53 protein-coding genes are annotated in these 53,358 nt (G+C 70.5%); 18 read left to right on the top strand and 35 right to left on the bottom strand.

Annotated elements, in window-relative coordinates; genetic code table 11:
• The first annotated feature begins 132 nt into the window (after nucleotides 1-132).
• From ACFVS6_RS36925 to ACFVS6_RS36940, 4 genes are all read left to right on the top strand, one after another.
• On the top strand, nucleotides 133-576 hold the full coding sequence (locus ACFVS6_RS36925) for a nuclear transport factor 2 family protein (RefSeq protein ID WP_389710921.1): 444 nt from the start codon (nucleotides 133-135) through the stop codon (nucleotides 574-576).
• 118 nt (nucleotides 577-694) lie between these two features.
• Nucleotides 695-1,606: an NADP-dependent oxidoreductase gene (locus ACFVS6_RS36930; RefSeq protein WP_389710922.1), complete on the top strand. Its 912-nt coding sequence runs from the start codon at nucleotides 695-697 to the stop codon at nucleotides 1,604-1,606.
• A 92-nt stretch (nucleotides 1,607-1,698) separates the two neighbouring features.
• Entirely contained in the window at nucleotides 1,699-2,286 is a 588-nt protein-coding gene (locus tag ACFVS6_RS36935) for an NADPH-dependent FMN reductase (protein ID WP_389710923.1), read from the top strand.
• A 5-nt stretch (nucleotides 2,287-2,291) separates the two neighbouring features.
• Entirely contained in the window at nucleotides 2,292-3,947 is a 1,656-nt protein-coding gene (locus ACFVS6_RS36940) for an MDR family MFS transporter (RefSeq protein ID WP_389710924.1), read from the top strand.
• 96 nt (nucleotides 3,948-4,043) lie between these two features.
• Here ACFVS6_RS36940 and ACFVS6_RS36945 read toward each other — a convergent pair whose 3' ends face one another.
• Nucleotides 4,044-4,784 carry a hypothetical protein gene (locus tag ACFVS6_RS36945; protein WP_389710925.1) on the bottom strand — a complete coding sequence of 247 codons (741 nt, stop codon included), beginning with the start codon at nucleotides 4,782-4,784 and terminating at the stop codon, nucleotides 4,044-4,046.
• 111 nt (nucleotides 4,785-4,895) lie between these two features.
• The gene (gene rfbA, locus ACFVS6_RS36950) at nucleotides 4,896-5,846 is read right to left on the bottom strand and encodes a glucose-1-phosphate thymidylyltransferase RfbA (protein ID WP_389710926.1); all 951 of its coding nucleotides are present in this window, start codon (nucleotides 5,844-5,846) and stop codon (nucleotides 4,896-4,898) included.
• A gap of 223 nt (nucleotides 5,847-6,069) precedes the next feature.
• On the opposite strand from rfbA, the gene ACFVS6_RS36955 reads away from it, so the two are divergent.
• The 4 genes from ACFVS6_RS36955 to ACFVS6_RS36970 are packed head-to-tail and all read left to right on the top strand — an operon-like array spanning nucleotide 6,070 to nucleotide 9,747.
• Nucleotides 6,070-7,194 carry a hydrolase gene (locus tag ACFVS6_RS36955; protein ID WP_389710927.1) on the top strand — a complete coding sequence of 375 codons (1,125 nt, stop codon included), beginning with the start codon at nucleotides 6,070-6,072 and terminating at the stop codon, nucleotides 7,192-7,194.
• 55 nt (nucleotides 7,195-7,249) lie between these two features.
• Nucleotides 7,250-7,720, top strand: coding sequence for a nuclear transport factor 2 family protein (locus tag ACFVS6_RS36960; RefSeq protein WP_389710928.1), 471 nt, complete (start codon nucleotides 7,250-7,252; stop codon nucleotides 7,718-7,720).
• 18 nt (nucleotides 7,721-7,738) lie between these two features.
• Nucleotides 7,739-8,806 carry an LLM class flavin-dependent oxidoreductase gene (locus tag ACFVS6_RS36965; RefSeq protein WP_389710929.1) on the top strand — a complete coding sequence of 356 codons (1,068 nt, stop codon included), beginning with the start codon at nucleotides 7,739-7,741 and terminating at the stop codon, nucleotides 8,804-8,806.
• The gene (locus ACFVS6_RS36970) at nucleotides 8,803-9,747 is read left to right on the top strand and encodes a 3-hydroxyacyl-CoA dehydrogenase NAD-binding domain-containing protein (RefSeq protein ID WP_389710930.1); all 945 of its coding nucleotides are present in this window, start codon (nucleotides 8,803-8,805) and stop codon (nucleotides 9,745-9,747) included. Before ACFVS6_RS36965 ends, ACFVS6_RS36970 begins: the two co-directional genes overlap by 4 nt.
• Before the next feature lie 82 nt (nucleotides 9,748-9,829).
• Here ACFVS6_RS36970 and ACFVS6_RS36975 read toward each other — a convergent pair whose 3' ends face one another.
• From ACFVS6_RS36975 to ACFVS6_RS37050, 16 genes are all read right to left on the bottom strand, one after another.
• Nucleotides 9,830-10,642 (bottom strand): BTAD domain-containing putative transcriptional regulator, encoded by an 813-nt coding sequence (locus ACFVS6_RS36975; RefSeq protein WP_389710931.1) that lies wholly within the window; start codon nucleotides 10,640-10,642, stop codon nucleotides 9,830-9,832.
• Between the two features lie 430 nt (nucleotides 10,643-11,072).
• Entirely contained in the window at nucleotides 11,073-12,023 is a 951-nt protein-coding gene (fabD, locus tag ACFVS6_RS36980; RefSeq protein WP_389710932.1) for an ACP S-malonyltransferase, read from the bottom strand.
• Between the two features lie 22 nt (nucleotides 12,024-12,045).
• Nucleotides 12,046-12,873, bottom strand: a complete 828-nt coding sequence (locus tag ACFVS6_RS36985) for a 4'-phosphopantetheinyl transferase family protein (RefSeq protein WP_389710933.1) — start codon at nucleotides 12,871-12,873, stop codon at nucleotides 12,046-12,048.
• Nucleotides 12,870-13,247, bottom strand: a complete 378-nt coding sequence (locus tag ACFVS6_RS36990) for an acyl carrier protein (protein ID WP_389710934.1) — start codon at nucleotides 13,245-13,247, stop codon at nucleotides 12,870-12,872. Before ACFVS6_RS36990 ends, ACFVS6_RS36985 begins: the two co-directional genes overlap by 4 nt.
• Entirely contained in the window at nucleotides 13,244-14,788 is a 1,545-nt protein-coding gene (locus ACFVS6_RS36995; RefSeq protein ID WP_389710935.1) for an MFS transporter, read from the bottom strand. Before ACFVS6_RS36995 ends, ACFVS6_RS36990 begins: the two co-directional genes overlap by 4 nt.
• A gap of 147 nt (nucleotides 14,789-14,935) precedes the next feature.
• Nucleotides 14,936-17,284, bottom strand: a complete 2,349-nt coding sequence (locus ACFVS6_RS37000) for an SDR family oxidoreductase (RefSeq protein ID WP_389710936.1) — start codon at nucleotides 17,282-17,284, stop codon at nucleotides 14,936-14,938.
• Between the two features lie 2 nt (nucleotides 17,285-17,286).
• Complete coding sequence (locus ACFVS6_RS37005) at nucleotides 17,287-18,231, bottom strand: aromatase/cyclase (RefSeq protein ID WP_389710937.1); 945 nt, start codon at nucleotides 18,229-18,231, stop codon at nucleotides 17,287-17,289.
• A gap of 91 nt (nucleotides 18,232-18,322) precedes the next feature.
• On the bottom strand, nucleotides 18,323-19,108 hold the full coding sequence (gene fabG, locus ACFVS6_RS37010) for a 3-oxoacyl-ACP reductase FabG (protein WP_389710938.1): 786 nt from the start codon (nucleotides 19,106-19,108) through the stop codon (nucleotides 18,323-18,325).
• A gap of 93 nt (nucleotides 19,109-19,201) precedes the next feature.
• Nucleotides 19,202-19,471 carry an acyl carrier protein gene (locus ACFVS6_RS37015; RefSeq protein WP_389710939.1) on the bottom strand — a complete coding sequence of 90 codons (270 nt, stop codon included), beginning with the start codon at nucleotides 19,469-19,471 and terminating at the stop codon, nucleotides 19,202-19,204.
• Between the two features lie 91 nt (nucleotides 19,472-19,562).
• On the bottom strand, nucleotides 19,563-20,780 hold the full coding sequence (locus ACFVS6_RS37020; protein ID WP_389710940.1) for a ketosynthase chain-length factor: 1,218 nt from the start codon (nucleotides 20,778-20,780) through the stop codon (nucleotides 19,563-19,565).
• On the bottom strand, nucleotides 20,777-22,045 hold the full coding sequence (locus ACFVS6_RS37025; RefSeq protein WP_389710941.1) for a beta-ketoacyl-[acyl-carrier-protein] synthase family protein: 1,269 nt from the start codon (nucleotides 22,043-22,045) through the stop codon (nucleotides 20,777-20,779). The genes ACFVS6_RS37020 and ACFVS6_RS37025 overlap by 4 nt, the downstream gene beginning before the upstream one ends.
• A gap of 37 nt (nucleotides 22,046-22,082) precedes the next feature.
• Nucleotides 22,083-22,415, bottom strand: coding sequence for a TcmI family type II polyketide cyclase (locus ACFVS6_RS37030; RefSeq protein WP_389710942.1), 333 nt, complete (start codon nucleotides 22,413-22,415; stop codon nucleotides 22,083-22,085).
• 33 nt (nucleotides 22,416-22,448) lie between these two features.
• Complete coding sequence (locus ACFVS6_RS37035; RefSeq protein ID WP_389710967.1) at nucleotides 22,449-23,078, bottom strand: TetR/AcrR family transcriptional regulator C-terminal domain-containing protein; 630 nt, start codon at nucleotides 23,076-23,078, stop codon at nucleotides 22,449-22,451.
• A 98-nt stretch (nucleotides 23,079-23,176) separates the two neighbouring features.
• Nucleotides 23,177-24,646, bottom strand: coding sequence for an FAD-dependent monooxygenase (locus ACFVS6_RS37040; RefSeq protein WP_389710943.1), 1,470 nt, complete (start codon nucleotides 24,644-24,646; stop codon nucleotides 23,177-23,179).
• Nucleotides 24,647-24,949: 303 nt separating this feature from the next.
• Nucleotides 24,950-25,810, bottom strand: coding sequence for a hypothetical protein (locus ACFVS6_RS37045; RefSeq protein ID WP_389710944.1), 861 nt, complete (start codon nucleotides 25,808-25,810; stop codon nucleotides 24,950-24,952).
• 116 nt (nucleotides 25,811-25,926) lie between these two features.
• Nucleotides 25,927-26,697 carry a response regulator transcription factor gene (locus ACFVS6_RS37050; protein WP_389710945.1) on the bottom strand — a complete coding sequence of 257 codons (771 nt, stop codon included), beginning with the start codon at nucleotides 26,695-26,697 and terminating at the stop codon, nucleotides 25,927-25,929.
• Nucleotides 26,698-26,926: 229 nt separating this feature from the next.
• Between ACFVS6_RS37050 and ACFVS6_RS37055 the strand changes: the two genes are divergently transcribed.
• Complete coding sequence (locus ACFVS6_RS37055; RefSeq protein WP_389710946.1) at nucleotides 26,927-27,559, top strand: ScbR family autoregulator-binding transcription factor; 633 nt, start codon at nucleotides 26,927-26,929, stop codon at nucleotides 27,557-27,559.
• A 79-nt stretch (nucleotides 27,560-27,638) separates the two neighbouring features.
• On the opposite strand, the gene ACFVS6_RS37060 is transcribed toward ACFVS6_RS37055, so the two are convergent.
• From ACFVS6_RS37060 to ACFVS6_RS37085, 6 genes are all read right to left on the bottom strand, one after another.
• On the bottom strand, nucleotides 27,639-28,604 hold the full coding sequence (locus ACFVS6_RS37060) for an SRPBCC family protein (protein WP_389710947.1): 966 nt from the start codon (nucleotides 28,602-28,604) through the stop codon (nucleotides 27,639-27,641).
• 130 nt (nucleotides 28,605-28,734) lie between these two features.
• The gene (locus ACFVS6_RS37065; RefSeq protein ID WP_388904464.1) at nucleotides 28,735-28,998 is read right to left on the bottom strand and encodes an actinorhodin polyketide synthase; all 264 of its coding nucleotides are present in this window, start codon (nucleotides 28,996-28,998) and stop codon (nucleotides 28,735-28,737) included.
• A 168-nt stretch (nucleotides 28,999-29,166) separates the two neighbouring features.
• Entirely contained in the window at nucleotides 29,167-29,988 is an 822-nt protein-coding gene (locus tag ACFVS6_RS37070; protein WP_389710948.1) for a BTAD domain-containing putative transcriptional regulator, read from the bottom strand.
• A 338-nt stretch (nucleotides 29,989-30,326) separates the two neighbouring features.
• A complete protein-coding gene (locus tag ACFVS6_RS37075; RefSeq protein WP_388904521.1) occupies nucleotides 30,327-31,148 on the bottom strand; it encodes a BTAD domain-containing putative transcriptional regulator in 822 nt (273 codons plus the stop codon).
• Between the two features lie 280 nt (nucleotides 31,149-31,428).
• A complete protein-coding gene (locus ACFVS6_RS37080; protein WP_389710949.1) occupies nucleotides 31,429-32,094 on the bottom strand; it encodes a ScbR family autoregulator-binding transcription factor in 666 nt (221 codons plus the stop codon).
• Between the two features lie 105 nt (nucleotides 32,095-32,199).
• Nucleotides 32,200-32,871: a ScbR family autoregulator-binding transcription factor gene (locus ACFVS6_RS37085; RefSeq protein ID WP_389710950.1), complete on the bottom strand. Its 672-nt coding sequence runs from the start codon at nucleotides 32,869-32,871 to the stop codon at nucleotides 32,200-32,202.
• Nucleotides 32,872-33,395: 524 nt separating this feature from the next.
• On the opposite strand from ACFVS6_RS37085, the gene ACFVS6_RS37090 reads away from it, so the two are divergent.
• Nucleotides 33,396-34,388 (top strand): ScbA/BarX family gamma-butyrolactone biosynthesis protein, encoded by a 993-nt coding sequence (locus tag ACFVS6_RS37090; protein WP_389710951.1) that lies wholly within the window; start codon nucleotides 33,396-33,398, stop codon nucleotides 34,386-34,388.
• A gap of 22 nt (nucleotides 34,389-34,410) precedes the next feature.
• On the opposite strand, the gene ACFVS6_RS37095 is transcribed toward ACFVS6_RS37090, so the two are convergent.
• Entirely contained in the window at nucleotides 34,411-35,328 is a 918-nt protein-coding gene (locus tag ACFVS6_RS37095) for an NAD-dependent epimerase/dehydratase family protein (RefSeq protein ID WP_389710952.1), read from the bottom strand.
• A gap of 95 nt (nucleotides 35,329-35,423) precedes the next feature.
• Here ACFVS6_RS37095 and ACFVS6_RS37100 point away from each other — a divergent pair, with 95 nt between their 5' ends.
• Complete coding sequence (locus tag ACFVS6_RS37100; protein WP_389710953.1) at nucleotides 35,424-35,909, top strand: GNAT family N-acetyltransferase; 486 nt, start codon at nucleotides 35,424-35,426, stop codon at nucleotides 35,907-35,909.
• 3 nt (nucleotides 35,910-35,912) lie between these two features.
• On the opposite strand, the gene ACFVS6_RS37105 is transcribed toward ACFVS6_RS37100, so the two are convergent.
• Complete coding sequence (locus tag ACFVS6_RS37105; RefSeq protein WP_389710954.1) at nucleotides 35,913-36,899, bottom strand: AraC family transcriptional regulator; 987 nt, start codon at nucleotides 36,897-36,899, stop codon at nucleotides 35,913-35,915.
• Nucleotides 36,900-36,937: 38 nt separating this feature from the next.
• Complete coding sequence (locus tag ACFVS6_RS37110) at nucleotides 36,938-37,783, bottom strand: NAD(P)H-binding protein (RefSeq protein WP_389710955.1); 846 nt, start codon at nucleotides 37,781-37,783, stop codon at nucleotides 36,938-36,940.
• A 127-nt stretch (nucleotides 37,784-37,910) separates the two neighbouring features.
• On the opposite strand from ACFVS6_RS37110, the gene ACFVS6_RS37115 reads away from it, so the two are divergent.
• Complete coding sequence (locus ACFVS6_RS37115; RefSeq protein WP_389710956.1) at nucleotides 37,911-38,453, top strand: flavoprotein; 543 nt, start codon at nucleotides 37,911-37,913, stop codon at nucleotides 38,451-38,453.
• Between the two features lie 34 nt (nucleotides 38,454-38,487).
• Here the strand turns inward: ACFVS6_RS37115 and ACFVS6_RS37120 are convergent, their stop codons facing one another.
• The 6 genes from ACFVS6_RS37120 to ACFVS6_RS37145 all read right to left on the bottom strand — a co-directional run bounded on the left by ACFVS6_RS37120 (nucleotide 38,488) and on the right by ACFVS6_RS37145 (nucleotide 43,702).
• Entirely contained in the window at nucleotides 38,488-38,991 is a 504-nt protein-coding gene (locus ACFVS6_RS37120; RefSeq protein ID WP_389710957.1) for a DinB family protein, read from the bottom strand.
• 43 nt (nucleotides 38,992-39,034) lie between these two features.
• A complete protein-coding gene (locus ACFVS6_RS37125) occupies nucleotides 39,035-40,231 on the bottom strand; it encodes an epoxide hydrolase family protein (RefSeq protein WP_389710958.1) in 1,197 nt (398 codons plus the stop codon).
• A gap of 67 nt (nucleotides 40,232-40,298) precedes the next feature.
• The gene (locus tag ACFVS6_RS37130) at nucleotides 40,299-41,120 is read right to left on the bottom strand and encodes a BTAD domain-containing putative transcriptional regulator (RefSeq protein ID WP_389710959.1); all 822 of its coding nucleotides are present in this window, start codon (nucleotides 41,118-41,120) and stop codon (nucleotides 40,299-40,301) included.
• Nucleotides 41,121-41,219: 99 nt separating this feature from the next.
• Nucleotides 41,220-41,939, bottom strand: a complete 720-nt coding sequence (locus ACFVS6_RS37135) for a ScbR family autoregulator-binding transcription factor (RefSeq protein WP_389710960.1) — start codon at nucleotides 41,937-41,939, stop codon at nucleotides 41,220-41,222.
• A 71-nt stretch (nucleotides 41,940-42,010) separates the two neighbouring features.
• Entirely contained in the window at nucleotides 42,011-42,853 is an 843-nt protein-coding gene (locus ACFVS6_RS37140) for a BTAD domain-containing putative transcriptional regulator (RefSeq protein WP_389710961.1), read from the bottom strand.
• Between the two features lie 258 nt (nucleotides 42,854-43,111).
• A complete protein-coding gene (locus ACFVS6_RS37145) occupies nucleotides 43,112-43,702 on the bottom strand; it encodes a ScbR family autoregulator-binding transcription factor (protein ID WP_389710962.1) in 591 nt (196 codons plus the stop codon).
• 201 nt (nucleotides 43,703-43,903) lie between these two features.
• Between ACFVS6_RS37145 and ACFVS6_RS37150 the strand changes: the two genes are divergently transcribed.
• The 6 genes from ACFVS6_RS37150 (at nucleotide 43,904) to tpg (ending at nucleotide 51,046) form a co-directional block, all read left to right on the top strand.
• Entirely contained in the window at nucleotides 43,904-44,680 is a 777-nt protein-coding gene (locus ACFVS6_RS37150) for an SDR family NAD(P)-dependent oxidoreductase (protein WP_389710963.1), read from the top strand.
• 378 nt (nucleotides 44,681-45,058) lie between these two features.
• Nucleotides 45,059-45,787 carry a ScbR family autoregulator-binding transcription factor gene (locus ACFVS6_RS37155; protein ID WP_389710964.1) on the top strand — a complete coding sequence of 243 codons (729 nt, stop codon included), beginning with the start codon at nucleotides 45,059-45,061 and terminating at the stop codon, nucleotides 45,785-45,787.
• A 157-nt stretch (nucleotides 45,788-45,944) separates the two neighbouring features.
• Complete coding sequence (locus ACFVS6_RS37160) at nucleotides 45,945-47,216, top strand: ParA family protein (protein ID WP_389710965.1); 1,272 nt, start codon at nucleotides 45,945-45,947, stop codon at nucleotides 47,214-47,216.
• Nucleotides 47,213-48,145: a ParB/RepB/Spo0J family partition protein gene (locus ACFVS6_RS37165; protein WP_389710966.1), complete on the top strand. Its 933-nt coding sequence runs from the start codon at nucleotides 47,213-47,215 to the stop codon at nucleotides 48,143-48,145. Before ACFVS6_RS37160 ends, ACFVS6_RS37165 begins: the two co-directional genes overlap by 4 nt.
• Before the next feature lie 120 nt (nucleotides 48,146-48,265).
• Entirely contained in the window at nucleotides 48,266-50,485 is a 2,220-nt protein-coding gene (gene tap, locus ACFVS6_RS37170) for a telomere-associated protein Tap (protein ID WP_389710968.1), read from the top strand.
• 3 nt (nucleotides 50,486-50,488) lie between these two features.
• Entirely contained in the window at nucleotides 50,489-51,046 is a 558-nt protein-coding gene (gene tpg / locus ACFVS6_RS37175) for a telomere-protecting terminal protein Tpg (RefSeq protein WP_388904717.1), read from the top strand.
• Nucleotides 51,047-51,155: 109 nt separating this feature from the next.
• Here tpg and ACFVS6_RS37180 read toward each other — a convergent pair whose 3' ends face one another.
• Entirely contained in the window at nucleotides 51,156-51,629 is a 474-nt protein-coding gene (locus tag ACFVS6_RS37180; protein ID WP_281208294.1) for a MarR family transcriptional regulator, read from the bottom strand.
• The gene (locus ACFVS6_RS37185; protein WP_362884685.1) at nucleotides 51,626-52,342 is read right to left on the bottom strand and encodes a hypothetical protein; all 717 of its coding nucleotides are present in this window, start codon (nucleotides 52,340-52,342) and stop codon (nucleotides 51,626-51,628) included. The genes ACFVS6_RS37180 and ACFVS6_RS37185 overlap by 4 nt, the downstream gene beginning before the upstream one ends.
• Nucleotides 52,343-53,358 lie beyond the last annotated feature (1,016 nt).

Genomic DNA, 53,358 nt, shown 5'->3' on the forward strand with positions numbered 1-53,358 from the left:
GGCTCCGCCTCCGACCGGCGTCGAGTGCGTTTCGAGCAGGACACCACTCGCCTGCGGCAACGTGGAATGCCTGACGCCGCTTAGCCGCCACCCGGTTCGTCCGGCGCGGCTCCCTCCCACAGAAAGGCCCGGATGAGCAGCGAACCCACCAACCCGTCGGCCGCCGGCGACGTGTACGCCTCCGCCGAGCTGTACGCGCGGATCCAGCAGTTCTACGCCGACCAAATGGGTCTCATGGACCACGGCCACGCCGAGGAGTGGGCCGCGACGTTCACGGAGGACGCGGTCTTCCAGGGCGCGGTGTCCGGGCGCGCCGCGCTCGCCGACTCCGCTCGGGCCCATACGCGGAAGCTCGCCGAGGAGAAGGCGGACTTCCGTCACTGGATCGGCATGCTGGACGTCCGACCCGAGCCGGACGGCAGTCTGCGCACCCGCGCGTACGCGCTCACCGCGCGCACCGTGCGGGGCGAGGCACTTCAACTGACGGCGAGCGTCGTGTGCCGCGACCACCTCGTGCTGCGGGACGGCCGGTGGCTGGTGAGTCACCGGAGCCTGCGGCGCGACGGTACGGCTTGATCATTTCTTTCTCCTATCACTTGACCTCAATTCGACTTGAGGTTCTACGTTCTTCCGCAGGGCCCCTCACCGGAGCCACACGGAGCAGCAAATCGAGTTCCCAGAAGGGGCGTTGACTATGAAGGCAGCAGGCTTCCACGCGTTCGGCGGACCAGAGGTTCTAGAGCTCCTTGAGGTGCCCGCACCTCAGGCGGGCCCCGGCGAGGTCCGGGTCCGGGTCAAGGCGGCAGGCGCTCAGCCGACCGACTGCGCCGTGCGTTCCGGATGGAACCCGCCGGGCTTCACCATCACCTTCCCGCACATCACCGGGGGCGACTTCGCCGGTGTCATCGACGAGATCGGCGAGGGTGTCACCACCTTCCAGGTCGGCGACGAGGTCCTCGGGTACCGCACCCAGCTCACCTACGCCCAGTACGTGACCGTCCCCGCGGACCAGATCGTCGCCAAGCCGGCCGGTCTCCCGTGGGAGGTCGCCGGAAGCCTGTCCGCGTCCGGCCAGACGGCACACACGGCCATCGAGCTGTTGAAGGTCGGGGAGGGCGAGACCGTCCTCATCAACGGTGCCGCGGGCGGCGTCGGCACCATCGCCGTGCAGCTCGCCGTGCTGCGTGGCGCGAAGGTCATCGCCACGGCTCGCGAGGACAACCACGCGTACCTCCGTGAGTTGGGCGCGATCCCCGTGACCTACGGCGACGGGCTCGCGGACCGTATCCGCGCCGCCGCTCCGCAAGGCATCGACGCCGCCCTGGACACGGCGAGCGCAGACGGCCTGCGGGTGGCCGCGGAGCTGGTGGAGGACAAGGAGCGCGTGGGCACGATCTTCGCATTCGACGTCTACCAGGAGCTCGGGGTCCGTTGGATCGGCAGCCAGCGCTCGGCCCAGCGGCTGGGTGAACTGGCCGGTCTGGTCGACCGCGGCGAGGTCCGCGTCCACGTGCGCAAGACCTTCCCCCTGGCAGAGGCCGCCGAGGCCCACCGCGAGCTGGAGACCGGTCACGGCCGGGGCAAGATCGTCCTGCTCGCCGACTAACCGTCCCCGGGGGCCGTGGAGCAACCGTTCGCCTTCCTCCACGGCCCCCGGATCGCCATCACCCCTTGTATTCATGTGAAAGAGGTACCGTCATGACCGACAACCCCCTCAAGGTCGGCGTCCTGGTCGGAAGTGTCCGCACGGGTCGATTCGCCGACAAGATCTCCCAGTGGTTCGTCTCCGAGGCCGGTCGGCGCGATGACATGGAGATCCATGTCATCGACCTGTCGGAGCCCGCTCTCGTCGAGGAGCTGAAGCTCAACCTGGAGCCGCTGGGTACCCCCGGAGAGGCGCCGAACCTGGCCGCGCGGATCGACGGGCTCGACGCATACGTCGTCATCACTCCCGAGTACAACCACGGCTACCCGGCCTCGCTGAAGCTGGCCATCGACTACGTGTACAGCGAATGGCGCGCCAAGCCGGTCGGCTTCGTCTCGTACGGCGGCATGGCGGGCGGTCACCGCGCCGTCGAGCAACTGCGACAGGTGTTCGCCGAACTGCACGCGGTGACCCTGCGCGACACCGTGAGCTTCCACAACGCGTGGGAGAAGTTCGACGACGAGGGTCGGCCGCTTGACCTGGACGGCAGCTCGAAGGCCGCGTCCGTCCTCCTCGACCAGCTCGCCTGGTGGGGTGTCACCCTCCGCGAGGGCCGCGCCGCACGACCCTACGGCGGCTGATCCCCATGGGTGAGGTGCGCTCCGCGGCAGAGACCCCGGGTACCCCCGAGCACCGGGCCGTCATGGTGGTCATCGCCGGCCTCATCCTGGGTCTGATGCTCTCTGCCCTCGACTTCGTGATCGTCTCGGCATCCATGCGGACGATCGCCGATGAGCTGCACGGACAGACCCTGCAGGCATGGGCGACGACCGCGTATTTCGTGACAGCGACGATCGCGACCCCGCTGTTCGGGAAGCTCTCCGACATCTACGGCCGCAAGCGGCTCTACATGGCGGCGATCACGATCTTCCTGATCGGATCGCTGCTGTGCGGGCTGGCCACCACGATGTACCAACTCGCCGCGTTCCGCGCGGTGCAGGGCATCGGCGGCGGAGGTCTGGCAGCGCTTGCCTTTGCCATCATGGGCGACATCCTGACGCCCGAACTGCGGGCCCGTTACCAGGTCTACTTCTCCTCGGTGTCGGCGGTGGCCGGCGTCGCCGGTCCGCCGGTCGGAGGCCTGTTCGCCAGTGCCGACACCATCCTGTGGATCGACGGATGGCGCTGGGCGTTCCTGATCAACATTCCCATCGGTCTCGTCGCGCTGATCGTCGTCGGACTCCTGTTCAAAATGCCTTCCAAGCGACGGGCGCAGCGTGTCGACTTCGGTGGTGCGGCCTGGCTGGTGGTCGGCCTCGGACCGCTTCTGGTCGTGGCCGAACAGGGTCGTGACTGGGGCTGGGCCTCGCCGCTCTCACTTTCGATGATCCTCCTCGGCCTAGCGGGCATCGCGGCGTTCCTGTTCACGGAGCGCAGGATGGGAGATGCCGCGGTCATCCCTCTACGGCTCTTCCGCGACCGGGTGTTCTCCGTGATCAACGGTGTGAACGTCATCGTCGGCATCGGGGTGTTCGGTTCGCTCATCTTCCTGCCCCTGTACCTTCAACTGGTCAAGGGACAGTCCCCCGGTGAGGCGGGGCTGATGCTGATCCTCCAGACGGCCGGTGTGCTGACGACCAGTCGGGGCTTCAGCAAAGCGATCAACCGGTCGGGCCGCTACCGGGACTTCCTGCTGGCCGGCATGGGCCTGGTGTCCCTGACGTTGTTCGCGCTGGCCACCCTCGACGCGGCTTCGTCCCTGTGGCTGGTGGGGGCGCTGATCTTCCTCTTGGGCGCCGGTGTGGGCATCTGCTTCCCCGTCACGCTGATCGCTCTGCAGAACAACTCGCGCAAGGAGGACATGGGCGTGGCAAGCGCCGCGTACTCCTTCTTCCGCGGGATCGGCGGCGCCGCCGGCACGGCCCTGTTCCTGTCGATGATGTTCGCCCTTGCCGCCGGCCGCATCGCCGAAGCGGTCGACAGGGCGTCGGGCAGCCCCGCGTTCAGCGCCGCCGCGGCCGACCCGGCAGTCAGCGCGGACCCGGCCAACCAAAAGGTGCTGGACACCGTGAACGGTGCGGGCACCGTCGACCTGAACGACACCTCGTTCCTGCTGCACGCGGACCGCCGGATCGCGGAGCCGGTGGTCGACGGCATAGCCGAGGCGATGAGCACGGTCTTCCTGGCCGGCGGGTGCGTCATGCTCATCGGCTTCCTGCTCTCGTTCCTGCTGCCTCGTACGAAGAGGACGGAACCGGAATCCGCATCGGCGCCCGTCGGCGCCGATGCCAAGGCTCCTTGACCGGGGCGGGCACCTGCGGTGCGGCCGGGGCGCCGCGGACGTACACCGTCCGCAGCGCCCCGTTCGTCGTCCCCGCCCCCGAAGGCGGCGGTGGGATCAGTCCACCAGCCGGGGATCCGGCGCGGGACGCGGAGTGACGCGGCGCATTTCGAGGAACGCGTCCTCCGCGGCCAGAGCCCGGAAGCCGTCCCACAGCCGGCCGGCCCGCTCACCCGCGGGAACGGCGCGAAGGACGGGACCGAAGACGCCCACCGCACCGTTGACCGAGATCACGGGCACCCCGATGATGTCGAGCTCGCGGCCCTCGCGCGGGATGGATTCGTGCGCGGTGCGCAGCGCCCCGTCCCAGTCGGTCGAGTCGAGTGCGCTGATGAGCGTGCCCGGCAGACCCGTCTCGTCCAGTGCTCCGGCAACGGCCTCCCCGGCTTGTTCGAGGAGAGAGACCTGAAGATCTCGCTTGGCCTGCTGCGACATGCCGCGGGTGCGCTGGAACAGTTCGTCGTATATACCGCCCTCGCCGTGGAAGCGCCGGGCGATCGCCTCGTACAGCGGGGCGACGGCCTCTTCTCCGTGCCCGTCCCGAGCCGCGGCGAGCACCCGGACGGGTCCCGGAGCCGCCTTGAGGAATCCGGGATGCTCCTGCTCCAGGCCGGGCGAGCCTTCCAGGTACCCGAGACCGGTCAACCGCAGGGACAGCACCATCGGACGGACCGACTCGGCCTGGCGCAGCCACTGGTAGGTGATCCAGGTCCAGGCACACAGCGGATCGGCCCACAGGTCCACCCGGTCCCGGGTCTCCCCGTCGCCGCCGTCCGGCGTCGGCACGCTGTTCGTCATCGTCAACTCCTGTAATGGGAAGACACAAAGGACGAACAACGCCACCACGTCGGACAGGAGGCTCGCTGGAGGGCCGCTCGACCGCGGCCGGACGGTCGCCGCACCGGCGGCTCAGACGGCTGTGGGCAGGGCCCCCCATCCGTCGAACTGAGTACCGGCGAGGGAACCGGCGCGTTCCTCGGGACCGGCGTCACGCAGAGCGTCGGCGATCTCCATGACGTAACGCCCGTACCCGGACTTCCCGAGGAGCGCCCCGAGCCGGTGGCACTGCGCCGCGTCGATGAAGCCCATGCGCAGGGCGACTTCCTCCACGCACGCGATGCGCAGGCCCTGGCGGTGCTCAAGCGTCTGGATGTACTGGCCCGCGTCGAGGAGCGAGTCGTGGGTGCCGGTGTCGAGCCAGGTGAACCCGCGCCCGAGGTCCACGAGCTTCGCCTTGCCGCGCGCCAGGTAGTCCAGGTTGACATCGGTGATCTCCAGCTCGCCGCGGGGCGAGGGCCGCAGGCCGCGGGCGATGGACACCACGTCGTTGTCGTAGAAGTACAGGCCGGTGATGGCCCGGTTGGAGCGGGGCTTCAGCGGCTTCTCCTCCAGCGAGATCAGCCGGCCGTTCTCGTCCGCCTCGCCCACGCCGTACCGCTCCGGGTCCCGCACGGGGTAGCCGAAGAGCAGGGCGCCGTCGGTGTGCGGCATGTGTTCCTGGAGCAACAGGGAGAAGCCGGGACCGTGGAAGATGTTGTCGCCGAGAACCAGCGCCACGGAGTCGTCGCCGATGTGATCGGCGCCGATGGTGAAGGCTTCCGCGAGCCCGCGCGGCTGCTCCTGCTCGGCATAGGAGAGATTGATCCCCAGCGTGCTGCCGTCGCCGAGGACCGTGCGGAACTGCGGCAGGTCCCGTGGCGACGAGATGATCAGGATGTCCCGGATCCCGGCCAGCATCAGCACCGACAGCGGATAGTAGATCATCGGCTTGTCGTAGACCGGCAGCAGCTGCTTGGACACCCCCAGGGTGATGGGGTACAGCCGGGTGCCGCTGCCTCCGGCCAGAATGATTCCCTTCACGGATCGTCACCTCGTGTAGTCGTCGGCCCATGGCCGTCACAAGCCCATGGCCGTTCCAGCCTGGGGGTGCCCGATCGAGCGTGAATCGAGCTGCGTACGGGCCGGTCCTCCCATGTCGGGCGTCGAGCGGTGTTCCAGCGGGTCTGGACGACACGACTCCAGGGTTGTCGCGTTGCCACCCGCATTGCGGCACCGCCACGAACGAGCGAGGAAAGTGGTTCTGATGCCAAGCTTGCCGACGTCAGGCTCGGATCTGCGTGACAGAGCGGAGGAGTTGGCCTCCGTCGCGGCCCGGTACGCCGACCGCGCCGACACGGACCGGACGCTGTCGCCCGCCGTGGCCGAGGGGATCGTCGACGCCGGTTTCGCCCGGCTCTTCGTCCCGACCCGATGGGGCGGTGACGCCGGACCCGCTTCGTCCCTGTTGGACGCCGTTTCCACCCTTGCCGGGGGCTGCACTTCGGCCGCCTGGTGCGCATCCGTGATCGCCGGCGCGGGCCGAATGGGCGCCTTCCTCCCCGAGGCCGGGCAGGAGGAGCTGTGGGCCAAGGGCGCGGACACGGCCGTGGTCGGCGCGCTGATGCCGCGCGGCAGTGCCACCGAGGTCGCCGGTGGCTGGCGGGTGACCGGTGAATGGGCGTTCACCAGCGCGGTCGGGCTCTCCGACTGGGCGCTGGTCTGCGCGCTGGTGCCGTACGGCGAACATCAGGTGCCGTGGTTCTTCGCCCTGCCGCGCCAGGACTACCAAGTGGCCGACACCTGGACTTCGATCGGCATGCGCGGCACGGGCAGCAACACCTTGCTCGCCGACAACGTCTTCGTGCCCGCGCACCGCGGCTTCGCCCGGCAGGACATGGTCGAGGGGCGCAGCGTCGGTTCCGACGCCCGCTGCCACACGGCCCCGCTGCGGCTCCTGAGCGGGCTGCTCTTCGGTGCCCCCGCGCTCGGCGCGGCCCGGGCCGCCCTGCGTGTACGGGCCTCGGATTCCCTCACGGGGCCGTCCGAGGAACGTCTCGGTACCGGCCTCGCCCGCGCGGCCATCGCCGTTGACGCGGCCGGGCTTCTACTGGAACGCGCCGCGCAGGTGGCGAGCGCTCCTGCGGCGACCCCGCTCGAACTGGTGCGCACGCCGGCGGACTGCGCGTTCGCGGTGCAGCAGTTGGTCGGCGTCGTCGAGGAGCTGCTGCGGAGCTCGGGCAGTGCGGCCCAGTTGGCCGGACACCCCTTGCAGCGGATCTGGCGCGACATCCACAGCCTCGCGAGCCATGTGGCACTCCGCTTCGACCCGGCCGGCGGCGCGTACGGAGCCCGGCTCCTGGACCCCGCCGGCGGACTCAGCGCCCCGTGACCCCCGTCGACGTACCGAAGCCGGCCTGCCGGCTCACTCAGGAAAGGCAGCTCGCATGAGCGACTCCACCCCCAGCACCCCACGCACGGTGGCGGACCCCTTCGTCCCGGCGGAGCTCTACGCACAGGTGCAGCAGTTCTACGCCCGCCAGATGGGTCTCATCGACGACGGCCGGCCCGACGAGTGGGCCGAGACGTTCACCGAGGACGCCGTCTTCCAGGAAGCGAGCCGGCTGAACGAGCCGCTGCGCGGCCGAGTGGCCATCCGTGACTCCTCGCGGGCGCGCCAGCGGCGGCTGGAGGAGGACAAGCTCGACTTCCGCCACTGGCTCGGCATGCTCGACGTGCGCCCCCAGAGCGACGGTTCGCTGCGCACCCGCAGCTACGCGCTGGCCATGCGCATCCCTCGCGGTGGCGCGCTGGACATCTTCGCCAGCGTGGTCTGCAACGACCACCTGGTCCAGGTCGACGGCACCTGGAAGGTAGCCGACCGCGACCTTCACCACGACGGCTCCGGCCGCGACTGACGAGGCTGAGGAGCTTTCGTGAAATTCGGGATCGTTTTCTTCCCCACGGTCGGTCCTTCCGACAAGTCCGCCCAGCAGTACTTCGACGAGGCGCTCCGGCTCGTCGACCTCGCCGAGGAACTGGGCTTCGACCACGTCAAGATGGTCGAGCACTACTTCTTCCCGTACGGGGGCTACAGCCCCGATCCGGTCACCTTCCTCGCCGCTGCCGCGGGCCGGACCAAGCGCGTACGACTGGGCACCAGCGCCACCATCCCCGCCTTCCAGCACCCCGTGAAGCTGGCCGGAAAGCTGGCCATGCTCGACAACATCTCCAACGGCAGGGTCGATGCCGCCTTCGGCCGGGCCTTCCTGCCGGACGAGTTCAAGGCCTTCGGCATCTCCATCGACGAGTCGAAGGACCGTTTCGTCGAGGGCGTCAACGCCATCAAGCGGCTGTGGACTGAGGAAGACGTCGTCTTCGAGGGCAAGTTCCACCAGTTCGGCCCGGTCACGCTGCTTCCGCGGCCCCTTCAGGAGCCGCACCCGCCGGTCTTCGTCACCACGGCGCGCAGTGCCGAGTCCTGTGCCGAGGCGGGCCGGGCCGGGCACAACCTCCAGTCGGTGCCGAACGTGATGTCGACCGAGGAGCTCCAGAACCGGCTGGCGATCTACCGCTCCGAGTGGGCGGCCGCAGGGCACACCCCGGGAACCGAGAAGATCCACTTCAGCTACCCGTGCGTCGTCGCCGAGGACGGCGAAGAGGCCCGTGCCAAGGGCCGGCTCGATGACGACCGCAACTCGGCGGCGATCCGGGACGCCGTCGCGGCGTGGGGTACCACCCGCTCCGACGCCTACCCGGGCTACGAGAAGCTCTTCGACGCCACCAAGACGTCACACTTCGAGAAGAAGATGGAGCAGCAGAAGCTGCTCATCGGGGCTCCCGAGCAGGTCCGGGGCCAGTTGGAGCAGATCTCCGAGTGGTTCGGTGACGACATCACCATCAGCCTCGGCGTGCACTCGGGTCACCTGTCCTTCGAGGACGCGGCCACCACGATGCGGTTGATGGCCGAGCAGGTCATCCCGAAGCTGGGGGCGGGCGCGTGAGCGACTCCACGCAGCGCACCGTCACGGTGATCGGCGCGGGCACCATCGGACTGGGCTGGATCGCCCTGTTCCTGGGCCACGGCCTGAACGTGCGGGTCAACAGCCGGCGCGCGGACGCGCCGCGGATCGTCGCGGAGGGCCTGGAGCTGTTCGCGCCGTACCTGCCCGAGGGCAGCGCGGACCCGTCGACCTTCGCGGAACGGCTGACCTTCGAGCCCGACCTGGAGCGGGCCGTCGCGGACGCCGATGTCATCGTCGAGAACGCACCGGAGAACCTGGAGCTGAAGCAGGAGCTGTACGAGCGGATCGGCAAGGCGGCTCCGGCCGACGCGCTGCTGCTGTCGTCCACCTCCACCCTGAACCCCGATGACATGGGCGCCAGGATGGCCGACTCCAGCAGGCTGGTCGTGGGCCACCCCTTCAACCCGCCGCACGTGGTTCCGCTCGTGGAGGTCGTGGCCGGCGAGCGCACGTCGCCGGAGGCGGTTCGGGAGGCCGTCGAGTTCTTCGAGTCGGTCAGCCGCACCCCGGTGGTGCTGCACAAGCCGATCCTGGCCTTCGCGGCGAACCGGCTCCAGTCCGCGCTGCTGCGCGAGTCGGTGCACCTGGTGCGCGAGGGCGTCGTCACCCTGGAGGAGCTCGACCGCGTGGTCACGCACTCCATCGGCCTGCGCTGGGCGACCGTCGGTCCGTTCCTCGCCTTCCACCTGGGCGGCGGCCAGGGCGGCCTGCGCAAGTGGCTGGGCACGCTCGGCTCCAACCTGGAGCGCGGGTGGGAAGGGCTCGGTCGTCCGCCGATGGACGACGAGACCATCCGGTCGCTGATCGAGCAGGCCGAGGCGGCGTACGGCGCGAAGACGTACGAGGAGCACGTGCGCGAACGCGACGCGAAGCAGACGGCGATCCTGCGCTCGCTCGCCGCGGTGTCCGACCCGGCCTGAGCCATCGGCGCCGAAACGAGAATCGAGTCCGGGTGGGGCCTGAGGGCCCCACCCGGACTCGATTCTTTCGTGGTGCTGGCCCTCAGACCGCCGACCGCACCGCCAGCTGCTCACGGCCGGACGGGACGGGGGAAGGCCGGCGTACCGGACTCAGGAGCCCGATCTGCAGTTGCTTGAGCTCCAGCGAGGGTTCCAGGCCGAGTTCGTCGGCCAGCAGGCGCCGCACGTTCTGGTAGGCCTGAAGCGCTTCCGCCCGCCGTCCCGCCGCCCCGAGCGCCGCGATGAGCTGGCCGTGGAACCACTCGTTGAGCGGGTAGTCGTTGATGAGGCGGCGCAGCTCGGGGATGGATTCGCGGTGCCTGCCGAGTTGGTCCTCGGCCGCGATGCGGATCTCGAAGGCCCGGATGCGCAGCTCTTCGAGGTGCACGATGTGCCCGGTGAGGACGTCTCCGGCGGGAAAGTTCGACAGGGCCGGGCCCCGCCACAGGTCGAGCGCACGGCCGATCGTGTGGAGCGCCGCGGACGCGTCTCCGTCGCCCAGCTCGTCGCGGGCCCGGGCGACGAGCTGCTCGAACACGCAGATGTCTATCTCGGAGGCGTCGACCTGGATGGCGTAGCCGGGAGGGCTGGTGACGATCAGGGTGCGCCCGGCCGGCACCAGGTTCTCGCTCGCGAACATCCGGCGCGCGTGGTACACGTACGTCTGCAGCGTCGTGACCGCGCTGCGCGGAGGCTTCTCGCCCCACAGCTCCTGGATGAGTGCGTCGGCCGTGACGATCTCGTTGGGGCGGGTGAGCAGCAGGGCGAGCGTCTGACAAACCTTCGGGGTTCCGGGCCGGAATGTATTGCCGTCATCTGTGACGATCTCGAATGGGCCCATGAGATTGAAACGCATGAAAATAACTCCTCGTCAGCAAGACAGCTGCATTTCCGAACGGTCGTCGCCGGGTGGTGGAATGCGAGAGGCGTCCGCCTGGATTACTAAGAGTCTGTTGTATGGGTAATATGCACGTCAACCAGCCACATGTCATGCTGCCGTCAATTTGTGTCAGGACGTCGCGGCAACTCTGCGAGTTCGTCATTCAGGTGTCAGGAATGAAAAAAGACGGCCGCCTCGTCGGATAAATCCGACGAGGCGGCCGTCATCGTGCGACTTCCGCTGCGGAGCCACTGCGGCGTGGACCGTTTACTGTGTCCTCCGACCATTTCCTGGCCGGGGAACGACGCATTGTCCCGAGTGGGTGAGAGCCGCGGGCCCGAGGGCGTCGGCGGCACCGTTCCGCGGCGCCGGCCGCTCCCGCACCAGGTGGATCTGCGGTCGACGGTCAGACGGTCGTGTCGGTGAGCGAACCCACCGCACGGGCCAACCCCGCCGACGTGTTCGTGGCGTGTACGTGTGCGCCCGGCAGGATGCGACGGATCAGGCCTCCGAGCACCCGACCCGGCCCCACCTCCACGAACCGCTCCGCGCCCGAGGCCGCGAGCGACTCGACGGTCCCTGTCCACCGGACCGGGCTGGTGAGCTGGGCGCGCAGAGCGACGACCGCCTCGCCGGCGCTCGTCACCCAGTCCCCGGTCACGCCTGAGACCAGCGGAATCCTCGGAGCACGGAACTCGGTGGCGATCAACGTCTCGGTGAACTCCGCCTCGACCTCTCTCAGCAGGCTGGAATGGAACGGACCCCCGGTCCGCAGCGGTTCCACACGTGCCCCGGCCGCCCGAGCCGCCGCGACAACGTGGGCGACCGCCTCTGCCTCTCCCGACACGACCGTCTGCCTCGGCTCGTTCTCACCGGCCACCTCCACGACATGACCGGTCGCCGCCCGGCCCTCGGCACACATCCTGGTCAGATCCGTCCGGCGCAGGCCGATCACCGCGACGGTGGCGCTGCCGACCCGGTCCCCGACGGTGGCCACCAGCTCACCCCGCAGGCGGACCAGCCACAGCGCCTCCGTCCACTCCAGAACGCCCGCAGCCACCAGCGCCGCGTACTCCCCGAGGCTGTGACCGGCCACCGCGTCGGGCTCCAGTCCCTCACCGCGCAGAACCTCCAGTACGGCCAGGCTGGTCAGGAACACCGCCGGCTGCGCCACCGCCGGATCCTCCAGGTCCCGGGCAGAGCCCTCCAAACACAGCCGCGCCAGGGGGATCCCCAGAAGGTCATCCGCGGCCCGGAAATAGCTTCCGGCCAAATCCGGGCGCAGGGCGAGCAGATCCCTGCCCATCCCGGCGCACTCGGAGCCCTGCCCCGGGAAGACGAAGGCGGTACGGATCATCCGGTCACGTCCTTATTCGCGGTCAGCTGGTGGTGGCGGCGCGGGCCGCCCATGAGTCGGACGCCCCGTGCACGGAGCCCTCGGACGCCAGCCAGGCGTCGGGCACCCACCGGACGTCGACCGTCTTGAGGTCGGCGCCCGCCACGGCGACGGAGGCCGCGTGCAGGGAGTCGACGGGGATGCCGGCCATGGTCCAGCCGTCGGGATGACGGCCGTGGTCGGCACCGAGGTAGTCCAGGGACGGCGAACGGCTCAGACCCGTCCCGAGGCCCTTGAGGAAGGCCTCCTTGCGCGTCCAGATCTGTCCGAAGAGCTGACGGCGCTCCTCCCCGGCCGGTGTCTCGGCGATCTCCCGCTGCTCGTCCGTCTGGAGCGCCCTGGAGCAGATGTCGACGGTTTCCGCTCCGGGGAGCTTCTCCACGTCGACGCCGAGGGGCACCGTGCCGACACCCACGAGGGCGACCGTCCCGCTGTGCGAGAGCGAATAGTGCAACGGCGGCGGCGGGGGCGACAGGGCCGGCCGACCGTGGGGTTCGCCGCAGCCCGGGCAGGGCTCCCGCATGAACCGGACATCCTGCGGCCGGCCCTCGGTGTAGCGGCCCAGCAGTCGGCGCACCGCCACGTGGGCGGCCGCGTAGAGCAGTCCGTCCGCCTTGCGGATGAAGGCGTCGGCCTTCCTGCGTTCGTCGTCGTCGAGCTCGCCGATCGCCAATGCTTCGGCTTCGGCGCCGGTGGGGCGCCGGACCAGCCACAGGTCGACCCGGTCGCCGGACAGGGTGAAGTCGGGGTCCGGCAGGTCCAGGTGGTTGACCTCGGGGCGCGCGAGCGGGAGGAGGGTGGCGGCCGTCATGCCGGCACCGGCGCACCGTGCAGGTGGGCCTCCGGCCCGAACTGCCCGGCGAGGCAGTCGATGAGTTCCTGCGCGCTGTTGGCGAGCAGGAGCCGCTGAAGGTTCACGTCGACGCCCAGCGTGCACTCCATCCGGTACTGGAGTTCTATGCCGGAGATCGAGCCGATCCCCAGGCAGCCCATGGGGCGGCCGGTCGTGTCGACGAGGTGCGGCTCGATCCCGAGGATCCTGCCGAGTTCCTCACGCACGTACCGCTCCAGGATGCTGGTGCGCTCGCCCAGCCCGACGACGGCCAGTACGGCGACGTCCGGCGGGGTCATCCGGACCACGCCGGTGTCCGTTTCATAGGTGTTCGACATCTGAAGTGTTGTCATGATGCTTCCCTGTCCGGGGCGGACGGGTGTCCCCGTCCGCCCGTGGCGAAGCGCGGGGCCGCGGAGTCCGCCCCGTGCGAGTCGTGAATTCGGTGGTCGTGTGCGTCGCCCCCGGTGGCTCGGCGTCGCCCGGCGGGAGGCCCCAGGCCACCGAGGGCGACGCACGCGCCGGCCAGGCCCACGGCCGTGACCAGCCAGAGCGCCGCGGCGCGGCCGGAGCCGTGGAGAGCGGCCGCCGCGGCCGGCGTCAGGACCGCACCCAGTTGGACGCAGGCCTGATAGAACCCTCCGGCCGCCGCCTGCCGCTGCGGCGGGATCCCGCCGGTTGCCCGGAGGTGCAGGGCGGTGAAGGCGAGGACGAAGGCCAGGCCGACGCAGCCCATGGCGGGCAGCAGGTCGAAGTACCCCGCACCGTCCGCCCCGTCACGCGGGTAGAGCACGTAGCCCAACGGGGCCGCGGCGGCGCCGGCGGCAACCGCCCGCGCCGGTCCCAGCAGGGCCGCGATCCGGGCCGAGCAGAGCGCCGTCAGCGCGAGCGGGGCCCCGGCCGGCAGGAAGACGAGGGCCGTCTCCCAGGGGCTCCGGCCGGTGCGGTCGAGGTCCAGGGCCGCCACGAGGAGGAAGGCCACGTACGAGCCGTTCAGCGCGGCGGCCCCGGCCGCGGAGCGCACCAGCGGCCCGTACCGCAGGAGCTCGCGCGGAACCACGGGATGGGCGGCGCGCCGCTCGGCCCGCACGAGCAGGGCCCCGAGGAGCAGGACGCCGGCCAGCGGGACGGCCACCCGGGCCGTTTTCCTGCCGGGGCCGAAGGCCGCCGCGGTGGCGTCCGCCGCGAGCAGCAGCGCGACGGTCAGCGCGAGCGCGGCCACCGCCGCGTACCGTCCCCGCCCCGAAGTCGCCCTCGGGGCGGGCTCGTCGCGGGGGATCAGCCGCAGCGCGGCGATCAGCAGCAGCAGCGCCACGGGGGCGGGGAACGCGAGGGCCCAGCGCCAACCGACCCCGGTCAGCAGTCCCGAGAGCAACAGGCCGGCGCAGAAGCCGGTCGCGCCGAGGAAGGAGTAGAGGGACACCGCCCGGCGCCGGGCGGCGCCCTCGGGGACGGTGGTCATGATGATGGCGAGCCCGGTGGGAGCGGTCAGAGCGACGCAACAGCCCTTCACCACGCGGGTCGCGACGAGCAGGGCCCCGCTGTCCGTCAGTGCTCCGACCAGCGACGCGGCGGCGAACACGAGCAGGGCGGCGAGGTAGACCCTGCGCCGGCCGAGGCGCTCGACCAGTCGCCGGCCGTGGAGCAGGAACCCGCCGAACCCGGCGGCGAATCCACTGACGAGCCAGTGGAGCGGGGTGACCGACAGGGCGAGGTCGCGGCCGACGGACGGCAGCGCCACCAGCGTTGCCGACACCTCCAGGGCGTCGACCAGCATGTTCGCGGCGAGCACGAACACCAGGGCCCAGCGGACCCCGGTTCTCGCGGCGCCGGTTCTCGCGGCGCCGGTTCTCGCGGCGCCGGCCGAAGAAGTCATCGGGGGCGGCACGCTCACTTTCACCAGGGTTCCGCGGATACGGGAAGAAGGGGGGATCAGGAGGGATGGTGAGGCCGGTCGGGGAGGGTTCCCCGGCCGGCCTCACCGTCGCCGGCACGGCGTGGGTGTGCGCCGGCGGGTTGGGGTGTCACGCGGTGGCGGCGGTCAGCCGAGCAAGGTGCCACCGGTGGCGTCGACGAAGGAGCCGGTGATCCAGCGGGCCTCGTCGGTCGCGAGGAAGACGACCACGTCGGCGACGTCCTCCGGTTCGCCGACGCGGTTGAAGGCGGACAGCGCCGCCATCTGCTCGACGGCCCCGGGGATGTCGAAGACGGGGTTGCCGTTGCGGGTGATGCCGGGCGCCACCGAGTTGATGGTGATGCGCCGCGGCCCGAGGACCTTCGCGAAGTGCAGCGCGAGCTGCTCCAGAGCGCCCTTGCTCATCGCGTACGCGATCTCGTCCGGGTTCGCGAACCGGGTCAGGCCCGAGGAGATGTTGATGATCCGGCCCCCGTCGGGCATGTTGCGCAGGGCCCGCTGGATGAGGAAGAACGGAGCCCGCGCGTTGACCGCGTAGATCCGGTCGAACTGCTCGGGGGTGACGTCGGCGGCGCCGACACCACCCATCACGCCCGCGTTGTTGACGAGGATGTGCAGGTCCGTGCTGCCCGTCCGGTCCAGCAGCCCCTGTTCCAGGGCGGTGAACAGGTCCGTCACGTCGCCGTCGACGCCGAGTTCGCCGCGGATCGCGAACGCGCGACCGCCGTCGCGCTCCACCTCGGCGACGACCTCCCGGGCGGCGGCCTCGTCACTGTTGCAGTGGACGGCGACCAGGGCGCCCTCCTGGGCGAGGCGGCGGGCGGTCGCCCGTCCCATGCCGCGACTGGAGCCGGTGACGAGCGCGGTCCGGCCCGTGAGTCTGTCCATGCCGCTCCTCCGGTTCTCCGCGGCCGGTGCCGTCGACGGCACCACCCGCAGGGCCCGCGCCGCCGCCGGCCGTACGGCGTCCCGGGGCCGCGCGGACCCGAACCACCGCTCCAGGGCCCCGGTGACACCGCCGTCCCCGGCGGGGTCATCGCGGTCGGCGCCGTCCGCCCAGACGACGTGGCCGTCCGGCCGGACCAGCAGGGCGCCGGTGTCGGCCGCGCCGTCCTCGACGACGACCGTCGCGGTACGGACCCGGTCCGACCAGGGTGCGGCGGCCGTACGCAGCTCCTCCCGGCGGGCGTCGTCACCCGGCGCGAGGAGCAGTAGTCCCCGTCCCGAGCGCAGCAGTTCGAAGGTGGTGGTCCCGCCCTTGTCGCCCGTCTCGTCGCCGACGGCGTCCCGCAGTGGTGCCCGCAGACCGAGGAGCGGTCCGGAGCCCGTCCCGACCTCGTAGCGGACGTCCAGGCCGGAAACCGCGCCGGCCAGGTGGGTGCGTACGTCCTCGTGATCGGTCAGTTCCGCGAGGACGTCGCGGAGCGCGTCGACCTCGTGGCCCGCGAGCAGGAGCAGCGCCTGGGTCCGGACGTTGCTCTGCACCGCCTGACCGACCGGGTGCCGTTCCCGGTGGTAGCTGTCGAGCAGCGCCTCCCCGCCGCGGCCCGCCAGGGTCGCGGCCAACTTCCAGCCCAGGTTGAAGGCGTCCTGGAGACCGAGGTTGAGGGACTGGCCGCCGATCGGCAGCTGCTGGTGCGCCGCGTCCCCGGCGAGGAGGAGCCGGCCCTTGCGGTAGTCGGCGGCCTGCCGGGAGGCGTCGTCGAAGGAGTTCACCCACAGGGGGGTGCCGCCGCCGATGTCCTCGCCCGTGATGCGCTTCCAGGCGTCGGCGATCTCGTCGAAGGTGGGTGGGGCGCCGGCGGGTACGGACCCGAACTCGTGGACCATGACCCGGGTCACCCCGTCGGGTCGGCGGGCCGCGATGGCGAGTCCGCCCTCCAGCCGCTCGAAGCGGCGGCCGGGGATGTCGATGCCCTTGACGTCGGCGCGCAGCAGTGCGCGGCCGGCGTCGGTCCCGGGAAAGTCGAAGCCGCCGAGCCGGCGCACGGCGCTGTTCTCGCCGTCGCAGCCGACCAGGTACGCGGCCCGGAAGGACTGGGTCGTCCCGTCCGGGCCGCGCACTTCGGCGACGGCCGTGTCCCCGGTCCCGGTCAGGGCGGTGACTTCGTGGCCGCGTCGGACGTCCGCGCCCAGGTCGACCGCCCACTGTTCGAGGGCCTCCTCCAGCCGGGTCTGCGGGAGCTTCCACTGGCCCGGGTAGGGGCCGGGGAGCCGGAGGTCGAGGCCAATGCCCCCGAAGTGCCCGACGGTCTCCTGCGGGATGTCGCCCAGTCGCTCCAGGAGTCCCCGGCTGTCGAGGATCTCCATGGTGCGGGCGTGCAGGGTGGACGCCCGCGACTCGGTGGTCGGCGCGGTGAGCTTTTCGAGGACCACCACGTCCGCGCCCGACAGGCGCAGTTCCCCGGCGAGCAGCAACCCGACAGGGCCCGCGCCGACCACGATCACCTGGGTTTCGGTGTAGTCCCCAGCCATGGTCAGCCCTTGTTCTCGGCGTGGTTCTTGGCGTGGCCGAGGGTGGCTCGGCTGTTGGTGCTGAGGGCCGTGTGGACGTACTGCTTGGCGTCCTCGACGGTGGCCTGCGGGCCGAGGACCTTGGTGATGTTCTCGGTGTTGATGGTGACGGTGTGCTGCGAGGAGGCGGCCACCCCCTCGTCGTCCTCGACGAACGTCCAGTAACCGGTGTGCAGGGTCATCAACCCGGGCAGCGTGGTCTGCTTGTAGGCGATCCGCTCGTGCGGGAACGTGACCCGGTAGGACTTGGTGGTGTGGACCGAACCGTCCTTGGCACGGGTGTCCATCTCCAGCTCCTGCAACCCCGGGGTGTCCTCGGTCAACCGGACGGTCGCCACGTGCGGCAGCCGCTCGTGCCACTTGTCGGCCTCGTTGATGAAGTCGTACACGTCCTTGGCGGAACCGTTGATCCGGACGGTGTCCTCGAAGGAGAACGTCAGGTCCTCGGCGGCGTGGGCCGTCTCGACGTTGGTCTTCAACGCGGTCAGCTCGGAACGCGAGTTGCGGTCCACGGCCTCGTCGATCCAGGCCAGGCTCGCCGGGTCGTCGTCGATGGCCCGGTAGTCGTGCAGCAACCGGACCCGGGACTCGTCGGCGGAGAGCGCCTCGATGATCCAGGTGCCGCCCATCGCCGCGACGGGCGGTGCCGGGATCTCCTGGCGGAAGGTGATCCGCAGGCCTTCGGGATCCAGGGTGCGGCGGGAGGTCCAGTTCTTGGCCTCGCCGTTGGCGGTGGCCCAGATCCGGATGCGTTCCTCGTTGTCGCCCTCGGGAATGTGGTCGACGTAGATGGTCGGCGGGAAGATCCGGGGCCAGTTGCGGACCTCGGCGATCAACCGGTAGACGGCGTCGGCCGGAGCGGAGATCGTGATCTCGTGCTCCACCTCGCGCAGGCTCGGCTGCGACATGCTCATGACTCCTTGGAAGGGGGGACGGTTCGGTTCGCCGTGCGGCGCGTACGGACGTGATGCGGCGGGATCGGAACGTGCTCCGGCCGGATCAGAAGTTGCCGAGGCCGCCGCAGACGTTGAGGGCCTGCGAGGTGATCGACGCCGCGGTGTCCGAGGCCAGGTAGCCGACGAGACCGGCGACCTCCTCGGGGGTGGAGTACCGGCCGAGCGGGATCTTGGCCTGGAACTTTTCGAGGATCGCGTCCTCGGTGGCGTTGTAGGCGGCCGCGTAACCCTGACGGACACGCTGCGCCATCGGCGTCTCGACGTAGCCCGGGCACACCGCGTTGACCGTGATGCCGGTGGGCGCCAGCTCGTTGCCCAACGCCTTGGTGAAACCGACCACGCCGTGCTTGGACGCCGAGTACGGGGCGCCCAGCACCACGCCCTGCTTACCGGCCGTGGAAGCGATGTTGATGATCCGCCCACGGCTCTTGCCGCGCAGACCACCCGTCGTGAGCGCCTCCTGCGTGACACGGAAGACGCTGTTGAGGTTCGTGTCGATGACGTCGTGCCACAGCTCCTCGGGAATGTCGGCCGTGACACCACCACCGGAGCGGCCGGCGTTGTTCACCACGACATCGACGGTCCCGAACCGGTCGACGGCGGCCTGTATCCACCCACGAACCTCATCCGTGGAACGAACGTCAACGACACCGCCATCCACGTCCAGGCCCTCGTCCTGCAACTGCTTGACCGTCTCCGCAACCGCATCGGCACTCCGCGCACCGATGAACACCCGGTGCCCCTGACCGGCGAGGAGGCGGGCGACCGCCAGCCCGATCCCGCTGGTGGCACCGGTGATGACGGCGACCCTCTTGTCCTGATCCGACATGTGTCTCTTCTCCAAAAACATGGGGGTAACGGGGGTATGGAGTGGCGGCCGCCGTGTCGGGGCGGCCGCCACGGTGCTTCAGGCGCTGTCGGCCTAGGCGTCGACGAGTGCCTTGAGGCTCTCGTTGATGGCCGCGACCAGTGACCGCGGTGTGTCGTTGTCGGTGAAGACGTCGTCGTCGAGCGTGATTCCGAACTCGCGCTCGATGCGGCCGCCGGTCTCCAGCAGCGCCAGCGACTCGTAGCCGAGCGAATCGAAGTCACGGTCGAGGACGTCGCCGTCCAGGTCGACTTCCTCATCGGCTCCGGCGCCCTCCAGGAGGATGCGCTTGAGATCGTCGAAGGTGAATTCCTGCTTGGACAAGGTGATCCCTTCATCGGTTTACCGCACCCGGGGATTTCGGCTGCGGGGCTTGGAGGCGGCGATCGCCGCCCGGGTGTGACCCCCGAGGCCCTCAGTCGACGGCGCGCAGGACGACCGCGGAATTGAAGCCGCCGCGGCCGCGGGCGAGGACGAGCACGGTCCGCACCGAGGCGGTCCGGGGACGCACGGTCACCAGATCGAGGTCGTACGCGGGTGACAGCTCCACGTTCGTGGTCGGCGGGATGAGGCCCTCGCGAATGGCCAGCAACGCCGAGACGACGTCCACCGGCGCGGCGCCCGCGCCCAACCGCCCGGTCATCGTCTTGGGGGCGGTGACCGGGACCCCGCGCGGACCGAAGACCGCGGTGATGGCGTCGGCCTCCTCGCGGTCCAGCCGCTTGGTGCCCGCCGCGTCGGCGAACACCACGTCGACCTCGGCCGGATGACAGTCCGCGTCCGTGAGCGCGACGTCGATGGCACGGCGCAAGCCGGGCTCGCGGCCGCTGCCGGGCCGGGGATCGAGCGTCGCACCGTAGCCCGCGAGCTCGCCATGGACGGTGCGCGCGCCGCGGGAGCGAGCGCTCTGCTCGTCCTCCAGGACGAGGAGGGCCCCGCCCTCTCCCGGTACCTGGCCGGCCGCCTCCTCGTCAAAGGGGAGGTAGGCGCGCTCGGGCCGGTCGGAGTGCGTCAGCAGGCCCTCGGCGAGCCGCGCGGCCCACCCCCAGGAACAGATGGAAGCGTCGAAACCGCCGGTGGCCATCAGCTTCGCCCCCTTACGGATCTGACGCCGGGCCTGGGCGAGGGCGTCGAGGCCGCCCGCCTGATCGCTGACGAGGACGCCGGCGGGGCCGCGCAGTTCGTTGCGGATGGAGATCTGTCCGCTGTTGACCGCGTGGAACCATGCGAAGGACTGGTAGGCGCTGACGTGTCGGGCGCCCCGGCTCCACAGGTTGCGCAGCTCGTTCTGCCCGAACTCGGTGCCTCCGGAGGAGGAGGCGGTGACCACGCCCATGTCGTACGGGGCGACGTCGCCCGGTCTCAGGCCCGCGTCGGCGAACGCCCAGTCGGCGGCGACGAGTGCGATCTGCGTGACCCGGTCGGTCTGCGGCACGAGCCGCCCCGGCAAGTGCTCCTTGGCGTCGAAGCCGTGGATCTCGCCGGCCAACCGTGACGGGTAGGAGGTCGCGTCGAAGCGGGTGACGGGCCCGATCGCGTTCTTGCCGACGCGGGTCGCCGCCCAGTAGTCCTCCGCCCCCAGGCCGTTGGGGGCGGCCACACCGATGCCGGTGACCAGGGTCCTGGCGCTCATGTGGTCCTCCTGTCGGGCCTGGCCAACACCAGCGCGCTCTGGAACCCTCCGAAGCCGCTGCTGACCGTGAGGACGGCGTCGGTCCGGTGCTCGCGCGCGGTGAGCGGGACGTAGTCGAGGTCGCACTCCGGGTCGAGGGTCCGCAGGTTCGCCGTGGGCGGCACCACGTGGTTCTCCATCGCCAGCACGGAGGCGGCGATCTCGATGGAACCGACCGACCCCAGCGAGTGCCCGATCATCGACTTGACGGAACTCACCGGGGTCGCGTAGGCGTGTCGGCCCAGGGCCAGCCGGTACGCGGCCGTCTCGTGCCGGTCGTTCTGCTTGGTACCCGAGCCGTGCGCGTTGACGTAGTCGACGTCCTCCGGGTTCAGCCGCGCCTCGTCCAGAGCCGCCGTGATGGCCTCCGCCATCTCGCGGCCGTCGGGGCGCAGCCCCGTCATGTGGAAGGCGCTGGACCGCGAGGAGTAGCCGGCGATCTCCGCGTAGATGTGCGCCCCGCGTCGGCGGGCGCTCTCCAGTTCCTCCAGTACGAAGACGGCAGCGCCCTCCCCCAGGACGAAGCCCTTGCGGGAGGCGTCGAAGGGCCGGGACGCGGTCTCCGGTTCGTCGTTGAGCGAGGTCGTCGCCTTGATCGCATCGAAGCACGCGAGGGTGATCGGTGAGATCGGGGCATCCGTCGCACCAGTGATCATGATGTCGACGCTGCCCTCGCGGATCAGATCCGCCGCGTGGGCGACGGAATCGATGCCGGAGGTGCAGCCGGTGGAAACGACCGTGGACGGCCCCTCCGCACCGATGGCCCAGGCCACTTCGGTCGCGAAGGAACTGGGCACGAAGTGGCTGTACAGGGCGGCCGGCACGGAGGTGTGGTCGACCGCGTCGAGCCGGCCGTCATCGCTGGCCGCGCGGTACGCCCTGTCGAGGCTGCCCACTGCCCCGACGCCGGTGCCGATGCCGACCCCGGTGCGGTGCGGGTCGAATCCGGCGAAGTCGAGGCCGCTGTCGGTGAGCGCCTCCCGCGCCGACACCACCGCGAACTGGGCCGCGCGGTCCATGCGGCGCTCTTCCTCGGCGGTCAGTCCGTGCAGTGCGGGCTCGAAGTCGACCTCGGCCGCAACCCGCGAGCGGAACGCGGAGGGGTCGAAGAGCGTGATCCCGCGGGTCGCGGTACGCCCCGAGCTCAGCAGGTTCCAGAAGTTCCCGGTCCCGATGCCTCCCGGTGCCAGCACCCCGAGCCCTGTGATCACTACCCGGCGAGCCACCGGCACGGCCCTCCCCTCCTGTCGGCGTGGTCGCACCTCATTCCGATGCCGTCCAGTCGTAGAAGCGGGTGGCCATGGCGTCGGCAGGGGTGCGCCAGGTCGTCGGGTCGTAGGGCTGGATGAATGGGAGCAGATCGTGGCTGATCTTCATGAAGCGCGGGTCGGTGCGGGACTCCTGGATGCGCTGGCCACCGTCGTCCTCGGCGAAGTCCTGGAGGTGGAAGTAGAGGCCGTTGTACTTGAACAGGCGGCGCCGCAGGGTCCCCATGCGCTCCGGCATGTCGGTCTTGTCGAACTCTGTGAAGAGCTGCGCCACTTGTTCGCTCGACATGCTGTCCATCCGGGCCACGATCAGGTTGCTGTGCTGCATCAGGTGTCTCTCTTTCCGGGATTGGGCGTGGGGTCAGGGCCGGTACAGGCGGATGAAGTCCGCCACACCGTCTGCGATGAGGGCGTCGGACTCGGCTTTCGCCAAGGGCAGCGCGCCGAGGAAGGAACGCTGGACGACGCCGGAGGGGACCAGCAGGATGAAACGTTCCGCCGCCTGATCGGCGTCCGCGATGTCGAGCAGGCCGCGTGCGGCGACCCGCCGCAGGCGCAGAGCCAGCTCCCGACGGGCCTGTCGGGGGCCGGTGGCCTGCCACTTCTCGACGGCCTCGATCGGCAATCGGGTGACCTCGGCACTGACGTGTCGGACGATGGCGAAGTGCTCGCGGAACGCCTCCAGCGGAGCCAGCCACGCCCTGCCGAGTGCGGCGAGCCCCTGTTCCAGGTCGGTGATCTCCTCCAGGTGGCTCTCGGCGACGGCCGCGAGGGCAGCGGCGACGGAGGCGGAACTGTCCAGGAGCACACTCAGCAGCAGCTCTTCCTGGTCCGGAAAGTGCTGCTCCACGGTGTCCGGTGAAGTTCCCGCCTCGGCCGCCGTCGCCTCTCGGGTGCAGCGCGACCATCCTTCGCGGGCCAGCACCGTCCGCGCGGCGCGGACAATGCTCCGACGCTCCTCGGCCGTTCTTGACGGGGGGCGCTCGATCATTGCCCGTGGCGTTGTCATGCGGGGGTTTCCTCCTCGTGACGTGCTCGCCCGGCGACGGTCGCGGGGGCGACCTGCCGGTGGTCGGATCGGCCGGCGACTCAGACAGGCCCGAACCAACGTTCGAGCGCCATCGGCAGGTCGTGGTGGCTGCCCGGCGCGGCCCAGGCGACATAGCCGTCCGGCCGCACCAGCAGGGCGGCTGTGTCGCCGAGGTCCTCGGGTGCGGAACCCGCGGATGGTTGGGCGGTGACGATGTCGACCCGGTCGGCCCAGGGCGCGGCGCGTCGGCGGACCTGCGGGTTGTCGTTCAGGTCGAGCAGCACGCCGCGGGCGGAGTGCAGCAGTTCGGTGCTGGAGGTCCGACCGTCCGCGCCGGTGGTCAGCTCCAGGCGCGGCATGCGCCGGCCGAGGAGCGGGTGGTTGCCGCTGCCCACCTCATAGGCGATCTCCAGGCCGCTCACCATGGCCGCGAGGTGGCGGGCCACGTCCTCGTACGCCATCAGCTCGCGCAGCGAGTCCCGCAGTGGTTGCACCTCCGCGCCGCTCAGGAACAGCAGCCCCTGGGCCCGGGTGTTCATCAGCAGCCGCTTGCCGACCGCGTGCCGCTCGCGGTGGTAGGTGTCGAGCAGGGTCGGCGGGGCCGTGCCCCGCACCACCGCGGCGAGCTTCCAGCCGAGGTTGACCGAGTCCTGGATGCCGGTGTTCATGCCCTGGCCCCCGGCGGGCAGGTGGATGTGGGCGGAGTCGCCGGCCAGGATCACCCGGCCGCGCCGGTACTCGGTGACCTGCCGGGTCGCGTCGCCGAAGGCGCTCACCCACACCGGCTCGGCGGCCGATATGTCGTCCCCGGTCAGCCGCTGCCAGGCGGCGGCGACCTCGTCGAAGGAGGGCGGGCTCTCGCGCCGGCGCGGCGGTGTGCCCCGCTCGCAGACCACGATGCGGGTGGTGCCGCCGGGGAGCGGACCCACCATCACCATGCCGCCCGGCAGGGTCTCGCCGATCATGCGGGGCTTCAGTTCGATGCCCTTGATGTCGGCGAGGTACATCTCCATGGTGGCCGCCGTGCCGGGGAAGTCGAAGCCCGCCGCCTTGCGGACGGTGCTGCGGCCGCCGTCGCAGCCCACCAGGTAGGCCGCGCGCAGGGTGTGCCGGCCGGCGGGACCGTCCACGACGACATCGACGCCGTCCCCGTCGTCGTGGACGGAGACGACCGCGTGGCCCCGACGGATGTCGGCGCCCAGACCGGTGGCCCAGTCCTCCAGGTGGGTCTCGGTGACGGACTGCGGCACGCTCTTCGCCGCTTGGCAGGCGCCGTCGAGCACCCCGAAGTCGAGGGGCAGGCCGCCGAAGTGCCCGAGCGTGCTCGTCTCGACGTCACCGAACCGCGCGAGGATGCCGCGCTGGTCGAAGGTCTCCAGCGTGCGCGCGGTGAAACCGAGGCCGCGTGATTCGCCCGTACGCCGTTCCAGGCGTTCCAGGACGACGACGGCGACTCCCGCCAGCCGCAGTTCACCGGCGAGCATCATGCCCGCCGGGCCCGCGCCGACGACGATCACAGGGGCGTCCATCAGGTCTCCTCGAATTCGCCTCCGGGGACAGTGCACCGGATCTTGACTACAAGGTTCTTCGGAGACGAGAGGGCATTCAATGGCGGCGGATTCAGGACTCGGTCAGGTTCCACAAGAGCTGGTCCGCTGAGTCGGATCAGGGCCAAGCGAAGGTCAAGCGCAGGTCAGACCGTTCGATCCGGGCCCTACCGAACGCTGTGCGTGCTCGCGCGCGCCCGTACCGACCGTGCGCGCTCCCGCACGTCTCCGTACGCGCGCCGTATGCGATAGGCAACATGACGAAGGTCGGCCGCGCGCGGACGGTCAACCGCGCGCGGCCCGGCGACTGAAGCAGGCACGGACATCGGTCTCGCTGTAGTAGGTGCGCCCCGCGCGGTTGCGCCTGCGCCATCGCTCCTCGCTCGCGAGTCGGTAGACGGTGCCCGTCGGGGCGTGCCACAGCCGCGCGATGTCCGCGGCGGTCAGCCAGCGTTCGGTGGGGACGGCCGCCGCGGCGGCGTCGTCGGTGCTCCCCGCCGGGCGCACCGGCTCCATGGAATCGCTCAGCTCGCTCCAGCGTTCGCTGGTCCAGCGGTGGCCCCGGTCGGCGTCGCACACGATCGCCGGACCGGTGGGCCGGACCCGGTCGCGCACGGCCAGGGCGAGGGCGCCCGAGCAGTCGGGCTCGGGGCATGCGCCGAGCCTGATGGTCCGTGTCGGGTCAGGGAAGGCGGCGCGGCGTCCCGCCCGCACCAGCCGGGCTATCTCCTCGGTGACCTCTGCCACTGCCGGATGGGCCGCGAGCCAGTCGGCGTTGCGCAGCAGGAACGCGGTGAGCGCCGCGGCGTTGCGCGGCGGAGAGGCACAGCCCCGCTGCTGTGCGACCAGGCCGCTCCAGGAGCCGAGTACGGACACCATCCGGGCGCGCACGTCGGCCGCCGCCGCGTTGAAGGGCAGGCCGGGGTGTTCACCGCCCGTGGTCCGTTCGCGCAAGCTGCCCGGAGCTCCGCCGCCGAGCACCCGCCCGCACTCCTCGTAGAGGTGCGCCAGTTCGGCCAGGCCCGCGCCGAAGTGGTCCCGGCAGGACTGGCACAACCTGCTGCCCTGGACCGTACGCCGCCGGCCGCGTCCGTCGGAGCGGTCGCCGCGGCAGCCCTCCCCGTGGCACAGCGCCGTCACGGTCATGTCCGTCCCCCTTGGCTCGCCTCGGCCCTGCTCGTCATCCGCCCGCGCACCGCAGGGCGGTTCTGGTTCCGCGTCTCCTGCCGGACCGGGATCCGGATCCGGCTCCGGAGCCCGCCTCAGCCCTGGCCGAAGCGGAAACCGACTCCGCGGATCGTGATGATCCAGCCGGCCCCGATCTTGTTGCGCAACGTGCTGACGTGCGTGTCGACGGTGCGGCGGGACCAGGAGTCACCCCAGACCTGCTGCATCAGCATCTTGCGGGGGATGACGGTGTCGGGATGGGAGGCGAGGAGGTAGAGCATGTCGAATTCCTTGCGGGTGGTCTCGACGGGCTCCCCGTTCAAGGTCACCTCCCGCGTGCCCGCGTCGATCCGCAACGGCCCGCAGGTGATGGTGGCCGCGACCGGACGGGACGGCCGTGACCGACGCATGACCGCTTCCATCCGGGCCATCAGCTCACGGAACCCGTAGGGCTTGGCCAAGTAGTCGTCGGCGCCGGCCTGCAGGCCCAGGACCCGGTCGAGTTCGCTGCCCCGGCCGGTGACAGCGATCACGGGGATCTCATGCGCCGCACGGATACCCCGGCAGACCTCCAGACCGTCCAGATCGGGCAGTTCGAGGTCGAGGAGCACCAGGTCGGCGTCGGCGTAACTGCGCAGCGCCTCGCTACCGGTGGCCACGATGTCGACCTCGTGGCCGTGGCGGCGCAGGCCGCGGGCCAAGGTCTCGGCCTCGACGGCGTTGCTCTCGACGATGAGGATCCGCCACAGCACCGACTGGACCGAACTGTTCTGTGGTGCTCTCAGACCCTCCGCAAGTGAGAACCCGCCGTTCACTCCCGCAGCGGCCGTGTGAGGTTCCAGCACAGCGTAGGAACGCTGGTTCATCTGCCCCCCTCCCTCAAGCTCAGTTGAGCCAACGTCAAGAAGATACAAACCGCTTCGTCGGTTTGTCAAAGGCTGTAAGCGCCCACCATTTGCATGACATTTACTCCAAAACGGACCAATGGCTGTCCGAAATCGCTACTACCTCGGCTGAACCGCCCCTCCGCCATGGTGTGTAATACCAACGGGGCGGTTTAATGTGGGTGGGAATCCGATACAGGAGCAATGCGTGATGAGACAAGAACGCGCTGTCCGAACCCGCCGGGCACTGATCGAGTCGGCGGCGACGGTGTTCGGACAGCGCGGGTACGCGGACGCGACACTGAGCATGATCAGTGCCGGAGCCGGAGTGAGCCCGGGTGCCCTGCATTTCCACTTCGAGAACAAGACGGCGGTGGGTGCGGCCGTCGAGACGGCGGCCGCCCGGATCCTGCGCACCACCGCTCACGAGGTGTACGCACAGCGGACCTCGGCCCTACAGGCCCTGGCCGACAGCACGCACGCCCTGGCCGGGGTGCTCCTGCACGACGTGGTGGCGCGGACCGGCCTCCAGCTCGCCCGGGAACCCGCGTACGCCCCGGCCCTCACCCTGCTCGGCGATTGGCACGCGTACGTCCGCCGGCTGCTGGCCGAGGCCCGGGAGGAGGGCGAGTTGATCCCCGGCGTCTCGGACCTGAGCGCGGCGTCCACGGTGGTCGCCGCGACTTACGGATTCGCGGTGCTGGGCCGGGACGACCCGCGGTGGCTCGCCCGCCGGACCGTGACCGGCTTCTGGCGGGTGGTCATGCCGTGCCTGGCGGCCCCCGCACTGCCCGGCGCCCGTCCCGCCCGCGACGCCCCGGGCGCCGGCTGCCGGACCGGCTAGGCGGGCCCGTTCGGTGACCCGCGGGACCGGAACGCACGCACCGCGGCCCCGGCGGGAGCACCGGGGCCGCGCGCGTACCTCAGACCGACCGCAGCGACCTGACCGATTCCCGGGCGTGCTGCTGGGCCGGCCCGAGAGTGGCCCTACTCTCGGCGCCGAGTTCCTCGCGCACGTACCGGCGGGCCCGCGCGAGGTCCGCGTCCGGGCCGAGCACCCGCTCCACGGCCCCCTCGTCCAGCAGGACGTCGTGCCGGGCGACCACGGTGACTCCGGTCGCGTCGGGCTCCACCGACCATTCGCCGGTGTGCGCGCTCAGCAGGGCGTGCGGGCGCAGCTGCTTGAAGAGGATCCGGCCGGCCGCCGGGAAGCACACCCGTACGGACTCGGTGGTGTAGGCGGTTCCGTCCCCGGCCAGGTTGACCAGCGTCGTGCGCTGGACACCGGGGCTGTCCTCGGTCACCTCGGCGCGTACGACGTGCGGCACCCGGCCGGGCCAGGAGCCCACCCCGTACAGGAACTCGTAGACCGGTTCCGCCGGTCCCTGGACGCGTACGGACTCCTCGAAGGAGAGGGCCGTCGCGTCGAGGCGCCGCCAGCCCTCCGCCGCGGTCCGCAGCCGGTTCAGGGCCGTACACCCGGCTGCCCGGGCGGACGCCAGCAGCCGCTCGGCGTCCGCCGCCCGCTCCGCGGTGACGATCACGTCCTGTTGCCACGTCAGCCGGGACCAGCCGGGGGCGAGTTCCTCGACGCTCCAGCTCCCGCCCGTCGTCGTGACGGGTCCCCCGGACCGCTCCTCGCGGAATTCGACGCGCCGCCGCCGGGCGTCCAGGGTGCGCCGCCACAGCGACGGCTGCGGGGTCCCGTCGACGAAGGCCCACTGGTAATGGCGGTCCGTGGTCCCGTCGAAGTCGAGACGTTCCACGTGAATGCTGTCCGGTAGGAACAGCGGCCACTGGGTGGTGTCGGCCACCAGCGCGTACAGGACTGCGGCGGGCGCGGCCGCGTCGACCGCGTGTGACATCCGGTGTGCTCGCTCGACAGACATCAGACACCTCTCTCAACGCTTGACGCAGAGCATGTCCTCGTTCGCCGGATCACGCGTCGAGCGCGGGTGGAGCCCCGCAGGAGCCGGGCGCACCGCTCCTCGTACCGTCCGGGGAGCGGGCCGATGCCGGTCAGACCCCCGCCCGGCTGCTCAGCACGGCGTTGACCAGGGCGAGGAACCGGCGAGGGGTGTCGGCCAGTTCGAGGAGTTCCCCGTCGAGGAGGACGTCGAAGCGCCGCTCCACCGAGCCGGTGGTCTGGAGGACACAGAGGCTGTCGTAGCCCAGCTCCTCCCAGTAGAGGTCCTGGACTTCCTCGTTCAGCTCGACGCACTCGTCCTCGCCTCCCCAAACCCGCAGGATGCGGGTCAGATCGGTGAGTTCCAGCCGGTCCATGGCTTGCCCTTCTCCTCGTCCGCCGGCGCGGGTGCGCATACCGGCGCGCCGCGAGCCTGGCGGGGCCCGGTGGAGGGTTCCTCAATCGTGGGCACAGCGCTGCTGGAGGCCCTGCTGGAGCCCCTGCCGGAGTTTCGCGGTTCGCCCCCGTCCGTCCGGAACGACCGCTCAGGCCGCGTACAGGTCGAAGGTCGAGCTGCGGCGCGGTCCGGCCATCACGTCCAGCGCCGGGTCGACGCGCAGCATCGCCTGGTGCAGGCGCTGGAGTTGCTGCGAGGGCTCGACCCCCAGTTCGCCGATCAGCCGGGCCCGTAGCCGGCGGTACACGTCCAGCGCGGTCGCCTGCCGCCCCGAACGGTACAGGGCGACCATCGCCTGCGAGTGCAGGCCCTCGTGCTGCGGGTTGCGGGCCATCAACTCGGTCAGTTCGGCCAGGAGTTCGCTGTGCCGGCCGAGCCTGAGGTCGACGTCGATGCGCCGCTCGGTCGTCACGAGGCGACTCTCCGCGAGCCGCAACACCTCGATCTCCAGGATCGGCCCCACCCGTACGTCGACCAGGGCGGGACCCTGCCACAGGGCGAGCGCCTTGCGCAGCAGGTCCGCCGCGCGTTCGTCGTCACCGTCGTCGAAGGCCTGCTGGCCGCCGGCGACGAGGGCGTCGTACGCGTGGACGTCCACGGACTCCGGCGGGATCTGGAGCAGGTAGCCGCCGTGCCGGGTGGCGAGCACGTCCTTGGCCGTGCCCGGGGCGCCCGGCCCCATCGCGGTGCCCAGCCGGCGGCGGAGCTGGAGGATGTACGTCTGCAGGGTGGTGAGGGCGCTGTCGGGCAGCTTGGTCCCCCAGATCTCCTCCATGAGCGTCGGCACGGGCATCACCCGGCCCGGGTAGAGCGCGAGAAGCGCCAGGATCTGACGCGGCTTGCCCGCCGTGGGAACGATCGATGCCCCGTTGACCTCGGCACTCAACGGACCCAGAACCTGAATCTTCACGGTCTCCCGTCTCCCCTCCGTATTTCGTCGACGCACTCTCGGTTTTCAGCATTCGACCAACATGACGGTATGTCGTCCCACCGCCGTATCACCGGAATCTCAAGCCGACATCGAGCAGGGCTCCGCAGCGGACGAACATCCGACGGATTTCGTGCACATGATTCCGGTTGACTCCCCGGAACCCTCTCTGACGAGGCTGAACAACCGGTGGGACTTCTTCCGGAAAGAGTTGAGAATTGCCCGGCCAAGCCTTTTCTCCGAGCCTTCCGGAGAGTTTCGAAAGGTGCCTGCACAATCAGGCGCCGGCCGGCTCTTCTCCCACCGATTCTCCTGGTGAATCAACCCACCTGTGCCAACCGCTTTCGGGCTGCCGCCGGGACCGCGGCCGGGTTTTCGGGACCGGTCATCAGGATCGACCGCTGGAGGCTTCGCAGGGCGGCGGACGGCTCGATCCCGAGCTCGCGCACGAGCGTGGCGCGCAGCCGCTGGTAGACGCTGAGGGCCTCGCCGCGACGGCCGGAGCGGTGCAGGGCGAGCATGAACTGGCCGTGCAGGTTCTCGTGGATGCGGTAGCGGCTGGCCAGGACCGTCAGCTCCGCGAGCAGTTCCCGGTGCCGGCCGAGCTTGAGGTCGGCCTCGATGCGCTGGTCGAGGGCGCACAGCCGGGTCTCCTCCAGCCGGCGCGTCTCCATGTCCAGTTGCACTCCGCCGTGGACGTCGGCGAAGGCCGGCCCCGACCACAGGGAGAGGGCCTCGCGCAGCAGCCGCGCCGCGCCGGCCGCGTCACCCGCGTCCATCGCCCGGTAGCCCAATCCGGCCAGCCGGTCGAATTCGCGGACATCGCTGGTGCCGCCGGCGCTGTTGAGCATGTAGCCGCCGGGCAGGGTGACGAGCACGTCCTTGGGGGTCCGGCTGCCGTCGGTGTCCTTGAGCGCCGTCGCGATGAGGGAGCGGAGCTGGAGGACGTACGTCTGCAAGGTGGTGCGGGCGCTGCGCGGCGGTTCGGCGCCCCACAGCTCCTCGATCAGAGCCGAGACCGGCACGACCTGGTCGGCATGGAGGGCCAGGAGGGCCAGCACCTGACGCGGCTTGGCGGCGGTTGGCGTGATGGAGGTCCCGTTCTCCCGCACGGCCAGTGCACCCAGTACATCGATGTCCACGTCGTACTCCCCTGCTTCGTCCATGGATGAGCCCTTGACTTTCGCTGGAATGAGCAAAAAACAGCTGAGCCGGTTTGTCAATACCAAACCGGCTATGCCGTTTCTCTCGCGTCATCGCCGGACACAACCCCCTAGATGGCCTCTGAGCTGCGAGTTTCACTCTCCGAGGGGGCCGTGAGGCCACCTTCGAGCCCTCTGGAGCCACAGAAAAAAATCCCCTCGGAGGGTTCTCCGAGGGGATTCGGGCCGCCAGAACCAACCATCTGGTCCGGTCGGTGGGTTAACTTGATCTACGGGGTACTGCGCCACGGGGAGCACCCGAACCACCGGGCGTCAGCTCTTCGAGCGAACCGGGCGCGGCGAGCCGCGGCAGCGTCAGGGCCCAGTAGCGGGCGAGCGGGGAGGGGCCGACACGGGGGAACCCGCCGGCCCCGAGGACCCCGAAACCGACCATCGCCGCCACCACGGCGGCGGCCGCCGCCTGCGGGGACACCTCCTCGGCCAGCCGGCCCTCCTGGTCGGCGGCGCGGAACGTGGCCTCGACCCACCGCTGCCACTGCGTGCGCAAGTCCCACCCGGCTCCGCCGAAGCGGACGGCCGCAGGAGCCGCCCCGCCGCCGGACAGCCCGAACCCCGCGCGAACCACGGGATCCCGCTCCAGCAGCGCCATCAGATCATGGCTGGAATCGACCAGTGTCTGGAGGACGTCGCCGCCGGAGCGTCGGGACACCGTGATGGCGCGCAGCTTCTCCGACGCCCGCTCGGCCACGGCTTCTGCCAGCGCGCCCTTGCTGCCGAAGTGGAAGTGCAGCCCGCCCGTACTGACGCCGGCGCGCCTGCTGATGGCCGAGATGGAGGCCGTGCCGAAGCCCTCCTCGGCGAACACCTCGGCGGCGGCACGGACCAGAGTGTCTCGCGTACGGGCTGCACGTTCTTGCTTGACCATGAGGGACTCCCACAAACCGCCCTAGCGGTTTGCCGGGGACCACGAATGTCCGCCCATGGTGTGTGGTGATCGTCGAAGGAACTCTGAGTCGCGCTCGAGCGCGACTCAGGTCCGGGCGGGCTCCGACGCGGCGTCCGCCTCGGCCTCGGCCGCAGCCGCGTCGAGAATCCTGATCTCGGCCGCCACCTGCGACCCGCGGTCCGGCGACAGATCCAGCCGGGCGAGCACCGCGGGGACCGCGATGCTGGGGTAGAAGTGCTGATAGAAGACCGAGACCCGGTACTCGATGTCGGCGCGGTCGGTCATGGTCTGCGAGTAGATCTGCACCCCCGCCCAGCCGGCGGACAGGGCCCAGGCCGCTTCCGCGGTGTTCACGTGGGGAAGAAGCTCCCCTTGCGCCTTGGCCTGCAGGATCACCTCCTCGGTCACCTGGATCCAGCCGGGCACGGACCCTCCGCCGAAGATCTCACGCATGTCGGGCCCGAGGGAGAGCCTGGTACCGGCGCTGAGCATGGGGTTGTGGCGCACCCGGTAGGCCAGCACCATGCCCAGGTCGAAGAGCTCCTGGAGCTTGACCTCGCGCGGAGGAACGGTCCCCTCGGTGTACTGCTCGTCGAGGATGCCGCGGGCGAGCTCCTGCTTCGAGGCGAAATGAAAGTACAGCGCGCCCTTGGTGACCCCGGCCTTGGCAAGGATGTCCGCGATGGTGGCGGCCTCGTATCCCCGCTCGTCGAAGACGGCGGCTGCCGCTTCCAAGATCACACGACGCGTGCGCACTGCACGCTCCTGACGTGCCACGATGCCTCCGATACAAAGGGTGACTACGGACGGGCTCCTAGAGGCCCCCTCCCCCCATTGAAACCAACCAGAAGGTCCGTATTTTATCAACCCGCAAACCATAGCGCCTACGCGTGCGGGCCTTCATGCAAGTGCAGCCCGAACGGCACATGGCGGGCGCGTTTCCCACGGATGCGGGAAGTCCACATCAACCCCTCGGTAGATCATTACCTAGAGTGATCCAATGAAACAACCGCCCGGTCGGTTCTTTCTTGAGCGGGCTTGGCTCATTTCATCCCCCTCCTCCGGACCCCTCTGGTAGGCCTCCTACCCCGCAGTTGCGCCTGTGGCGCCTACAGTCGGGGCAGCGGTGCGCCTCGTCGAGCGACTCTTCCCGACGGTCCGGCGGGGGCGCGTTCGATAAGCGGAAGGCTCTCTTTCCTTGCAAATAAAACCGGAGAGTACGTATCTTACGTCTTCAGAGTGCTCGTTCCATCCGTCACCTCGACTCTGCGGAGAGGTCCATGACCCTGCTCACGTTCGAGAACAACATCGCCGCACCGTCCAACCCGCGTACGGGGGGCGGTCAGTGGACGACGCGCTGCAACGACATCCAGCCGCTCACGAGCACCGTTCCCCGGGAGTATGTCCACCGGAGCGCGATAGCCGAAGTGTTCTTGACGGGCTACGAACGCCTGGGCGACGAGGTCTTCCGCGTCACCGCCCAGTGGCCCCGCGCCCACAGCTTCTTCACGACCTCCGACGGTCTCAGCCATGACCCGGTGCAGGCGGCGGAGACCATCCGTCAGTCGGCACTCCTGCTGGCCCACGCGGAGTACGGCGTACCGCTGACGCACAACGCCCTGGTCTGGAGCCTCGGGTTCAAGACCGAGCCGTCCGAGCTGCTCATCGGCGCCAACCCGAGCGACCTCGAGCTCATCGTGGTCTGCCGGGACTTCGCCTGGCAGGGCAACCGCTTCTCGGGGTTCATCGAGGTGACCGTCCGACGCGGCAACCGTGTCGCCGCCACCGGTACGGGGCTCTTCAGCTGCGTCTCACCGGCGGTCTACCGAAGACTGCGGGGCACGTACGCGGCAGCCTCCTCGTCCTCGCTGTGGGACGTGCCGCGCCCGGCCCCGATTCCCGCCGCATCCGCCGGCCGGGTCTTCCCGACCGACGTGGTGCTCTCTCCCGGCGACCGGCCGGGGCGCTGGTTGCTCAGCCCCCACTTCGGGCACCCGGTCCTCTTCGAGCACCCCAACGACCACCAGCCGGGCATGGTGCTGATCGAGGCGGCCCGTCAGGCGGCCTGCGGCGTCCTGGAGGGGGAACCGTTCCGACCCACCGGCATCGAGACCTTCTTCCACAACTACGCCGAGTTCGAGATCCCCTGCTGGATCGAGACCGAGATCGCCCATTCGTCGGACCCCGACGTCCGCGTGGTCCAGGTCACCGGGCGCCAAGGCGACGTGAAGACCTTCGAGGCCACCGTCACCGGTACCGTCGCGGACCACTGACGGAACCCGCCTCCCGCACGGCTCACAGCCCCAACCGCTCCCGGTACCAGGAGGCGTACGCCCCGAACCCCTCCGTCAGTCGCGGACCCGGTTCGGCACCGACCAGCTTCCACAGCGCGCCGCTGTCGTACCAGTGGTCGGTGGTCAGCAGGGAAAGCCTGCGCCGGGTGGCCGGATCGCCGGCCGCCCCCGTTCGTTCCAGCGCCTCGTCGAAGGTGACGTCGCCTTCCGGCAGGGCGATTCCGAATGCCCGCCCCACGGTGGTGATCAGCTCGCGACAGGTGACCGGCTCCGGATGACTCGCGTGCAGCACCTGCCCGCGGGGCAGCTCGGGCAGCCGGGTCAGAGCCACGAGGGCCCCCGCGAGCGCATCCGCGGAGATCATCGAGATGCGCGCACGGCCGCCGTCCACCCAGTTCGGCAGTGCGTCCATCAGCTGCACCAGAGCGGGAACAAGCCAGATGTCGCCGCGCCCGTAGACCAGGTGCGGGCGCAGGACGGTTCCGCCCGCCGCGAGGACCAGCCGCTCGCCCTCCAGCCGCGTGACGCTGGTGGGGGAGGAAGGCCGTTCCTCCAACTGTCCCTCGGCCTCGCCCCGGTGCGGAACGTCCCGGTACACGGCGGCGGTGCCCAGTTGAACGAAGCGCCGTACCCCGGCCCGCGCGGCCTCCGCCAGCAGCGCGCGGGTCCCTTCCACGTTGACCGCCCGACACTCGTCCTCGGTACCCCCGATACGGGCCGCGAGGTGCAGGACGGTGGTGACGCCCTCGCAGATCCCGCGCAGGGAGGCGGGATCGGTGAGGTCGCCGGTCACGACCTCGGCGCCGGCCGCGCCGACGGGTGGGTTCCGGTGGTGGGTCAGGAGCCGGAGCGCGGGGCCGCCGTTCTCGGACAGCAGTGCCGTCACGTGCGAACCGACGAAGCCGGTGCTTCCCGTCACGAGGATCCGCTCCCGCGTCAACTGCTGCCTCCCGCCCGTTCCATGGTCGTCCGTGATCAGTTTATGCCCCGGTGAGCGGACCGTACGCTTGGAACATGATCAGCTCATCACTGCGACTGGTGCCCGTCACGGAGGAGAACTTCGAGGCGGTGTGCGCGGTACGGGTCGCCCCGGCCCAGGAACACCTCGTCTCCCCCGTCGTGAAGTCGCTGGCGGAGGCGTACGTCCACGGTCCGGTGGCCTGGCCGCGGGCCGTCGTCGACGGTGACGAGGTCGTCGGCTTCGTCATGGCCTTCCTCGACATCGTGTGGAACCCCGCGAAGGACCCGGACGAACGCCGCTCCGGCATCTGGCGGCTCAACATCGCCTCCGGCCACCAGGGCAAGGGCTACGGCCGTTTCGCGGTGGGCGCCGTCCTCCAGGAACTGCGGACGCGCGGTGCGGCCGAGGCCCACGTCTGCTGGAGCCGCGCTCAGGGCAGCCCGGAGCCTTTCTACCTCGGCCTGGGCTTCCGGCCGACGGGCGAGATCAGCGGCGACCAGACGGTCGCCGTCCTCCCCGTCCCCCGAGGGCCCCGGTAGGCCCTACGGCAGCACGACGGTGCGTCCCACCCCCACCCCCGTGGAGGACGGCGCCGCCCCGGACCGGTACTCCTGCGGGCTGACCCCCCGTACCCGCTTGAAGGCCGCCGACAGCGCGAACGGCGTGCCGTAGCCGACCCGGCGGGCCACCGTCGCCACCGTGGCGCCCGGCTCGCGCAGCAGGTCGGCGGCCAGGGCGATGCGCCAGCCCGTCAGGTAGGCGACCGGCGGCTCGCCGACGAGCTGAGTGAAGCGGCGGGCCATCGAGGCGCGCGACACCCCGGCCTTGCGGGCGAGCTCCTCGACCGTCCAGCCGTGCGCGGGGTTCTCGTGCAGCAGCCGCAGCGCCACCCCCACCACGGGGTCGCCCTGCGCCCGGTACCAGGCGGGCGCCCCCGAGCCGGGCGCGGCGAGCCAGGCCCGCAGGACCCCGATCAGCAGCAGGTCGAGCAGCCGGTCCAGGACGATCTCCTGACCGGGCTCGTCCCGGGACACCTCCGCGGCCAGCAGTGTGATCAAGGTGGCGTCCGCGGTGCCCGCGGGGCGGACCAGCACCGTGGGCAGTGTTCCCAGCAGCCGCCGGCCGATCTCGCCGGGCGCCTGGTAGGTGCCGCTCAGCAGGACCACCGATCCGGCGTCGACGGCCCGCGCCCCCCAGGTGCGCACCCCCAACGCCATGGTGTCGGTGACGTCCTCGCCGTCCCCGGTGCTGCACCGCTGGTCCGGGCCCACGGTGACCTGCACCGGGGTGCCCGGGGCGTCCGCCACGGTGTACGGCACGGGGCCCCGTACGACGGCCACGTCACCGGGGCCGATCAGGACCGGCTCGCCCTCGTCGGGCACCAGCCAGGCCGTGCCGCGTACGGGTGTCATCACCGAGAGCGGCGCCCGGTCCTCGACCCGCAGCGACCAGGGCGGGTTGAAGACGGACTTCTGCAGGTGGGCACCGCGGGCCTTGGGCCCTTCGAGCAGTCCGGTCAGCGTGTCCATGACCCCATCCTCCCCGTGCCGGGCGGCCGCCGACCCCCTCAGAGGTCCCAGACGCCGGTGGCGGCCGCCTCGCGGGCGTAGTCCGCGAAGTCCTTGGGCCGCCGACCGAGCACCTCCTCCACCCCGTGCACCAGGTGCGCGTTGCGTCCGTCCAGGATCAGCGCGAACAGGTCGGCGAAGTCCTCCGGCAGGCCCTGGTCGCGCAGCACCGCCCGGTAGTCCGCGTCCGACACCGGCACGTAGGCGATCTCCCGGCCGGTCACCTTCGACAGTTCGGCGGCGATGTCGGAGAAGGTGAGCAGGCGCGGCCCGGACAGTTCGTACGTCTTCCCGATGTGCCGGTCGTCGGTGAGCGCGGCCACCACCACGTCGGCGATGTCGTCGGCGTCGACGAAGGGTTCGACGGCGTCGGCGGTCGGCAGGGCGATCTCCCCGTGCCGCACGGGGTCCAGGAAGAAGCTCTCGTCGAAGTTCTGGTTGAACCAGCTGGCGCGGACGACGGTCCAGTCCCCGCCGGAGGCCTTCAGCAGGTGCTCGCTGTGCTCGGCGGCCTCCTCGCCCCGGCCGGACAGCAGCACCAGCCGGCCGGCTCCGGCCGCCACGGCCTGCTCGGCGAACGCGCCGATCTGCTCGGCGGCGCCGGGGAAGGCCAGGTCGGGGTAGTAGGTGACGTACACCCGGTCGACGCCCTCCAGCGCCGGCCCCCAGGTGGCGGGCTCGTGCCAGTCGAAGGCGGGCTCAGCGGCGCGCGAGCCGATCCGGACCGGCCGGCCCCGGTGCGCCAGCCGCTCCGCCACCCGCCGACCGGTCTTCCCGGTGCCGCCGATGACCAGGGTGAGCTTCCGGGCCGTCTCGTTCTTCGTCTCGTTCTCGTTCTTCGTCATGCCCTCAGTCAACCGCCGGGCCGTGCGACGGAACATCGCTGAAAAGCTCATCCGCATACGCGTGCGTCCACGTCCACGTTCGCCCCTCAACGACAGCCCGGGACAAAGAATGTGATCACATGACCGTATGAGGACCCTCTATCTGTTCTGTTCCGCCGCCCCGCCCGTGTTCGACGTTGCCCACGTGATCGAGGACGCCCAGTCGCGCGGCTGGGACGTGTGCCTCGGCCTGACCCCGACGGCGGCGCAGTGGGTGGCCGGCAGCCTCGACGGTCTCGCCGCACTGACCGGCAACCCGGTGCGCTGGCAGTACAAGATGCCCGGCGAGCCCGACGTGTGGCCCGCCCCGGACGCGCTGCTGTTCGCGCCCGCCACCTTCAACTCGGTCAACGCCTGGGCCCTCGGCCTCACCGACCGCTTCACCGTGGGCGTCGCCGCCGAGGCCCTCGGCAAGGGCGTCCCGGTGGTGGCCATGCCCTGCACGAACGCCGCGCTCGCCGCCCACCCGCAGTTCGAGCAGTCCCTGACGGTGCTGCGCGGGGCGGGTGCCGAAGTCCTGTACGGCGAGGGAGGGTTCGTGCCCGGTCCGGCCGGCCCCGACGCCCCGCCGCACTTCCCGTGGCAGGTGGCGCTCGACGCCGTGGACCGCACGGGCACCGCGCCCGCCTGACCGGGGCCGGCCGGCGCGCCCGGCGCGGCGGCCGCTACTCGCCGGTGGTCCCGTCGATCGCCTCGCGCAGCAGGTCGGCGTGCCCGTTGTGCCGGGCGTACTCCTCGATCATGTGCGCCAGGACGTAGCGCAGGGAGTACCCCTCGTCGCCGTACCGGCCCTGGGCGTCGAGGGATTGCGCGGCGACGATCTTCCGTGAGCGCTCGCAGGTGTCCTCCCAGATCCGGAAGGACTCCTGCGGGTCCGCGTCCTCGACCCGGAACTCCGTCCGCTCCCCGGCCTCGTCCGGCGGGAAGTAGCCGCGGACGTCCTCGCCGCCCACGACGTTGCGGAACCAACTCCTCTCGACCTCCGCGAGGTGGCGCACCAGCCCGAGCAGGCTGAGCCCGGACGGTGGCGCGGCCTTGCGCCGCAGCTGCTCGGCGGACAGTCCCGCGCACTTCATCATCAGGGTGTCGCGCTGCCATTGCAGGACGCTGGTGAGGGTCTCCCGCTCGTCGCCGATCAGTACGGGGCGGGTTCGCTGTTCGTCGTTCATCGGGCGATCATCACAGCCGTACCGACCCGCCCCGCCGATGTTTTCACATGTCGGACGTCCGGCCGGAGGCGGTGAGCTCCCGGAAGAAGGCGCGGACGTCCCCGACCAGCAGTTCCGGCACCTCCATCGCGGGGAAGTGCCCGCCCCGGTCGTACGAGGTCCAGCGCACGACGGAGTCGGTGCGCGCGGCGACGTGCCGCAGCGGTACGAAGTTGTCCCGGGGGAAGTCCGCGAGGGCGGTCGGGGTGGCCGACACCTCGGGCGGCTGCCCGAACCAGTGCGCGTGGGCCCGCTCGTAGTAGATCCGGGCGGCGGAGCCGGCCGTCCCCGTGAGCCAGTACAGCATCACGTTGGTGAGCATCAGGTCCCGGTCGACGGGGCACCGCGGGTCGCTCCACTCGTCGAACTTCTCCCCGATCCAGGCGAGCAGCCCCGTCGGGGAGTCGTTCAGCGCGTAGGCGAGGGTCTGCGGCCGGGTCGCCTGGATGTCGGCGTAGCCCTGCCGCTCCTTCGCCCACACGCGGTACCGCTCCCAGGAGGCCAGGGCGCGTTCCCGTTCGGCGGGGCTCAGCGGGGCCAGTTCCGCCTCCGTGGGCTCGGCGGTCGCGCCGGCTCCGGGGAGCAGGTTGAGGTGCACGCCGACGACCCGCTCGGGCCGGACGCGTCCGAGCTCGCGCGAGATCGCGGCTCCCCAGTCGCCGCCCTGCACCCCGTACGTCCCGTACCCGAGCCGTTCCATCAGTACCGCGAAGGCCCGGGCGACCCGCTTGAACTCCCAACCCCGCTCCGTGGTCGGCCCGGACAGCGTGAAGCCGGGGATGCTGGGGAGCACCAGGTGGAAGGCGTCGGCGGGGTCGCCCCCGTGCGCCCGCGGATCCGTCAGCGGGCCCGCGACCCGCTGGAACTCCACGAACGATCCGGGCCAGCCGTGGGTCATCAGCAGCGGTGTGGCGTCCGGTTCGGGGGAACGCAGGTGCGCGAAGTGCACCCCGGCCCCGTCGATGACGGTGGTGAACTGCGGCCAGTCGTTCAACCGCGCCTCGGCGGCCCGCCAGTCGTACTCCTCGCGCCAGTACCGGACGAGCTCGCGCATCCGCTCCGACGGGATGCCGTAGTCCCACCCGGCCCCGTCGAGCTCGTCGGGCCACCGCACCCGCCCCAGCCGCGCCGCGAGGTCGTCGAGTTCCTCCGGCGGCACGTCGAGCCGGAACGGAACGAGGGCCTCACCAAGATCTTCCATGCCTCCACGATGCCACCCGGGTCCCCGGCACCGGCCGCCCCCCTGTGGCGGCCGGGCCGCGGCCCGGTCAGGCCGCGTACAGGTCGAAGGTCGATCCCCGCTTCGGGCCCGCCATCACGTCCAGTGCCGGGTCGACCGCCAGGATCGCCTGGTGCAACCGCTGCAACTGTGGCGAGGGCTCGACGCCCAGGTCCCCGATGAGCCGCTGCCGCAGCCTGCGGAACACGTCGAGCGCCGCCGCCTGCCGGCCGGACCGGTACAGCGCGACCATCATCTGGGAGTGCATCCCCTCGTGCTGCGGGTGCCGCGCGGTCAGCTCGGTCAGCTCCGCGAGGAGTTCGGTGTGCCGCCCCAGCCGCAGGTCGACGTCGATGCGCCGTTCCATCGTGACCAGCCGGCTCTCCTCCAGCCTCAGCACCTCGATCTCCAGTACCGGCCCCACCCGTACGTCGACCAGCGCGGGCCCCTGCCACAGCGCGAGCGCCTCCCGCAGCAGCGCCGCGGAGCCCTCGTCGTCACCGGCGTCGAACGCGGCGTGGCCCCGCACGACCAGCGTCTCGTAGGAGTGCACGTCCACGGACTCCGGCGGCACCTGGAGCAGGTACCCGCCGTGCCGTGTGGTGAGGACTTCCTTGGCGGCCCCCGGCCGGCCCGGCCCCATGGCCGTGCCGAGTCTGCGGCGCAGTTGCAGGACGTACGTCTGCAAGGTCGTCAGCGCGCTCTGCGGCAGGTTCTGCCCCCAGATCTCCTCCATGAGGGTCGGCACCGGCATGACCCGCCCGGGGTACAGCGACAGGAGCGCCAGGATCTGCCGCGGCTTGCCGGCCGTCGGCACGATCGAGTCTCCGTTGACCTCGGCACTCAACGGACCCAGAACCTGAATCTTCACGGTTTCCCCTCCCGTACTCCGTCGAGTCGCCTCGATCGCTTCCGACTACTTCGACCTGCGAAAACAGTCACCCGGTGGCTGGTGCCGCGCGGACGGCGGTCATGCCTGCGCGCCCGTCCCCTGGAACTCCCGGCGCCGCTCCGCGCCCACCGCACGGGTGCGTGCCCCGACGGCTCCCGTCCGGTACTCCCCGACCCGTGCCTCCCCCACCAGGCTCGGCAGCAGCAGCCCCCACAGGGCGGCCACCTTCCGCCGGAGCTCCCAGTGGGAGAGCCCGGTTCCCGCCAGTACTTCGATCCCGCAGAGCGCGGCGGCCACCAGGGCCTCGGCGCTCTCCCAACGGTCCAAGGTCGGCATCTCGTCGTCGGCTCCGGCGGGCGGCTCGTCCACCGGCAGTTCCCCGACGTCCCGGGCCTCGCGCAGCAGTTCGCTCACCACGGTCAGCCAGGCATCGTGGAAGTCCACCGCGTTCACGTGCTGGCCCGCGCATTCCTTGGTGATGCGGAAGCTCGCCGGGATCGCGGGATCCTCGTGCAGCATCCGCGCCAACCAGTGGGTCGTGTCGATCAGCGCCTGTAGGGGGGAGGCGCCGTTCTCCCGTAGTCCGCGCACCGCGTCGTGCAACAGCCCGCATCCGCGCCGCTGCACGGCGTCGGCCAGCTCGTCCTTGGAGGCGAAGTGGAAGTACAACGCCCCCTTCGTCACCCCGGCCGCGCCCGCGATCTCGCCGAGCGTCGCGTTGGCGTATCCGTTGCGGTGGAACATCTCGGCCCCGGCGCATACCAACCGCCTGCGGGTCCGCTCCGACCTCTCCTGCACCGCTCCGTCTCCTTCCGCCCCCCGCTGCGTCCACACCCCCCGTGCCGGCGGCGGTCGCCACCGGCATCGGATCAAGCCCGCACGAGCCGCTGCGCCTTGGCGCCCGTTCCGCCCGCCACGGCCACCGCGGGCGCCGTGGCCATGGCCTCCGGTCCCGCCATCAGGATCGACCGCTGCAACCGGCGCAGCGCCGGGGACGGTTCGAGGCCCAGGTCCCGTACGAGCGTGGTGCGCAGGCGCTTGTACACGTCGAGCGCCTCGCCGCGTCGTCCCGAGCGGTGCAGGGCGAGCATGAACTGACCGTGCAGGTTCTCGTGCGTGCGATAGCGACTCACCAGAACGGTCAGTTCCGCGAGGAGCTCGCGGTGCCGGCCCAGCTTCATGTCCGCCTCGATGCGCTGGTCGAGGGCGCACAAGCGGGTCTCCTCCAGTCGGCGCGTCTCCATGTCGAGCTGCACGCCGCCGTGCACGTCCGCGAAAGCGGGGCCCGACCACAGGGAGAGGGCCTCGCGCAGCAGTCGCGCCGCACCGGCCGCGTCACCCGCGTCCATCGCCCGGTAGCCCAGACCGGCCAGCCGGTCGAACTCCCGCACGTCGCTGGTCCCGCCGCCGCTGTTGAGCAGGTAGCCGCCGGGCAGGGTGACCAGCACGTCCTTCGCGGTCCGCGTGCCGTCGGTGTCCTCCAGGGCGGTCGCGATGAGGGCGCGCAGCTGGAGCACGTACGTCTGGAGGGTGGTGCGGGCGCTGCGCGGCGGCTCGGCGCCCCACAGCTCCTCGATCAGAGCCGGGACCGGCACGACCTGGTCGGCATGGAGGGCCAGGAGGGCCAGGACCTGCCGGGGCTTGGGGGCGGTCGGCGTGATGGAGGTCCCGTTCTCCCGCACGGCCAGCGCGCCCAGTACATCGATGTCCACGTCGTACTCCCCTGTCCTTGGATGAGTCGCAAAAGTCAGTAGAAAACAGTCCCAGCGGTTTGTCAATACAAAACCGGTCGCGCCGTTTTTCGCACACGGACATTCCGGATCCGCTACAGAACGGCTCTGAACTGGGCTTTTACCGGAACAGAGTTGTTCCGCCAGCCCCTTCGGTAGCTTGCGACCGACTCCGGGCAAGCTCATCTAACACCTCAAAGGGCCCGCAAATCAAACCGCTCAGTCTGTTTAGGGCTCTTCTCAACGCTCGGCTGCGATGCTCGGCAGGACCACGGACCAGATGCCGGTGAGGGTGTCGGCCTCCAGCCACTCGGGGTCGACCGCGCCCAACACCTGGAGACCGACGACGGAGGCCACCACCGCGGGCGTCGCGTCCCGAGGGGTGACTCCCTCGGCGAGCAGCCCTTCCCGTCCGGCGGCTTCGATCAGTCCGCGCGTCCACTCGTGCCACTGCCCGCGGAGGTCGAACCGGCTCCGGTGGGTCACGTCGGCGGACAGCGCGAAGCCGGCACGTACGACGACGTCCCCGGCGAGCAGTGCCATGAGCGCGTACGTCGAATCGACCAGCAGCGTCAGCGGATCGCCGGCCCGCCCCTCCGGCTCCCCTGCCGTACGGGAGACCAACCGCAGCCCGGAGACGGCCCGCTCTTCGACGATCCGGGCGAGTTCGTCCTTGCCACCGAAGTGGAAGTGCAGGGCACCGGAGGTCACTCCGGCCCTCCCGCTGATACCCGCGATCGAGGCGGCGGCGAAGCCGTCCTCGATGAACGCCTCCGCGGCGGCGCGCACGAGGGATTCCCGCGTGCGTGCCGCACGCTCCTGCTTGACCATGGGGGCTCCACACCGCATTTGCCGCATACGCAGCATTCCCCCAGGACAGGGGTACAAGATCCTGGCGGCCACAGTCTGCGGCGGCGCCGGAGGGCAACCGGACTCTCGCCGGAGCCCGCGGACGCACAACGGGTCAACGGGTATGAAATACCTTCTGACCAGGGATCACTTCAATCCGTGGTGTCGTGTTACGTTCGCGTGATGAAGAAGAAGGACAGCACGGGAAGTTTGGCAGGTCGCTCTGCTTTGATCACCGGAGCGAGCGCCGGCATCGGGGCGGCAGCCGCTCGCGTGTTCTGTAGGGAGGGCGCGTCGGTCACCCTCATGGCCCGCCGGGAGAAGGAACTGGCCGCGCTCACGGACGAGCTGCGAGCCGACGGCCACCAGGCCCACTACGTCGTCGGGGACGTCTCACGTTCCGAGGACGTCGCCAGGGCCGTCGAGACGGCCGTCGCCTCCTTCGGCCGACTGGACGCCGCCTTCAACAACGCGGGTACGTCCACGGTCCCCGCCCCCATGCACCTCCTCCCCGAGGAGGACTACGACACCATCATGGACACCAACGTCCGCGGGGTCTGGCACTGCATGCGCCACGAGATCCGCGCCATGCTGGAGACCGGGGGCGGCGTCATCGTCAACAACAGCAGCACGGCGGGCCTGGTCGCGACCCCGGCCACCTCCCCTTACATCGCCTCGAAGCACGCGGTCATCGGACTGACCAAGGCAGCGGCCTCCGAGTACGCGGCCCAGAACATCCGCATCAACGCGATCGCGCCGGGCACCACCCGCAGCGAGCTGATCGACTTCTGGCTCCAGCAGAACCCGGACATGGAGCAGGTCCTCCTCAACGCGGCCGTCCTCCCCCGCATCGCGGAACCCTCGGAGATCGCCGAAGCAGCGGCCTGGCTCTGCGGCGACCGAGCCTCTTTCGTCGTCGGCACCACCCTGTCGGTGGACGGCGGCTGGACCACCCGCTGACCTCCGCCGTCGGCGGCGCGGACGCCGCCGACGGCCATCTCCCGGAACGGCGACCTTCCGAGGGCTTCCCCGAACCGGTCGCACCGGTCGCCGTGACGGCCGCGCGGAGGATCGGCCCCTGAGCCCCGCCACGGGCCGTCGGCGTTAACGCCGTTAACGCCGTTAACCGGAACCCTCTGCCTCACTTAACGGCGTTAACACCCGCCCGCCGACTCGGCGGATTGTTCCACCAATCAGTAACACCCCAATACGCACCAGACCATGTGAAAGCCCCTCGCCGGACCGCCAAAAAAGTACTTGGCGACTGGTTTTCTTTGAACCACGCCCACTACATTGATCCCGAACCAGCGAACGGAACCGACAACAGGAGATGCCCACGTGGCGAGGGTCAGGCAAGAACGGGCCGAGATCACCCGACAGGCGATCCTCGACGGCGCGGCCGTCGCCTTCGACCAGGGCGGGTTCGGGGGCACCAGCCTCAGCGACGTGGTGAAGTACGCCGGAGTCACCAAGGGCGCCCTGTACTTCCACTTCCAGTCCAAGGAAGCCCTGGCACGCACCCTGATGGACGAGCAGTTCCAGGTGTCCGAGGGCCTCCCCGCGATCGTGGATCCGGGTCTGCAAACGGCCATCGACCTGACGCACCGGATGGCGTTCGGGCTGCGCACCAACGTCCGCATCCGCGCCGGCATCCGCCTCGTCATCGAGTTCGGCTCGTTCACGCACCCTGACCCGTCGCCCTACAACGCCTGGATCGACACCTGTCAGCAGTGCCTGACCCCGGCCCAGGAACGGGGCGACATCCTGCCCGCGCTCAACACGTACGACCTCTCGACACTGATCGTCGGTTCGTTCACCGGGATCCAGGTGACCTCGTACGTCCGCACCTCCCGCGAGGACCTGCACACCCGGGTCGTCGACCTGTGGAAGCACCTCCTGCCGGGCATCGTGCCCGCGGACCGCATCCCCCTCTTCGACCCGTCGGGCTCGCCCACCTGCCGGCTCCAACTCGGTCTGCCGTCCCGGCACGTCCCGGACCCCACCTCCCCGGACCCCACCTCCCCGAACGCCATCTCCCCGAACTCCGAAGCGGTCACGGCCGGCTGACGGTACGTCCAGGGCGGCCTCGCACACGCCGTGGTGAACCACGGGGGTGCTCGCCACGGCGGGTGCGGGGTCGCCCTGGCGTGTCTGCGCCCACTTCGTTAGCAAAACTCAGGCGTGGCGCTCACGAACACTCAAGAACGTTAGTAAAGTCCCTCTCATGACTTCGCCCTCGTCCCAGAGCGACCGAGAGAAGGTCGTCTCCAAGCTCCCCCCGTGGCTCCGCCAGGAACTGAAGATCCGCACCGCCCAACTGCGGATCGACATCCAGGACGCCGTCCACCAGGGCATCGCCCACTGGAGCGCCCTCGCCTCCGCCCCCTCCCCCGTCGACACGTCCGGCGCCGAGTCGTTCTCCACCTGGCTGCCCGCCGGCCAGTGGGAGTCGTTCCGCGCGGACTCCAAGGACCGTGGCATCTCCCTCACCCAGGGACTCGCGCAGGCGGTGCGCCTCTGGCTGGAGATGAACCCGGCGCCCACCGTGAAGCGGCCCGCGGTCGTGCGCCGCATCGTGGTGTGCAACCAGAAGGGCGGCGTCGGCAAGACGGCCGTCACCGCGGGCACCGCGGAGGCCCTCGCCGAGGACCCGGAATCGCTCCACCCGGTCCGCATCGCGCGCCAGCTGGCGCGCCTCGCCCCGGTGGAGGACGAGGAGCACCCCGAGCAGGCGGCACCGACCACCACGTCGCCCCTGGACCTCGAAGACCTCCCGGGCCTGGGCATGCGCGTCCTGCTCGTCGACTTCGACCCGCAGGGCCACCTGACCAAGCAACTCGGCCGGCAGCCCCTCCCCATCGGCGGCGACAGCCTCACCTGCCACATGGCCGGCGAGGCCAAGGGACCGCTCTCGGACCTCATCGTCACCATCCCCGACGACCGCTTCGGCGACCGCCTCCACATCCTGCCCGCGTGCACGGACGCGTTCCTCCTGGACGTCCGACTGTCCACCGTCCGGGCCCGCGAGGCCGCCCTCGAACGCGCCCTGTCCCCCGTCGAGGCCGACTACGACGTCATCCTCATCGACTGCCCGCCCAGCCTCGGCCTCAGCATGGACGCCGCCATCTACTACGGCCGCCGCCGCGACACCGAACAGCCGGGCACCTCCGGCGCGCTGATCGTCGTACAGGCCGAGGACTCCTCCGCCGACGCGTACGACCTGCTCACCTCCCAGATCAACGATCTGCGCGACGACCTCAGCCTCGACATCGACTACCTCGGCCTCGTCGTGAACCTCTACGACGGCCGCCGCGGCTACATCGCCACGTCCTCCCTGCAGGCCTGGATGGACATAAAGGATCCGCGGGTCGTGGCGATCGTCCCCGACCTCAAGGAACAGCGCGAGGCCGTACGTGTGAAGCAGCCGCTGTTCGTCTACGCACCCAGGGGCGAACAGGCCGTCGCCCTGCGCGCGCTCGCCAGGGAGATCTCATGAGCAAGGCCGACAAACTCGGAGTCTCGGCTTCCTTCGCCCGCGCCCAGCCGGTCGGCGTCAGTTCCCGCCGTGCGGCCATCGCCGAGGCGACGGGCGCTCCGACCTCCGGGGTCGTCCCCCCGTCCGAGGTGCCCATCGAGGCCCTCGCCCACAACCCCTTCAACCTCCGCGAGGACCTCACGGACCTCGACGAGCTGGCCCAGTCCCTCATGGTCCGCGGCCAGCTCCAGCCCCTCGCGGTCGTCACCCGCATGGCGTTCATGGAGGCCCACCCGGGCCAGACCGACGGCCTGGGCCGGGCCCCGTACGTGGTCATCGACGGCAACCGGCGCCTGGCGGCCGCCCACCTCGCCGGCCTCAAGACGATGCACATCCACGTGAACGACTCCCTGTCCGCCTCCGCGGCGGACATCCTCGAATCGGCACTGATCGCCAACGTGCACCGGGTCGACGTGGCCCCCATGGACCAGGCTCGCGCCCTCCAGGAACTCGTCGAGGTCCACGGCTCGCAGGCCCAGGTCGCCAAGCGGCTCGGCAAGACGGCGGCCTGGGTGTCCCAGCGCCTGACCCTGCTCAACCTGACCCCCACGCTCCAGGAGAAGGTGGAGACGGGCGAACTCAAGGTCGAGCCGGCCCGCCGCATCGGCCGCCTCCCCCAGGAGGACCAGGCCGCCGCCGCCAGCGACACCATTAACGCCGTTAACCCCCCGCGCCAGCGCACCCGCCCGGCACCGCCGACCGTTAACGGCGTTAACGCCGTTAACGCCGTGAAGGCCACCCCTTCCCCTTCCCCCTCCCCCGCGCCCGCCCCCTCCCCCCGCATCACGATCTCCACCCACTCCCCGGAGACCATCGCGGACGCCCTCACCGCTCACCTCACTCCGGACGACCTGAAAGCCGTCACCGAGCTGCTGATGCAGCGGATCTGAGCCAGGCACCCACGCCGGGGGCGGTGACGGCATTAACGCCGTTAACGCCCCCACGTGCGTTTCACGTGCGTTCAACAGTGCGGTTCGCATAGGCTGCACCCGGAGGTAGTAATGAGCGAGATGAACGACCAGACCGCTCTCTTCGCAGCGGTCGACGCGCTGCTCGAAGAAGCGGCGGCACAGGACGGCCTGCCCCACCCCGACGAACGCAAGCGCCTGCGCGAGGCCGCCGGCCTCAGCCAGGACCAGATCGCCAAGGCCCTGTCCGTCCGCCGCGAGACGGTCACCTCCTGGGAGACCGGCCGCACGGCTCCCCGCCCCCCGAAGCGCGCCGCTTACGCCCGCCTCCTCGAAGGCCTCGCCACCCTCCACCCCATCAACGGCATTAACGCCGTTAACACCCCGCCCCCTCCCCCCACCGATCCACCCCGCCCCTCCGCGACCATTAACGGCGTTAACGCTTCGCCGCCCCCCACACCGCTCCATTCCCCGGGCCCCGTCGAAACCGTCAGCGCCCCGGCCCCCACCGAGCCACCATCGAACCCGGCACCTGTTAACGGCGTTAACGCCGTTAACACCGCTCCCCACCCCTCCGCGGCCCCCACCCCCCGGACGGCACCCCACCCGCAACGGGCGACCCCCCACCCCAAGCCCCGCACCCCCCTCCCCGTAGAAGGCCACGGCCCCCTTGCCGTCCTCGACGGCACCGGCCAGGCCCACGCCACCGGCGGCCTCGTCCTCCCCCACCCCACCACCGGGCTGCCGGACCTCGTCACCTGGGCCCTCGGCCCCGACGCCGACCTCCGCGCACCCCGCCTCCACCGCAACGGCAAGGACGGCGACCCCCTCCTCGTCCTCACCGCCGCCGCCACCGAGGCCCTCGGTCTCCCCCTCACCCTCGAAGACCGCCGCGCCCTGCGCCTCCCCGACAACCACCCCGTCGTGAAGCAGCTCGCGAAGGCCAAGTGGCAACTCACCCGCCGCGGCTTCGGCCCCTGGCCGCGCATCTACCGGCCTGCCACTCCCGGCACCGGCCGCCAATGCGTACAGCTCGCGGTCCTCCCCTGGGGCGCCCTGGACTCCCGCGCCTGGGGCGAGGACACCTCGGAGCTCCCCGCACCCGAACTCGCCGAGCTCCTCACCACCTACGCCGCCCGCGTCCTGACCCCCCGCGGCTCGACCGCCGTCACGGGCCTGGAACTGATGACGGCCCTGCGCCCGCCCACCCGGGCCGCCCGCGACCAGGCGACCAACACCTGGGTCTCAGCCCCCGTCGCCGGCTCCCTCACCCGACCCGTCGACCCCGCCCCGCCCGAGGCCCCCGACGAACACCCGGTCGTCGCCGCGCTCTACCCCCGCGCCCACCAACGCACCCCCGACGAGGTCCTCGACGAGGAGGCCTACGACTGGATCCGCGACCCGGAGCTCCTCACCGACGCCGAGTGCGCCCGGACCCACGCGGTCGGCATCGACGTGAACATGGCCTTCGCGGCGGCCGCGAACCGCCTCCTGGTCGGCCTCGGCCCGGCGACCCACACCACCACCCCGCGCTTCGACCCCAAGACCCCCGGCTGTTGGCTGGCGGACCTCTCGTCGTTCCGGCTCGACCCCCGCCTCCCCAACCCGTTCACCCCTCACGGCACCTCCCCCACCGGCCCCGCCTGGTACGCGACCCCGACCCTGGCCTACGCCCAGGAACTCGGCCTCGACGTCCGTCCCACCGAGGCCTGGATCCGCCCCGACAGCGGCCCCTACCTCGACGCCTGGTACACCCGGCTCCGCGACGCCTACCTGGCGACCATGGCCGACCTCGGCGTCACCCCGGCCCTCACCGCGCCCGAGTTCCTCCGCGCCATGACCACGTACAAGGAACACCCGAGCACCTCCACCGCCGTCCTGTCGGCCATCAAGGCGACGGTCAAGGGCGGCATCGGCAAACTCCGCGAACGCCCCCAGGGCGCCGGCTACCGACCGGGCGAGGCCTGGCCCGCCCTGGAACGCCCCACCTGGCGCCCCGACATCCGCGCGGCCGTCATCTCCACGGCCCGCGTCAACATGCACCGCAAGATGCAGAAACTCGCCACGGCGGCGGACCTGTACCCCGTCGCGGTCCTCTCGGACTGCGCGGTCTACCTCTCCGACGGCCCCGACCCCCTGGACTTCCTCCCCCACACCCCCGAGGGCAAGCCCGTACCCGGCGGCTTCCGCCTCGGCGTCAGCCCCGGCATGGTCAAGCACGAAGGCACCCAGCCCCTCCTGTGGGCCGTGCAGATGCTCGACGAAGGCCTCAACCCCGCCCGCCACATCAAGGGCCACGACGCAGCAGCAGACGGCGAGTAACCCATGCCCGACGACATCTCCGACAGCCTCACCAAGGCCGACGAACCCCACTTCACCCGCCCGATCCCCAAGTCCGCCGGCGCCCAGGTCCGCTTCCTGGTCAAGCAGCTCAAGACCACCAAGGCCGTCGCCGCGGCGCTCGGCATCTCCCAACGCACCGTCGAGCGCTACGTCAAGAACCAGATCAAGCAGCCGAAGCCCGAACTCGCCGCCCGCCTGGAGGCGGAGGTACGCCGCCGCTGGCAGCCCCTGGTCCGCAAGCGCGCCCGCGACCAGGCCGCACGAACCACCGGCCTCGTCATCGAGACCCGCGCCCGGTTCGGCTTCACCGCGGCCCCCGGCACCACCGACGACGGCCGCATGCGCCGCATCACCCAACACCTCCCCCCGGAGTACGCGAGCCGCCTCTTCGCCGCCCAGGACGCCGGCGCCACCGAGGCCCAACTGCGCCACATCACCGCCGAGGCCCTCCAGGAGATCTACTTCAAGGACAACGGCGCCCGCGCCACGTCCCTCCTCGTGGAGTTCACCGACATCGACTACGTCGACTTCGCCTTCTGACGAAGCCCCACACGCCCCTCTCCGCCCCTGAAAACCCAGGAGGGCCCCGGGATATACCCGGGGCCCTCCAAAGCGCCTGAGGGGGCCTCAGGCCCCCTCAGCAATACCACTACCCCACGGCGTGCAACGTCCTCCGCCGCTTCGACTCCGCAGCCTTCTTCGCCGCCGCCTGCGCCGCCCGCTTCTTGCGCTGCTCGGCGAGCTGGTCCTGATAGGCCGCCACGGCCTCGTGATAGCTGGCCACGTACCCGCGCGCGTCCAGACGCTCCTCGGCCGGCATCTCGTTGACGGCGGCCACCGCGTCCTCGAACGAGTTGTACCCGGCCAGCATCGGATTGATCTGGTAAACCCCGTTCCTGACCTTCCGCACCAGTCTCGCGAGCTCCAGGCTCCGCAGCGCGGCGTTCACGCTCGGCCTGCTCAGCTCCAGGAGACCCCCGATGGTGGCCTGATCGATGAGGATCCGGCCCCCGGGCTCGCTCAGCGAACGCAGCTTCAGCAGCACGCGGTACGCCGCAGGCGGAAGGTCGAGGTCGGAGAGAAGCCCGTCGGCGTTGACCGCAGCGAATCGCAAGGTGCTCACTGAGCTGTCCCTTCTTCCTTGCGCTGCACCCGGCTCAGCCGACGTGCAGCGCGCTCTTTGGACCGTTCGGCCCGCAGTTCCTCGATTGCCTGCCGCATGTGGTCCAGCGACGGGAACCGCACCAGGTCGGGCAGGCTCGTATCGCTGCGAATCTGCGAGATGGTGCTGTGCTGCTCCACCTTCACGAACTCACCCGCCGTCTCCGTACCCGGGATGAACTCAGCCACCCGGTAACTGTAGGGCGGGTTGAACTGGTACACACCCCGCCGCACCTTGAAGACGATCCCATGAGACATGACGGTGTGCAGCGCCTCCGACGTCTTTGTCCGACTGACGTCAAGGATCGTAGCCATCTCCTCCTGGGTAAGTGGAATCCGCCCCCCCGCCCGCTGGCAAGCGATGAGCAGCAGGATCAGCCTCAACGGCAGCGCTTCACGGAAGTACTGCGCGATGACCAGGAAGAACTCCAGGCTGTCCATCGAAAACGCATTTGGCTGACTCTGCGTCCCGTAGAACTCCAGCGGCTTGCGCTCACCGTCCAGCGTGAGCTTCCGGCTCGGATACCGCTTGGCAAGACTGTCCAGGTCCTTGACCGGAGCCAGCGGCTGACTCCACGCCGAAATCGCGTCATCAACGGGGAGATCAGGACGCGGCGCGCGCGACGGACTCGGCCGGCGGCGCTGTGGCTCTGATGACACGAGGATGCTCTCCACTTCGTTGATCTGCAGAGAGAGTATGTCAACAAGGGTGACACTAATGTCACGCTCGTTGACGTTCGGCGTGTCTTGTGTCCCCCCAGGAGGGACACATCTCGGCCACGGCCCCCAGCAACCCCCCACCGGCCTCCCCCACCCAACCGAGCCGCCCCCCGACGCAGTTAACGGGCACATCTCCGGAAGAACGTCAGCCTCCCTGACGTTTTAGCCCAAAAACCGTCAGCCTCACTGACGTTTTGCCGTCGTTCTGTCCCCCCACCAGCGACACATCCCCCGAGTTATGTCCCTCCTGAGGGGACATAACTTTCCCCCCACACCCCGCCTGACCTGCGAAAACGCATCTCCGTACCCTCTATAGGCCGTCCCCTACCGCGCTGCGCGCACTGAACGCAGTCCCGATCCCCACAACCACACACTTTCCTGACGCTTCATCAACTCCTACCCCCGCCAACGACGGCCGGACAGTCTGTCCATAACCACGCTGAACCTGACCGGTTCCTATCTCTATCCCCACATCACTTTGAATCACCACCACCCGAAGCATTAACGGCGTTAACACCCATCAACCCCTCCCCAAGACAACCCCAAGCCCCCTTCAAGCACCTCTCAAACCACGCCCACACCCAACCTGACCTGCCCTTTTAGTGGCTCGCGCCCTGCGGAGCAGGCCGGTTCTAGAAATGGGAGAGTTAGGGCTTCCGGGGCTGACTCGCCCCATTCGGAGAGTCCAACACCACCCTGGTCCGCAGCTGGCCGCCCGTAGCGGGCCGATCATGGAGGCGAAGCCGAAAGGGTCAGGGGTGAGGAGCGGAGCGACCCCACCCCAACGGGCCGAAGGCCCGGACCCCGTGAAACGGGGTCACTCCTGCTCGCAGAGCGAGCGGTTCGGGCGAAGCCCGAACCAGTCCGAAGCGAAGCGCAGGACACCGGCCCGAAGGGCCGGCCCTGCTCGGGCGAAGCCCGAGCGCCGAGCGCAGCGAGGCCGTCTCTCTCTTACGCGCGCAGCGCGTAAG

Source organism: Streptomyces sp. NPDC057939 (assembly GCF_042887545.1).
Lineage (GTDB): Bacteria > Actinomycetota > Actinomycetes > Streptomycetales > Streptomycetaceae > Streptomyces.

Excerpts from the sequence above, each read along its gene's own strand:
- ACFVS6_RS37050 (WP_389710945.1), bottom strand. The coding sequence starts at position 26,697 with ATGAACCAGCGTTCCTACGCTGTGCTGGAACCTCACACGGCCGCTGCG.
- tpg (WP_388904717.1), top strand. The coding sequence starts at position 50,489 with ATGCCCGACGACATCTCCGACAGCCTCACCAAGGCCGACGAACCCCAC.
- ACFVS6_RS37005 (WP_389710937.1), bottom strand. The coding sequence starts at position 18,231 with ATGTCGCAGCCGAGCCTGCGCGAGGTGGAGCACGAGATCACGATCTCC.
- ACFVS6_RS37065 (WP_388904464.1), bottom strand. The coding sequence starts at position 28,998 with ATGGACCGGCTGGAACTCACCGATCTGACCCGCATCCTGCGGGTTTGG.
- ACFVS6_RS37040 (WP_389710943.1), bottom strand. The coding sequence starts at position 24,646 with ATGGACGCCCCTGTGATCGTCGTCGGCGCGGGCCCGGCGGGCATGATG.
- ACFVS6_RS36960 (WP_389710928.1), top strand. The coding sequence starts at position 7,250 with ATGAGCGACTCCACCCCCAGCACCCCACGCACGGTGGCGGACCCCTTC.
- ACFVS6_RS36925 (WP_389710921.1), top strand. The coding sequence starts at position 133 with ATGAGCAGCGAACCCACCAACCCGTCGGCCGCCGGCGACGTGTACGCC.
- ACFVS6_RS36985 (WP_389710933.1), bottom strand. The coding sequence starts at position 12,873 with ATGACGGCCGCCACCCTCCTCCCGCTCGCGCGCCCCGAGGTCAACCAC.
- ACFVS6_RS37105 (WP_389710954.1), bottom strand. The coding sequence starts at position 36,899 with ATGGACACGCTGACCGGACTGCTCGAAGGGCCCAAGGCCCGCGGTGCC.
- ACFVS6_RS36935 (WP_389710923.1), top strand. The coding sequence starts at position 1,699 with ATGACCGACAACCCCCTCAAGGTCGGCGTCCTGGTCGGAAGTGTCCGC.
- ACFVS6_RS37030 (WP_389710942.1), bottom strand. The coding sequence starts at position 22,415 with ATGCAGCACAGCAACCTGATCGTGGCCCGGATGGACAGCATGTCGAGC.
- ACFVS6_RS36940 (WP_389710924.1), top strand. The coding sequence starts at position 2,292 with ATGGGTGAGGTGCGCTCCGCGGCAGAGACCCCGGGTACCCCCGAGCAC.
- ACFVS6_RS37110 (WP_389710955.1), bottom strand. The coding sequence starts at position 37,783 with ATGACGAAGAACGAGAACGAGACGAAGAACGAGACGGCCCGGAAGCTC.
- ACFVS6_RS37120 (WP_389710957.1), bottom strand. The coding sequence starts at position 38,991 with ATGAACGACGAACAGCGAACCCGCCCCGTACTGATCGGCGACGAGCGG.
- fabG (WP_389710938.1), bottom strand. The coding sequence starts at position 19,108 with ATGTCGGATCAGGACAAGAGGGTCGCCGTCATCACCGGTGCCACCAGC.
- tap (WP_389710968.1), top strand. The coding sequence starts at position 48,266 with ATGAACGACCAGACCGCTCTCTTCGCAGCGGTCGACGCGCTGCTCGAA.
- ACFVS6_RS36930 (WP_389710922.1), top strand. The coding sequence starts at position 695 with ATGAAGGCAGCAGGCTTCCACGCGTTCGGCGGACCAGAGGTTCTAGAG.
- ACFVS6_RS37115 (WP_389710956.1), top strand. The coding sequence starts at position 37,911 with ATGAGGACCCTCTATCTGTTCTGTTCCGCCGCCCCGCCCGTGTTCGAC.
- ACFVS6_RS37160 (WP_389710965.1), top strand. The coding sequence starts at position 45,945 with ATGACTTCGCCCTCGTCCCAGAGCGACCGAGAGAAGGTCGTCTCCAAG.
- ACFVS6_RS37035 (WP_389710967.1), bottom strand. The coding sequence starts at position 23,078 with ATGATCGAGCGCCCCCCGTCAAGAACGGCCGAGGAGCGTCGGAGCATT.
- ACFVS6_RS37145 (WP_389710962.1), bottom strand. The coding sequence starts at position 43,702 with ATGGTCAAGCAGGAGCGTGCGGCACGCACGCGGGAATCCCTCGTGCGC.
- ACFVS6_RS37060 (WP_389710947.1), bottom strand. The coding sequence starts at position 28,604 with ATGTCTGTCGAGCGAGCACACCGGATGTCACACGCGGTCGACGCGGCC.
- ACFVS6_RS36945 (WP_389710925.1), bottom strand. The coding sequence starts at position 4,784 with ATGACGAACAGCGTGCCGACGCCGGACGGCGGCGACGGGGAGACCCGG.
- ACFVS6_RS37100 (WP_389710953.1), top strand. The coding sequence starts at position 35,424 with ATGATCAGCTCATCACTGCGACTGGTGCCCGTCACGGAGGAGAACTTC.
- ACFVS6_RS37125 (WP_389710958.1), bottom strand. The coding sequence starts at position 40,231 with ATGGAAGATCTTGGTGAGGCCCTCGTTCCGTTCCGGCTCGACGTGCCG.
- ACFVS6_RS37150 (WP_389710963.1), top strand. The coding sequence starts at position 43,904 with ATGAAGAAGAAGGACAGCACGGGAAGTTTGGCAGGTCGCTCTGCTTTG.
- ACFVS6_RS36955 (WP_389710927.1), top strand. The coding sequence starts at position 6,070 with ATGCCAAGCTTGCCGACGTCAGGCTCGGATCTGCGTGACAGAGCGGAG.
- ACFVS6_RS37045 (WP_389710944.1), bottom strand. The coding sequence starts at position 25,810 with ATGACCGTGACGGCGCTGTGCCACGGGGAGGGCTGCCGCGGCGACCGC.
- ACFVS6_RS36990 (WP_389710934.1), bottom strand. The coding sequence starts at position 13,247 with ATGACAACACTTCAGATGTCGAACACCTATGAAACGGACACCGGCGTG.
- ACFVS6_RS37080 (WP_389710949.1), bottom strand. The coding sequence starts at position 32,094 with ATGGTCAAGCAAGAACGTGCAGCCCGTACGCGAGACACTCTGGTCCGT.
- ACFVS6_RS37020 (WP_389710940.1), bottom strand. The coding sequence starts at position 20,780 with ATGAGCGCCAGGACCCTGGTCACCGGCATCGGTGTGGCCGCCCCCAAC.
- ACFVS6_RS37055 (WP_389710946.1), top strand. The coding sequence starts at position 26,927 with ATGAGACAAGAACGCGCTGTCCGAACCCGCCGGGCACTGATCGAGTCG.
- ACFVS6_RS37165 (WP_389710966.1), top strand. The coding sequence starts at position 47,213 with ATGAGCAAGGCCGACAAACTCGGAGTCTCGGCTTCCTTCGCCCGCGCC.
- ACFVS6_RS37090 (WP_389710951.1), top strand. The coding sequence starts at position 33,396 with ATGACCCTGCTCACGTTCGAGAACAACATCGCCGCACCGTCCAACCCG.
- ACFVS6_RS37000 (WP_389710936.1), bottom strand. The coding sequence starts at position 17,284 with ATGGCTGGGGACTACACCGAAACCCAGGTGATCGTGGTCGGCGCGGGC.
- fabD (WP_389710932.1), bottom strand. The coding sequence starts at position 12,023 with ATGATCCGTACCGCCTTCGTCTTCCCGGGGCAGGGCTCCGAGTGCGCC.
- ACFVS6_RS36975 (WP_389710931.1), bottom strand. The coding sequence starts at position 10,642 with ATGCGTTTCAATCTCATGGGCCCATTCGAGATCGTCACAGATGACGGC.